Genomic DNA, 53551 nt, shown 5'->3' with positions numbered 1-53551 from the left:
ACACCCAGGTGGGCCCCGAGCGGATGTTCTGGACCGCCTCCGGCGAGGTCGTCCTGATGACCATTCTTGGCGGCGCGGGCACCCTCATCGGTCCGGTCCTGGGCGCGGGTCTGATCAAGTACATGGAAAACATCGTGTCCAAGATCAACTCGGGCGTTCTGCACGACTGGTTCTACTGGATGCCCGACGGGCTGGAGGATTTCGTGATCACCTTGATCTATCCGTTCGTCGGCAAGGGCTGGCACCTGACGCTGGGCATTGTCTTCATGCTGGTCGTCATCTTTCTGCCCGGCGGTCTGGTCGAGGGGGGGCAGCGCATCCGCCGCCTCGTCCAGGGCAAGCGCGCCAAACCCGCCAACCAAACCAAACCCGCAGAATAAGGAAACGCAGCCATGGGCATTCTCGAAGTCAAGAACGTCAACAAGCGTTTCGGCGGTCTGCAGGCGCTGGGGGACGTGAACCTCAGCATCGCTGAAAACACCGTGCACGCCATCATCGGCCCCAACGGGGCCGGCAAATCCACCCTTCTCAACGTGCTGGTGGGCAAGCTGATCCCCGATACCGGATCGGTCAGCTTTGACGGCCAGTCCGTCTTGGGGCGCAAGCCCTACGAGATCAACCAGATGGGCATTTCGCGTGTCTTCCAGACGCCCGAGATCTTCGGTGATCTGACGGTGCTGGAAAACATGATGATCCCGATCTTTGCCAAGCGCGATGGCGCATTCCGAATGCATGCCATCGAAAGCGTCGGCAGCGAGCGGGGCGTGATGGAGCAGGCCGAGCACATGCTGGAAAGCCTCAACATGGCCGATCAGCGCCACAACCACTCGGCCGCGATGAGCCGGGGCAACAAGCGCCGTCTCGAAATCGGCATGTGCCTGGCGCAAGAGCCGCGCCTTTTGCTGCTGGACGAGCCGACGGCGGGCATGGCCCGCGCCGACACAAACAACACGATCGACCTGCTCAAGCAGATCAAGGACGAGCGCGACATCACCATCGCCATCATCGAGCACGATATGCATGTGGTGTTCTCCCTGGCCGAGCGGATCACCGTTCTGGCGCAGGGCACCCCGCTGGTCGAGGATACGCCGGACAATATCAAGGGCCACCCCAAGGTGCGCGAAGCTTACTTGGGCGAAACCGCCGCCTAAAACCGCGCCACGCCCGGATTATGCCCCGAAAGGATAATGACATGACCGCACAACCCGACTTTTCCAAACATGCCAACCACGCCGCAACCGCGCCCGCCTTTCTCTCCGTCTGGGGCATGCAGGCCTATTACGGCGAAAGCTATATCGTGCAGGATATCAGCTTCAACGTGCATGAGGGCGAGATCCTCGCCCTTCTGGGCCGCAACGGCGCGGGCAAGACGACGACGCTGCGCGCAATCGCGCGCATGGACAATCCCCAGTTGAACCACGGCGAGGTCTGGCTGGATCACCAGCCGCTGCACAAGATGAAGAGCCACGAGGCCGCTGTCGCCGGCATCGGCCTTGTCCCCGAGGATCGCTGCATCATTCCCGGCCTGACAGTCGAGGAGAACCTGCAGTTGGCGCAGATCGCGCCCCCCATCGGCTGGTCGCTGGAGCGGATTTACGACCTCTTCCCCCGCCTTGCCGAACGCCGCACCCAGGAAGGCGTGACCCTTTCGGGCGGCGAGCAGCAGATGCTGGCGGTCGCGCGCGCATTGGCCCGCGATATCAAGGTGCTTCTGCTGGACGAGCCCTATGAGGGCCTCGCCCCGGTCATCGTCGACGAGATCGAAAAGACGCTCCGCATCATCAAGGAGCAAGGAATCACCACGATCCTGGTCGAGCAGAACGCCGTGCGCGCGCTGAACCTTTCGGACAGGGCGGTGATCCTTGACACTGGCGGCATCGTCTTTGACGGTAGTGCTGCCGAGGTGCTGAACGACGAGAAATTGCGCGCAGAATACCTGGCGATCTGAAGTGTACGCACGCCCGTGATCCCGGTTCCCTGCCCGCATCACTAGCTTTGAGAGGTCAAATCCATGTCCGACAAGACATATCCGCCCGCGCCGGATTTCACTAAATCCGCCCATATCGACGCCGCGAAATACGACAAGATGTATGCTGCCTCGATCAAGGATCCCGATGCGTTCTGGAAGGATCACGCGCAGGATCTGGACTGGATCGAGCCCTTTACGAAGGTCAAAAACGCCTCGTTCAAGCATGGCAATGTCGATATCCGCTGGTTCGAGGATGGCGTTCTGAACGTCGCCGCGAACTGCATCGACCGGCATCTCAAGACACGCGGCGGCCAGACCGCCATCATCTGGGAGCCGGACGATCCCGAAACGCCTGCCCAGCATATCACCTACAAGCAGCTGCACGAGAAGGTGAACCGTTTCGCCAACGTGCTGCTGAGTCAGGGCATCATGCGCGGCGACCGCGTGGTGATCTACCTGCCGATGATTCCCGAAGCTGCCTATGCCATGCTGGCCTGCGCGCGCATCGGCGCGGTCCACTCCATTGTATTCGCCGGATTTTCCCCCGATGCGCTGGCCAACCGGATCAACAATTCGGGCGCAAAGGTCGTCATCACCGCCGACGAGGCCCCGCGCGGCGGGCGCAATACGGCGCTGAAATCCAACACCGACGCGGCCCTGCTGCATTGCTCGGACAAGGTGCGCTGCCTCGTCGTCAAACATACCGGCGGACAAACCACTTGGATCGACGGGCGCGATATCGACGTCAAGGCGCAGATGGAGCATGCCAGCCCCGACTGCCCCGCACGCCCCATGAATGCCGAGGATCCCCTCTTCATTCTCTATACCTCCGGCTCGACCGGGCAGCCCAAGGGCGTCGTCCACAGCTCCGCCGGGTATCTGCTCTATGCCGGCCTCACGCATAAATACGTCTTCGACTATCACGAGGGCGATGTCTTCTGGTGCACCGCCGATGTCGGCTGGGTCACGGGCCACAGCTATATCGTCTATGGCCCTCTCGCCAATGGCGCGACGACTGTCATGTTCGAAGGCGTGCCGACTTATCCGGACGCCAGCCGCTTCTGGCAGGTCTGCGAAAAGCACAAGGTGAACCAATTCTACACCGCGCCGACAGCTATCCGTGCGCTGATGGCCCACGGCAAGGAATTCGTCGAGAAATGCGATCTGAGCGATATCAAGGTGCTGGGCACCGTGGGCGAGCCGATCAACCCCGAGGCGTGGAACTGGTACAATGACATCGTCGGCAAGGGCACGCGCCCCATCGTCGACACATGGTGGCAGACCGAGACGGGCGGCCACCTGCTGACCCCCCTGCCCGGCGCCACGCCCACCAAGCCCGGCAGCTGCACCAGGCCGTTTTTCGGGATCGAGCCGGTCATCCTCGACCCGCAGACCGGCGAAGAGCAGACCGAGACCGAAGCCTCGGGCGTCCTTTGCATCAAGAGCAGCTGGCCCGGCCAGATGCGCACCGTCTACGGTGATCACGAGCGCTTCGAGAAGACCTATTTCTCGGATTACAAGGGCTATTACTTCACCGGCGACGGATGCCGCCGCGATGCGGATGGCTATTATTGGATCACGGGCCGCGTCGATGATGTGATCAACGTCTCGGGCCACCGCATGGGTACAGCAGAGGTCGAGTCTGCCCTGGTTGCCCACGCAGATGTCGCCGAGGCCGCCGTGGTCGGATATCCGCACGACATCAAGGGTCAGGGCATCTACGCCTATGTCACGTTGATGAACGATGTCGAGCCCAGCGACGAGCTCCGTAAAGAGCTGGAGAAATGGGTGCGCACCGAGATCGGCCCGATTGCCAAGCCAGACCTGATCCAATGGGCGCCCGGCCTGCCCAAGACACGCTCGGGCAAGATCATGCGCCGCATTTTGCGCAAGATCGCCGAGGATGATTTCGGCGCGCTTGGCGATACCTCGACGCTGGCCGACCCCTCGGTGGTCGATGATTTGATCGAGAACCGGATGAACAAGAAATAACAAAGAGCGCCCCGCCAAGTCATCTGGCGGGGCGCAAAATTTCGCCGGAATTTTTGGCCGAAGACGTTTCGATGAAAAGTCCTAGCCGCGCCCGCGATAGGGCGGCACGCCCTGATCCGGGATCCAGGCGCCTTTTGGCATTTCGCCCGACTGCCAGAACACATCGATGGGAATACCGCCGCGCGGATACCAATAGCCGCCGATGCGCAGCCATTTGGCCTGCGTAAAGTCGGCAATGCGGCGCCCGATGCTGACGGTGCAATCCTCGTGAAACGCGCCGTGATTGCGGAAACTCCCGAGGTAGAGCTTCAGCGATTTCGACTCGACCAGCCACGCGCCCGGCACGTAGTCGATCACCAGATGCGCGAAATCAGGCTGGCCCGTCATCGGGCAAAGCGACGTGAACTCGGGCGCGACGAAGCGCACATTATAAAGGACATCGGCTTGCGGGTTCCTCACGCGTTCCAGCTCGGCCGCGGCGGGATCCTCGGGCAGCGCGGTATTGGCGCCCAACTGCTTGAGATCCTGGTAGATATTCTCGCTCATCTCGTCTCCTCTCGCGGGCTCACACGCCGCGCTTGTTTCCCCATAGCATCACATGAAGTTGCGGCAGCACGCGCGCAGCGTGCCAGTGATCTGCGATGACCCGGTCGACCAGCCAGCGCATCCGCTCGTCGATGCCCTCCTGATCGACGGCCCAGCTGTCATCCTCAGGCGGGGGCGGTGTATGATTGCCGGGTTGCAGGTAGATCGGCAGTCCGGGATGGCGCGCAGCCACCTCCCGCGCATAGGTATAATCCGCCTCGTCAAAGACGACGATCTTGAGCACCGTCGGCGCGCCGTTGGCGGCGTCGATACAATCCTGCAGGATGTCCCAGTCCGTCTCCATCTCCGACGAGGGTGGCTTGGGGCTGAGCACCAGCATGCCCAGCTGCGAAAACCAATCACGCGCAACCGAGCCTTGCGTCTCAATGGCGAAATCATAGCCCTCGGCGCGCCCCATCTCGATCAGATCGCCCATCGGCTGGATCGCGGGGTTCCCACCCGAGAGCGTCACGGTCAGCGGCACCCCGCCCGAGAGGCGCCGGACCTCGCCCATCACCGCCTCGGCACTCATCGGCGCCCATGTATGGCGGTACTCGCTGTCCACGGCATGCAGGCTGTCGCACCAGACGCAGCGAAAATCGCAGCCGCCCGTGCGTACGAAGACTGTCGGCACGCCGATCAGCGCGCCCTCACCCTGGATGGTTGGGCCAAAGATTTCCGAGATGCGGAGCACTTCGCTCATGGCCGATACTCGGCCCAGGTCTTGGGTGTTTCGCTGACTCTTACGGCGGCGGTTTCCGGCCAACGGGCGGCGCACCAGTCATAAAGATGCTTGGCCATCCGTTCAGCAGTCACGCAATCGTCACCCAGCACGTCGTTTAGGTGGCGATGATCCAACTCGTCGTCGATATATCGCTTCAGAGGCGCCAACTCGAGGTAGTCGCGCACGAAGCCATGCGCATTCAGGTCATCCGACACCAGCTCGATCACGACGATGTAGTTATGGCCATGCAGGCGCGCGCATTGATGATCTTCCGGCAGGCCAAACAGCTGATGCGAGGCCGAGAAGTGAAATTCCTTGGTGATGCGATACATGGCTTACCCTTCCGTTCCAGTGGCCGCGCGCCAGAAGTCGGGATCGGCATAGACCGTCGGATCCTCGATCCCCGCCAGATGAAACGCTTCGCGCCGCTCGATGCAGGTGCCGCAGCGGCCGCAATGCAGATCGCCGCCCTTGTAGCAGGACCATGTCTCGGCAAATGGCGTGCCGTTCTTTGCGCCGTCCGTGGCGATATCCGCCTTCGAGCCATGAATATAGGGCGTCAGCAGGCGGATATCGGCATAGCCCTCCATCGCGCGATCCTCCATCGCCTGAAAGGCGGCGATGAAATCAGGACGGCAGTCGGGATAGATGAAATGATCGCCCCCATGCACGGCGGTCGCCACTGCATCCACCTTTTGCGCGGCGGCCATGCCGAAGGCGATGGTCAGCATGATGGCGTTGCGATTGGGAACGACCGTGATCTTCATCGTCTCTTCGGCGTAATGCCCGTCCGGCACGTCGATATCGTCCGTCAGCGCGCTCCCGCTGAGGGCCGCGCCGATGGCGCCGATATCGATCATATGATGCGGCACGCCCAGACGGCGCGCGCAGAGGGCGGCGAAATCCAGCTCCTTGGCGTGCCGCTGGCCGTAATTGAACGACAAGAGCGCATGCAACTCGCCCGAGGCCGCATAGCGATCCGCCAATGCAACCGAGTCCATCCCGCCGGAGCAGATGACTATGACCTTCATATTTTGTCCTTGTTTTGAGCGGGTAGGCTGCGACCGCATGGAATTCACATGCATTTAAGGCCAGAGCCCACCCAAGGCAACCCGCAGGCGTCACAGGCGCCCTGTCGCCCGGCGCGCCGCCCTTGCACAAACCCGGTTTTCTATGCCGCCCGCATGCCATATAAGCGGCAAAAATCACAATGCGCCAAGACGGGCGCAAGCCCTTTGAGGATCAACGATGCCCAAGAAATCGCATGACGACGACGTCGCCTTCATCAAGGCGCTGGCCGAACTCCTGAACGAGAACGAGCTGACCGAGCTTCAGGTCAAGCGCGAGTATGGCGAGGATGACAGCCTGAACGTGCGCGTCAGCCGCAAGGTAGAGGCCGCCCCGCAGCAGCATTACGCCGCGCCCGCGCCCATGCCGCAGCCCCACGCGCCCGGTGCGCCCGCGCCCGCCGCAGCACCCGCGCCAGCGCAGGGCGAGGATCCGGCCAGCCATCCCGGCGCCGTCACCTCGCCCATGGTTGGCACGGTCTACACGCAGGCCGAGCCGGGGGCGCCCGCCTTCGTGTCGGTCGGTGACAAGGTCAGCGAGGGCGATACGCTGCTGATCATCGAGGCGATGAAGACGATGAACCATATCCCCGCCCCGCGCGGCGGCACGGTCAAGCGGATCCTCGTCGAGGATGGCGGCGCCGTGGAATACGGCGCCCCCCTGATGATCATCGAGTAAGGCAAACCCATGTTCGACAAGATCCTGATCGCCAACCGGGGCGAGATCGCCCTGAGGGTCATCCGCGCCGCGCGCGAGATGGGCATTCACAGCGTCGCCGTCCATTCCACCGCCGATGCCGATGCGATGCATGTGCGCATGGCGGATGAGAGCGTGTGTATCGGTCCCCCGGCCAGTACCGACAGCTACCTGTCCATTCCCGCCATCATCGCCGCCTGTGAGGTTACGGGCGCACAGGCGATCCATCCGGGCTACGGGTTCCTGTCGGAAAACGCGGCCTTCGTGCAGATCGTCGAGGATCACGGCCTGACCTTCATCGGTCCCACCGCCGAGCATATCCGCGTCATGGGCGACAAGATCACGGCCAAGGACACGATGAAGCAGCTGGGCGTTCCCTGCGTGCCGGGCAGCGAGGGCGGCGTGCCGACCTTGGACGAGGCCAAGCGCATCGGCGAGGAAATCGGCTATCCGGTGATCATCAAGGCGACTGCCGGCGGTGGCGGCAAGGGCATGAAAGTGGCCGAGAACGCCGCCCAGATGGAGCGCGCCTTCCAGACCGCCCGCGCCGAGGGCAAGTCGAATTTCGGCAATGATGAAGTCTACATAGAGAAATACCTGACCACGCCCCGCCATATCGAGATCCAGGTCTTTGGCGATGGCAAGGGCCGCGCCGTGCATTTGGGTGAGCGAGACTGCTCGCTTCAGCGTCGGCACCAGAAGGTTTTCGAAGAAGCACCCGGCCCTTCGATCACCCAGGAAGAGCGGGACCGTATCGGCAAGATTTGCGCCGATGCCGTGGCGCGCATCAACTATACCGGCGCGGGCACGATCGAGTTTCTCTACGAAAACGGCGAGTTTTATTTCATCGAGATGAACACGCGCCTTCAGGTCGAACATCCGGTGACCGAGGCCATCTTTGGTGTCGACCTGGTGCGCCAACAGATCCGCGTGGCCGCAGGCCTTGAGATGGAGTTTCAGCAGGACGACCTGAAGATCACCGGCCATGCTATCGAAGTGCGCATCAACGCCGAGAAGCTGCCCGAGTTCGCGCCCCGTCCAGGCCGGATCACGCAGTTTCACGCTCCCGGCGGTCTGGGCGTGCGCATGGATAGCGCGCTCTATGATGGCTATTCGATCCCGCCCTATTACGATTCGCTGATCGGCAAGCTGATCGTGCACGGCCCTGACCGGCCTGCTGCGCTGGCGCGTCTGAACCGGGCCTTGGGCGAGTTGATCGTCGACGGGGTCGACACGACCGTGCCCCTTTTTCATGCGTTGCTGCAGAACCAGGACATCCAGACCGGCGACTACAACATCCACTGGCTGGAGCATTGGCTGGAGACCAACCTGCGCGGCTAGGGGGACATCTGCGAGGGCAGTATGAAGGATAGCGATTTTTCACTGACGCCCGACCTTCTGCTTCATGCCTATGCCTCGGGCATCTTTCCGATGTCCGAGGGGCGCGACGATCCCGAGATCTTCTGGGTCAGTCCGCGCCGTCGCGGTGTCATTCCACTGAATGGCTTGCATATCTCGCGCAGTCTGGCCAAGAGAATGCGGCGCGGCGCATACGAGGTATCGTTGAATGCCGATTTCGCCGGTGTCGTCGATGCCTGCGCCGACCGGGACGAGACGTGGATCAACCGCGAAATCCGCAATCAATACATCATGCTGCACGAGATGGGTCATGCCCATTCGCTGGAGATCTGGTGCGAAGGTGCACTGATCGGCGGCGTATATGGTGTGACGCTTGGCGCGGCATTCTTCGGCGAGAGCATGTTCTCACGCGGCACGGACGGCTCGAAACTGGCGCTCGCGCATCTGGTCGATCATCTGAGACGCTGCGGTTTCACCCTTTTCGACACCCAGTTTCTGACGGACCATCTTGCCAGCCTTGGTGCGATCGAGATCAGCTGTGCCGCCTATCGCCGCGAACTGTCACAGGCGCTTCAACGACCTGCGCGGATCACGCAAGTGCCGCTGGACGTATCGCCCTACTCTGTTCTGCAGCGCAGCACCCAAACGTCGAACCGCGGGTGATCCAGCGCATTGAGAGCGGGCGAGGACGCAATCATCCAACCCGAAAAAATTGGCTCCGCAGCGCCTTCATCTCGAATCGTGAGAAACGCGAAGGCATCCGCCGCCGGATCGCCTTGAGGATAGCGGCATTCCTTCAGCTCGACGGTCAGCGGCCCGATCGGGGCCTGCTCGCCGGGCTGCAAGGTCATGTCGACGATATCGCCCGACACCTTTTCGAGGCCGCGCAACACCGCGCCGGTACCGAGCGATGCATCTTCCTGAGCCGTCGCCAATCCGGGCAGCAGGGCCAGCGCGAGAGAAGCGAGTTTCATTCCGCAGGCGCCCCGCCGTCCTCATCGCCGCCGACGAACTTCATCAGCAGGGAGACAAGGCTGACCGATCCTTGGGTAAACTCGATCTGGTCGCCAGGGGCGAAATACATGGGCGAGCCGCCGGGCAGGATCTCGACATAGTTTCCGCCAAGCAGTCCTTCGGACGAGATTGCCAGCGCGCTGTCATCGGGCACATCTATGCCCTCGGCCACGCTGATCGTGGTGCCCGCACGGTATGTCGTGGGATCGAGCGCCATAGATGTCACGCGGCCCACCTTAACGCCCGCAAGGCGCACATCCGTACCCACGGTGATCCCGTCCGCCGAGCGGAACGACGCGCTCAGCTCATAGCTGTCGCCGCTCGCCGAGGCACCGGTCAGCTTGCCCGCATAGACGACAAAGCCGATCGCCACAGCTAGCACCACGGCGCCCACGAAGATTTCGCTCTTGTTTTCGGTCATTTCCGCTCTCTGCTTTGGCGTCGCGTCCTATTCGGGACGCCACGCCTCATAATCGCTGCGCAGCTTCGGCTCGCTGCGGCGGATGGACCCGGCGGGTGCATAGGCCAGCGCCGTTCCGGTCAGGTTTTCCAAATGCGGCTTTTCCCAGCTCTGGTGCGGCAAGGGCGACTCGGTCGGTGGGTCCTGATAGGTGTGGTGCAGCCAGCCATGCCATTCGGGGCTGACGCGGCTCGCCTCGGCCTCGCCATTGTAGATCACCCAGCGGCGATCCCCATCCTTGGAGCGGTAAAAGATGTTGCCCTGCGAATCCTCGCCCACCTTGACGCCCCGGCGCCAGGTATAAAACTGAGTGTTGAGGGTCTGGCCATGCCACCAGGTGACGGCGCGCAGCAGCGAGTTGAGAATGCCCATGTCGTCCTCCGAAGGTCGTTGCACCTGATATGGCGCATCACCGCGCAAAGGTCCAGTGTTGGCAGCGCAGGAAAGCGGCGGATCGGTGGCATGTCGCCCGCTCAAACGACTAAGGGCAGACCTGTAATGGTCTGCCCTCGTCTCATGCGACTGTGACTGGGTTATCAGCCTGCCGACGCGCCTTCCTTCTTGGCGGCCTCGGCGTAGATCATCAGCGGTTTGGCACCCGATGTGACCGCCTCCTCGTTGACGATCACTTCCTCGACATTCTCCATGCTGGGCAGCTCGAACATCGTATCCAGCAAGATATCCTCGAGGATCGAGCGCAGGCCCCGCGCGCCGGTCTTCCGCAGGATCGCGCGCTTGGCGATGGCGGTCAGCGCGTCGTCCGTAAAGGTCAGCTGCGCGTTCTCCAGTTCGAAGAGGCGCTGATACTGCTTGACTAGCGCGTTCTTGGGCTGGGTCAGAATCGTGATCAGCGCGTCTTCGTCCAGATCCTCGAGCGTCGCGATCACCGGCAGACGACCCACGAATTCGGGAATCAGGCCGAATTTCAGCAGATCCTCCGGCTCCAGATCCTTGAAGACCTCGCCGATGCCGCGATCGTCCTTGTCCCGCACATCCGCGCCAAAGCCCATCGCGCTGCCCTTGCCGCGCGCCGCGATGATCTTGTCGAGGCCGGCAAAGGCGCCGCCGCAGATAAAGAGGATGTTGGTCGTATCCACCTGCAGGAACTCCTGCTGCGGATGTTTCCGCCCACCCTGCGGCGGAACGGCGGCCACGGTGCCTTCCATCAGCTTGAGCAGCGCCTGCTGCACGCCCTCGCCCGAGACGTCGCGGGTGATCGAGGGGTTCTCGGACTTCCGCGTGATCTTGTCGACCTCGTCGATATAGACGATGCCGCGCTGCGCGCGCTCAACGTTGTATTCAGACGCCTGCAGAAGCTTGAGAATGATGTTCTCGACATCCTCGCCCACGTAACCCGCTTCGGTCAGCGTGGTCGCGTCGGCCATGGTGAAGGGCACATCCAGAATGCGAGCCAGCGTCTGCGCCAGCAGCGTCTTGCCGCAGCCGGTAGGGCCGATCAGCATGATGTTGGATTTCTGCAGCTCGATATCACCCGACTTGCCGGAATTGTTCAGACGTTTGTAGTGGTTGTGAACTGCGACCGAGAGTACGCGCTTGGCGGTGAATTGGCCGATCACGTAGTCGTCCAGAACATCGCAAATCTCGCGCGGGGCGGGCACGCCTTCCGAGGATTTCAGGCCCGCGCTGCGGGTCTCCTCGCGGATGATATCCATGCACAGCTCGACGCACTCGTCGCAGATGAAAACGGTCGGTCCCGCGATCAATTTGCGCACTTCATGCTGACTTTTGCCACAAAAGCTGCAGTAAAGAGTGTTCTTGCTGTCGCTGCCTGAACTATTCGACATGTTCTACCTTTCGGGCGGTGCGTTGCAAATCGGGGCCCGAATGCGGGGGGCGGGCCGCCGTGGCGTTTAGCTTATGGCAGGCACCGGGCGGCGACAATCGCAAAATGCCGCGCCGTCCGGTAGCGCCTTTACCCTCAGGACTTCGGCTTGTCGTCCTCTTCAGGCTTGATGCGATTCTCGACGATCTCGTCGATCAAACCCCATTTCTTGGCCTCTTCGGGCGACATGAAATTGTCGCGTTCCAGCGCCTCCTCGACCTTTTTCAAGGTCTGGCCGGTATGTTTGACATAGATCTCGTTGAGGCGCTTTTTCAGTTTCAGCGTCTCTTCCGCGTGAATCATGATGTCCGTCGCCTGGCCCTGGTAGCCGCCCGAGGGCTGGTGCACCATGATCCGGCTATTGGGCAGCGAGAAGCGCATGCCGGGCGCGCCTGCCGTCAGAAGAAGCGAGCCCATTGAGGCCGCCTGACCGATCACCAGCGTCGAGACCTTGGGCCGGATGTATTGCATCGTGTCGTAAATCGACAGGCCGGAGGTCACGACACCGCCGGGGCTGTTGATATACATGCTGATCTCTTTCGACGGATTCTCCGCCTCAAGGTGCAGCAGCTGGGCGACGATGAGGCTGGACATGCCGTCATGCACCGGCCCGTTCAGAAAGATGATGCGCTCTTTCAGCAGGCGCGAGAAGATGTCGTAGGCACGCTCGCCCCGGCTGGTCTGCTCGACCACCATCGGCACGAGTGTGTTCATGTAGGTGTCCATTGGATCGTTCATAAGTCGCCTTGCATGCTGAAATCTGCGTCCGCCGTTTAGCGGATCATTCCTAACGGAGTCTTAGTGCTGCGCCAACCCGCCCGCAAGGGGACCGCCGGGAATTAAGGCCCGGGCGTCTCGCCGCACCCGGTCTGCCCCTGCACGCCGCGACTTTCATGCCGCAGAGGTGCCGCAGCGTATGCGACAAGCCTCATGGCAATAGAGAGACGGAAAAACGCAGGCTAACACAACCCTTTTGGACAACCGGAGGGATCGGGTCATGGCAGATGGTGGCGGGCACGCTGAACCTATGTGGCTCGTGCAGCCAGCCGATGTGGATGTGTTGGCGTGGATTGCCCTCGGCGTGATCTGCCTCGCGCTTTATGGATTGGTCGTCCTGTATGCCGCATTCGACAGATGGGCCGAGCACCGCTCGCACGGGCCCCCTGACCAAGACCATTTCCAATTTGCTGGTCCTCGCACTTCTCTACATGATCTTTCCGCTGGGCCATTTCAGTATCCTGCTGCCGTTGGCGGCGATCCTGGTCGCGCTCATGGCGGATTGGTCACGCTTTCACCTGACCAAGACAACGATTGCCGAGACTGTCCCTGCCGATACGGCACCGGCCGCCTCCGATGCGGCAGATCGCGAGCGCACCGATGTTTGAACTGCTTCTGACGTCTTTCCCCGTCATCATCCGTTATTTCCAGCTCAAGCGCCGCGACGAGGCGAGGCGATGACTGTCTGGAACATGAAATCGGCCGTGTTCAGCTGGGCGGTGATGGCCTTCATGCTGTTCCTCGTCATCTTCTATTTTCACCCCACGACCTATTCGGGCATCCTGCCCTTCCGCACGATCTCGGTCATCGCCCAGGCCAGCGGCCCGGTGACCGAGGTCAATGTCACGAATGGCAGCCGGGTCGCGGCGGGGCGATGTCCTTTTCCGGATCGACGATTCGATGCAGAAAGCAGCGCTCGAACAGGCGCGCACCCAGTTCGATGCCATCGACGCGGCCCAAACCAAGGCGGGCGAGGCCATCAAGGCGGCGCGGGCGAGTGTCGATCAGGCGCAGGTGTCACTGGACCAGATCGAGCAAGATCTGGCCAACGCCCGCACCCTGCTTGAGCGAAATGTCGGCACGGCCGACGCGGTCCGCAAGCTTGAGACGCAGCGCGCCACCGCCGCGGCCGCCATGGCCGCCGCAGAGGCGCAGACCGGTGTCGCCCAGACCGATCTGGACGTTGCCATCCCGGCCCAGCGCAAGGCGGCGCAAGCGGCGTGATCAAGGCGGCCGGGGCCCGGCTCAAGGTCTGGGGCTCACTCTTGTCGGGCATTGGTCTGGTGGGCGCCGGCGTGCACTGACACCGGGGCGGTCACGCGCTCTCGCGCCCGATCGTGCGGCAGAGCAGCAGCACCGGGATCAGCCCGAAAGCCACCAGCGCCAGCGACGGCACCGCCGCCTCGCGCAGACGCTCGTCCGCGGCAAGACGATACGCCTGGACAGCGAGCGTCTCGAAGTTGAACGGATGCAGGATCAGCGTCGCGGGCAGTTCCTTCATCACATCGACAAAGACGATCAGCAGCGCGGTCAGCACTGACGTCTTGGCGACCGGCAAATGCACTTTCCACAAGAGCCGCCCCGCGCCCTTGCCAAGACTGCGCGCGATGGCGTCGTAATGCGCGGGCACGGTCGCCATGCCGCTGTCATAGGCATTGAGCGCGGCAGCCATGAAGCGCGCCATATAGGCCAGCACCATCAGCCAGATCGAACCGGTGATCAGCAGGCCCGTGTCGATGCCGAAATTCGTCTCCATGAACCGGTCGATGACATTGTCCAGCCCCGCCAGCGGCACCATCAGCCCGACGGCTATGACCCCGCCCGGTACCGCATAGCCCAGCCCCGCCCCCACGACCAGCCCGCGCGAGATCCGGCTCGGATCGGTGCGCGCGCGGAATCCGATCAGGATCGCGCCCAGAACGGTCAGGACCGACGCCACCATGGCCAGCAGCACGGAATTGCCCATCAGGCTGACATAGCGCCCATCCAGAAGGTTCTGCCCCGAACCGTAGGCCATGATGCCCAGCATCACTACGGGAATGAGAAAGCCCAGCAGAACCGGCAGCAGGCAGATCGCAACCGCGCCCCATGCGCGCCAGCCGGTCAGCCGCGGCTTGGTCAACACCTCGAAGCGCGCGCCGCCCCGACCCGCGCGGCGCACCTTGCCGCGCTGCGCCCGCTCCAGCCCCGCCAGCAGCAGCGCAAAGGTCAGAAGGCACAGCGCCAGCTGCGCAGCCGCTGCACGATCACCCAGAGAGAACCACGCCTGATAGATGCCGGTCGCAAAGGTCTGGACATTGAAAAAGGCGACCGTGCCGAAATCCGCAATCGTCTCCATGATGGCCAGCAGCGTGCCGCCCACGATGGCCGGCCGCGCCATCGGCAGCGCCACGGCCCAGAACGCCGCGAGGGGCGAGCGCCCCAGCGTGCGCGCCACCAGAAACGCGTTCGAGCTTTGCTGGCGAAAGGAGGCGCGCGCGAGCAGGTAGACGTAAGGATAAAGCACCATGGTCAGCATCAGGGCCGCGCCGCCAAGGCTACGAATCTCGGGGAACCAGTAGTCGCGCGGGCCCCAGCCGGTCACGCTGCGCAGCAGCGTCTGGACCGGGCCGGGATGGTCCAGCAGCGAGGTATAGGCATAGGCCAGCACATATGCCGGAAAGGCCAGCGGCAGCGCCAGCGCCACTTCCAGCCAGCGCACCCCGGGGAATCGGTAAACCGTGACCAGCCATGCGGTGAAGGTGCCGATTATGGCCGTGCCGCTGCCGACGATCACGACCAGCGCCAGTGTCGTCGCGCTGTAGCGCGGCAGAACCGTGGACAGCACGTCGCGCCACGTTTCCAGATCACCGCCCAGCGCCGCCAGAGCAGCCGCCACGATGGGCGCCACGCAGAGCGCGGCGACCACCCATGCCAGCCGGTACATCAGCCGCTCAGTCACGAAAACGCCCCCTGCCGCCCGGCGCCTATGCCTGAGCGTTTCGATCACTAATCGCCCCGCGGCAAAGGGTCAAGCGCCGCTCCCGCGCCATATCGACCCGCGCGCCAGACCTGCACGGAATGTGCCTGGCACGGTTTAGCCCGCTGAAACTAGAGCGACTTTCCCTTGCGTCGTCTGGCATGGCTCATCACACGGTCTTTACATAACCCAAGAATCGGGACACGTTCTTGCCATCGCCAAGGCGGACGCCGCTCATTCGGCCCCCGCCGCGACAAAGTTCAGGGAGATGATAATGAAAACACTTCGACACCTCGCCACGGCGACGGCGACCGCGATGCTGATGGGCGCAGCCACGCTGGCCCCGGCTCAAACGCTGAATTTCGCGTATGACGCGGATCCTGTCTCGCTCGACCCGCATGAGCAGCTTTCCGGCGGCACGCTTCAGCTGAGCCACATGATCTTTGATCCGCTGGTGCGCTGGAACAAGGACCTCGGCTTTGACGGCCGCCTTGCCTCGGATTGGGAGCGGGTCGATGACACGACCATGCGCTTCAAATTGCGCGAGGGGGTGAAATTCCATTCGGGCAATGACATGACTGCCGAAGACGTGGTCTGGACCATCGAGCGCCTGAAATCTTCGGCGGATTTCAAAGGCATCTTCTCGGGCTGGACCTCGGTCGAGGCGATTGACGACTACACGGTCGAGATCAAGACAGACGGGCCCAGCCCGCTGGTCCTGCACACGGCCACTTACGTCTTCCCGCTCGACAAGAAATTCTACGAGGAAGGCGGCGCCGAGATTGCCAAGCACGGCGACAGCTTTGCTTCGTCGAACGTGTCGGGCACCGGCCCCTTCACCATCGCCGAGCGTGAGCAGGGCGTGAAAGTGGTGTTCGAGCGCAACCCCGACTATTGGGACGCCGAAAGCCCCGGCAACGTCCAGACCGCCATCCTGACCCCGATCAAGGAAGCGCCGACCCGCGTCGCGGCCCTGCTGTCGGGTGATGTGGACTTCATCGCGCCCGTGCCGCCCACCGATCTGGAGCGGATCGAGAATGATGAGAACACCAATCTGATCACCATGTCGGGCACGCGCATCATCACGCTGCAGCTGAACCAGCAGCGCAACGAGGCTCTGGCCAATCCCAAGGTCCGCCTGGCGATGGACAACGCGATTAACAACGCGGGCATCGTCGAAAAGATCATGAAAGGCTTCGGCACCGTCGCGGCGCAGAACTCGCCCGAAGGGTATCTGGGCCACAACCCCGATCTCGAGCCGCGCTTCGATCTGGAAAAGGCGCGCGCCCTGATGGAAGAGGCCGGCTACGCCGATGGCTTCTCGGCCTCGATGATGTGCCCCAACAACCGCTACGTGAATGACTACAAGATCTGCGAAGCGGCTGCGGCAATGCTGGCCCAGATCAAGATCGACGTCGATCTGACCACCATGCCCAAGGCACAGTACTGGCCCGAATACGACGAGCGGGCAGCAGACATCATGATGATCGGCTGGCATGCCGACACCGAGGATTCGGCCAACTTCTACGAATTCCTCAACATGACGCCCAATGCCGATACCGGCAAAGGCCAGTACAACTCGGGCAACTACTCGAACGCGCGTGTTGACGAGCTGACCATGGCATCGCTCAACGAAACCGACAACGAGAAGCGCGCCGAGATGCTGCAGGAGGTCGAGCAGATCCTCTACGATGAGGCCGCCTACATCCCGCTGCACTGGCAGGATCTGGCATGGGCCGCACGCAAGGGCGTGAACATCGAGCCGGTCCTCAACGTGATGAACTTCCCCTATCTGGGCGACCTCGTCATCGAAGAATAAGCACTTCAGGCGGGCCGGAGCGATCCGGCCCGCCGCTGCGTCAACCGCCCAATCGGCTTGACGTCCGGCCCCTTACCGGCCTAGACGGCGCCCATTCGCCGCATCCCCTCCAGCAGCCGCCAGAGACGTATCCGCATCATGCATATCATCGCATTCCTCATCCGGCGCGCCATTCAGGCCGTGATCGTGATGTTCGTCATCTCGCTCATCGGCTTTTCGATCCAGGACAATCTGGGCGATCCGCTGCGCGAATTGGTCGGACAATCCGTCTCCGAATCCGAGCGTCAGGCGCTGCGCGACGAGCTGGGCCTGAACGATCCGTTCTTCGTCCAGTACGCCCGCTTTCTCGGCAATGCCGTGCAGGGCGATCTGGGCACCTCCTACTTCTTCAAGCGCCCGGCGCTTGAAGTCATCATGGACAAGTTTCCCGCGACATTCGAGCTCGTCCTCGGCTCGGTCGTGATCTTTCTCGCGCTGTCGATTCCAGGCGGCATCTATTGCGCCATCAACCGCGAAAAATGGCTGGCCAAGACCATCATGACCGCCTCGATTATCGGCATCTCGATCCCCGTCTTCCTGACCGCGATCCTCTTGGTCTGGCTCTTCGGGGTCGAGTTGGGCTGGCTGCCGGCCTTCGGACGTGGTGACACGGTCGAGCTGCCCTGGGGCTGGGACACGGGCCTGCTGACGCTCGATGGCCTGTCGCACCTCATCCTGCCCTCCATCGCGCTCAGCTCAATCATGCTGCCGCTCTTCATCCGCCTCATCCGGGCCGAGATGATGGAGGCGATGGGTACCGATTATGTGCGTTTCGCCCGCGCCAAGGGCCTCAGCACACCGCGCGTGCGCTATGTCCATGCCTTCCGCAACACGCTTCTGCCGGTCGTGACGGTGGGCGGCCTGATGATCGGCACGCTCATCGCCTACACGATCCTGACCGAGACGGTCTTCCAGTGGCCGGGCATGGGCTTTCTCTTTCTCGAGGCGGTCAACCGCGTCGATACCCCGCTTATCATCGCTTACATCATCGTCGTCGGTCTGATCTTCGTGGTCGTGAACACCATCGTCGATTTCATCTACACACTCATCAACCCGATGGTGAAACTTCCGGGGGCCAAGTCATGATCACCTGGCAAGGATTTATCAAACGCTTCCTGTCGGACCCTGTCGCCATCGGCGCGGGCATCGTCCTTCTGATCCTCGTCGTCATGGCCGTCTTTGCGCCATGGATCGCCCCGCAAAATCCCTATGATCTACTGCAGTTGAATATCATGGACAGCGAAATGCCCCCCTCCTGGCGAGAAGGCGGGGACGAGCGGTTCTGGCTGGGAACGGACGCGCAGGGGCGCGGCGTGTTTTCCACCATTCTCTATGGCACGGGTATCAGCCTGCTGATCGGGATCGGCGCGGTGATCGTGCAGGCCATCCTGGGCGTCAGCCTCGGCCTCTGGGCCGGCTATCGCGGCGGCTGGGTCGATAGCTTCCTCATGCGCATGGCCGACATCCAGATGAGCCTTTCGACATTGATGATCGCCATTATCGCGCTCGCTCTTTTCAAGGCGGCCTTCGATGCCAATGTCTATGCCGATTATGCCATCATCATGCTGATCCTGATCATCGGCATCGCCGAATGGCCGAAATTCGCGCGCACGGTGCGGTCGTCCGTTCTGGGTGAGAAGAACAAGGAGTATGTCGACGCCGCTCGCGTGATCGGCCTGCCCGCGCGCAAGGTGATGTGGGGCCATATCCTGCCCAACGCGATGACACCCGTTCTTGTCATTTCGACCATCCAGGTGGCCGAGGCGATCATGACCGAGGCAGCGCTGTCGTTCCTCGGGCTCGGCATGCCCACCGACAAGCCGTCGCTTGGCTCGCTGATCCGGTCTGGCTTTGAATTCATCTTTTCAGGCTCGTGGTGGATCACCCTCTACCCGGCAATCGTGCTGGTCACGCTGGTCTTGGCGCTCAACCTCTTGGGCGACTGGTTGCGCGACGTGCTGAATCCGAAACTGCGCCGGGGGGACGACTGATGGCACTTCTCGAAGTCAACGACCTGCATGTCGCCTTTCCGCGCGGCAAAAAGGGCGAGGTCGAGGCCCTGCGCGGTGTCGATCTGGTGCTCGAAAAAGGCCAGCGGCTGGGCGTCGTGGGCGAATCGGGCGCCGGCAAGTCGATGCTGGCTTTCGCCATCCTCAACCTCATCGCCGAGCCGGGCCGCGTCACCAAAGGCTCGGTCACCTTCGACGGTCAGAACCTTCTATCGATGTCCGAGCGGCAGATCCGCCGGATCCGTGGTAACCGAATCTCGATGATCTTCCAGGATCCCATGGTCACGCTGAATCCGGTGCTCAGCATCGGCACCCAGATGATCGAAACGCTCAAGGCGCATCGCAGCATCTCCACGCGCGAGGCGCACAAGCTCTGCGTCGAGAAACTCAAACTGGTGGCCATCCCCTCGGCCGAGAGCCGCATGGACGCCTATCCGCACGAGTTGTCGGGCGGCCTGCGGCAGCGCGTCGTCATCGCCATCGCTCTCTTGACCGATCCCGAGCTGATCATCGCGGACGAGCCGACAACGGCGCTCGACGTGACGATCCAGGCTGAAATCATGTCGCTCATCCTGCGCCTTTGCCGCGAGAATGACGTGGCACTGATCCTCATCACGCATGATCTGGGCGTTGTCGCCGAGGTGACCGAGCGGATCATGATCATGTATGCGGGCAAATGCGTCGAGACGGGCCGCACCCGCGACATCATCGACGCGCCCAAGCATCCCTATGCGGTCGGCCTGCTGAAAGCGTTGCCGCAAAACTCGGCCCGTGGTGCCAAGCTCTACCAGATCCCCGGCTCCATGCCGCCCATCACCAACCTGCCCTCGGGCTGCCCCTATCATCCCAGGTGCGAGCGCGCGACGGATGAATGCCGCGCCGCCATGCCGCCTCTCGAACATGGCGTTGCCTGTTTTCACCCCATGCACGTGGACCTGTCGCATCACGCCGGGGAGCCCAAGGATGCGGAGACAGTAGAATGACCGATCCGAAATCCGCGTCCACCCCCATCGTCGAAACGCGTGGGCTGGAAATGCGCTTCAACCTGCCGACGCACTTCCTCAGCCGGGAAAAGCCCGTGCTGCACGCCCTGTCGGGCGTCGATGTGCAGATCCAGCAGGGCGAGACCTTCTGCGTCGTGGGCGAGTCCGGCTGCGGCAAGACCACACTTGGCCGGGCCATCATGGGCCTGCTGACACCCTCCTCGGGCGAGATCTATTTTGAGGGCCGCCGCATCGACACGATGGACGAGGCCGAGCGCAAGCCGATCCGCGCCGACATGCAGATGGTGTTCCAGAACCCCTATGCATCGCTCAACCCGCGCCGTAACGTCTTCCAGACATTGGCCGAGCCGATCCGCCATCTGATGCCGGAGAAATCCGAAGCCGATGTCCGCAAACAGGTTGAGGATGTGCTGGATGCCACAGGCTGCGACCAAAGCTGGCAGCGCAAATTGCCGCATGAATTCTCGGGTGGTCAGCGTCAGCGCATTGCGATTGCCCGCGCCTTGGTGACCAATCCCGCCTTCATCGTCGCGGATGAGCCGATCTCGGCCCTCGACGTGTCAATCCAGGCGCAGATCCTGAACCTGCTGAATGACCTGCAGGAGGAGCGTGGTCTGACCTACATGTTCATCACGCACGACCTCAGCGTGGTCGAGCATTTCGGGGATCGCGTAGCCGTCATGTATCTGGGCCAGGTCATGGAACTGGCGCAGACCGAGGCGATTTATCGCGACCCCAAGCACCCCTACACCCAGCTTTTGCTGGATGCGATCCCGCGCCTCGAAGGCGGGTCTTTCGACGCCCCGCGCGAGCCCGGCGAGCTGCCCGATCCGGTCAATCCGCCGCCCGGCTGTCCCTTCGCACCGCGCTGCCCGATCGCGCAGGATATCTGCCGCGCCGAGCGACCGCAACTGCGCCCCGTCGGCGATAGCGGCACGATGGCAGCCTGCCATCTGGCAGAATAAGGCTATTTGTTCGATCTGGACATAAAGCTGGGTCTAAGCAGTGTACAAGATGGACATTTAGGTATGATTTTCACATGCCTTAGCCGTTCACCCCGATGTCCGCACGCGCGACAGCCGTCGCTTTCAGCACCGCATGACAGGCGGTACCGGGAACAAGGCACAGCTCATCCATCGCCTCGGCGGTGATGCGTGCCAGCAAACGATCCTCCCCGAGGCGCAGGGAAACGGCCACGCCCGGCCCCTCGCCGCGATGCACCGCCTCAACCACCGCAGGCAGAATATTGCGCGAAGAAAGTCCCTCGGGCCGCGTCAGGGACACAAGAACATCCTGGGCCAATATCCTGATGCGCACGGATTTTCCAACTTCGGCGTCAATGCCCGGCAGGCGCAACTGGCCGCCGCTGATTGCAAGACGGCTCAGGCCCGTCGGGTTGGCCTCGGTCACGCGTGCAATCAGGACGGATCCGGCCTCGCGCACGCCGATCAGTGGCACCATGGCCGGATCGCTCAGGACCTCCGTCACCTCCCCGACCCTGACGACCCGTCCCTCCCTCAGCACCACGATGCGGTCTGCAAGCCGGGCAATCTCGGCCAGTGCGTGGCTGATATAGATGATCGGCAGACCCCCACTGTCCCGCAGTCGTTCGAGATAGGGCAGGATCTCGTCCTTGCGCGGTCCGTCCAGCGCCGCCAGAGGCTCGTCCATCAGCAGGAGACGCGGGCGCATCCCGAGAGCGCGCGCGATGGCGACGCGCTGCTTCTCGCCGCCCGAGAGGCTGGCCGGCCTCCGCTCCATCAGTGCGCCGATGCCGAGGATCCGCTCGATGACATTCGCGTCCAGCCCCTGCGCACCGGGCGGGGCATAGCGCGCGCCGAACGCGATATTCTGCGCGACGGTCAGATGCGGGAAAAGCCGTCCGTCCTGGAACACAGTCCCGACGCGGCGCCGGGCCGCCGGCAGGCAAACGCGCGTTTCGCTGTCAAAAAGCGTCTCGCCCGCTTGCACGATTCGCCCCCGCTCGGGTGTCAGAAGCCCCGCGATCGCCTTGGCCAGACTGGTCTTGCCCGATCCCGATGGCCCGAAAAGGGCCGTGATCCCCGGCCCCGCCTCGAACTTGGCCTCCAGCGTGAAGTCCCCCAGTCGGTGCGCGATATCGACGGTCAGACTCACGCCGCACTCCTCGCTGCCATGCGTCGCGCCAGCCATTCCGACGCGATCACCGCCCCGATGGAGACCACCAGCGCCGCCGCCACCAACCGCAGCGCCGATCCCTCGCCGCCCGGCACCTGCAGGAAGGCATAGATGGCCGAGGGCAGCGTCTGTGTTTGGCCCGGAATATTGGCGACAAAGGTGATCGTCGCGCCGAATTCCCCCATCGCCTTGGCAAAACCCAGCACCGCACCGGCCAGTATACCCGGCGCGATCAGGGGCAGCGTGACGCGGCAGAAGACCGCCCAGCGCCCTGCGCCCAGCGTTCCCGCCGCCTCTTCGAGGCTCGGATCGACAGCTTCGATCGACAGGCGGATCGCGCGAACCATCAACGGAAAGCCCATGATGCCAGCCGCCAGCGCCGCCCCGGTCCAGCGAAAGGCGAACACGATCCCGATCTCGGCCAGCGCCCCGCCAATCCAGCCGCTGCGCCCGAAGGTCAGGAGCAGCAGGTAGCCGGTCACCACCGGCGGCAGCACCAGCGGAAGATGCACCAGTGCGCTCAGCGCCGCATGGCCCGGAAACCTCCGCCGGGCCAGCAGCCACGCGACCGCTATGGCAGGCGGTAGGCTACACAGCACAGCGACAACCGACACTTGCAGCGACAAAAGCAACGCGTCACGGGCGGCGGCATCCAGCATCAGGGCGCGGCCGCCAGCGTGAACCCGTGTGCGGCGAATATCTCGCGCGCGGCGGAGCTTTGCAGAAAAGCGATGAAAGCGGCGCCGCCCGGTGTCAGCGCGGCGGCAGGATAGATGATGGGGTCGTGCATCGCCTCCGGCACCTCATAGACTACTTGCACACTCGGGTCGGCGGCGGCATCGGTGGCATAGACCACGCCCAGGGGCGTTTCCTGCCGCGCGACCAGCGCCAGCCCGGCGCGCACATTATCGGTCTCGGCCAGATGGGGACTCATCGCTTCCCAAAGGCCGGCTGTCTCCAGCCATTGTCGGCCATAGATCCCGGCGGGCACACCGCCCGTCTGCCCCATCGCAAGCCGTCCCCCATCGAGGCGGGCCAGCAGACTTTCCGCGCTGACCTCGGCCAGGTCAGGCGTGGCGGTGGGGGCGATCAGCACCAGCCGATTGCCCAGCAGGGCGGTCCGGCGCGCAGCCTCGACCAATCCCTGATCCTCCAGCCAATCCATCCAATCTGTATTGGCGAGGACTACCGCATCGGCAGGTGCACCGTTGGCAACTTGCCGGGCGATCATGCCGCTGCCCCCCACGGAAACCGCCACAGGGCCGGGATAGAGCTCGGCCACGTCGCTCAGAACGCCTTGCAGCGATGCCGCCGCAAAGACTGTGACGCGCGCCTCAGCGCAGACGCCCATCGCCCAGACGGCCATGAATAGGGCCGCGCAAAGGCGGCAAACCAGGAAAACTCGGCGCATCTCAGTCCCTTTTGCCCACGGTATGGAGCGCAGCGAGGCAGGGCCGCCCTTGTGGGCGGGCCGATCCGCCTGCACATGCCGTATGGTTGTTTTTCAGAACCGTTGGCAATATATTGGGTGAACGCAAGAGCAAAAGCGCAAGGATGATCCCGCAGCAGGCATAGCTTCGGAACCCAATGGCGCAGCAAGACAGAGCAGACGATACTTGACTATGAACAAACCAACGGCTCTTGAGCCAATAGAACTGCACGATGCGCATAAAAGCGATGTGCGCACCCAATTCGGTGCGCTGTGCTACCGCATCGTGCGGGGCAAGCCCGAGGTTTTGCTGGTCACCAGTCGCGGTACCAAGCGCTGGATCGTACCCAAGGGATGGCCCATGGATGGCAAGACGCCTGCCCAGTCTGCCGCCATCGAGGCGTGGGAAGAGGCGGGCGTGCGCGGGCGCATGTATGACCGCTGCCTTGGCCTCTATTCCTATCGCAAGACTGTTGAGGATGGCGAAGATTTGCCCTGTGTCACCATGCTTTATGCGATGAAGGTGAATGAAATCGCGACGGAGTATCCCGAGGCTCATGAGCGGCGCCGCAAATGGCTGCGTCCCAAAAAGGCGGCCGCGATGGTCGATGAGGCCGACCTGGCCCATCTCATTCGCAACTTCGATCCGGCGCATGCGAAATACTGAGGCCGTCAATGCCGTCTTGATATCCAGCGAAATACAGCTATTTCAAATGGGTATTGTACGGACCTTTGGATGATGATCAAATTCTCACTCAAATGCGCGCAAGACCACCGCTTTGACAGCTGGTTTCAGTCCGCGGACGCGTTTGACACGCTCTCGGGGCGCGGCATGGTCAGTTGCGCGGTGTGCGGCATCACGGATGTCGAAAAGACAATCATGGCGCCCAGCGTCCGATCCGGCCGCAAGGGCGATGCCGAAGACGCGCCGCGCGCCCATGCGCTCGCCGCACCGTCCACCCCGGCAGAGCAGGCGATGGCCGAACTGCGCCGCCGCATCGAGGCTAATTCCGAATATGTCGGCACCGATTTCGCCAAGCAGGCGCGGCAGATGCACGAGGGCGATGCCCCCACCCGCTCGATCCACGGCGAGGCACGGCTGGGCGAGGCGCGCAAGCTGGTCGAGGATGGGGTTCCGATCCTCCCCCTTCCTTTCCGTCCCGTTCGCAAGGTGAATTGAGGCCGCCGCGCTGGACATGCCAGGCGCGGAATGGTCTTTGGGCCAGAGCGTAAATTCAAAGGCAAACTCATGAACGGCGAGCACGACCTCAAACGTCTTTTGGCCGGAATGTCGCCGGTTCTGGATCCGGAAACGTATGTTTTCGTCACCTTGCCGGGCCGCGATGTCCCGCCCGGCCTTGCGACCCGCATGACCATGCAGGAGGGTGAAGGCACCACTGTCATCGTGACCGAGGCCGATGCGCAGGCCGCCGGGCTAGAGCATGTATTTGCCTGCCGCATGATCACGCTCAACGTGCATTCCGCGCTTGATGCGGTCGGCTTCCTCGCCCGCGTGACAACGCGGCTGGCGGGTCTGGGGATGGGCGTCAATCCGGTGGCTGGCTATTACCACGACCACCTCTTCGTGCCGACCGATCGCGCCGATGACGCCATGACCGCCTTGCGCGAGATGGCGCGCGAGGCTTCGGGCTAATGCGTTACGCAAAAAATCTGCGGCACTACACTTCAAAGAACGCGCCCAGCATCTCAACGTTGCGCGCGTTTCGCCTTGAGTGAATGCGTCACGGTCAGGGCGAAACGCTTTAGGCGCGCGCTCTTGCCCTTGGGCGCGCCGCCGCGTAAACCGCCTGCGAACACAGCCAAGGGACGCCTCATATGCCCGTTCTCGTGATGAAATTCGGCGGGTCCTCCGTCGCCAACCTCGACCGTATCCGCCGCGCCGCCAAGCGTGTGGGCGTCGAGGTGGCCAAGGGCTATGACGTGATCGTCATCGTCAGTGCCATGTCGGGCAAGACGAACGAGCTGGTTGGCTGGGTCGGCGAGACATCCCCGCTTTATGACGCGCGTGAATACGATGCGGTCGTCAGCTCGGGCGAAAACGTCACCGCAGGCCTCATGGCGTTGACCTTGCAGGAAATGGAGATCCCCGCCCGCAGCTGGCAGGGATGGCAGGTGCCGGTGCGCACCACCTCGGCGCATAGCGCCGCCCGGATCGAAGATATTCCGCCCGATAACATCATGGCCAAGTTCGCTGAGGGCATGCGCGTGGCCGTCGTCGCCGGGTTCCAGGGCGTCAGCCCCGAGGGCCGAATCACGACGCTGGGCCGGGGCGGGTCGGACACCACCGCTGTCGCGTTTGCCGCCGCACTGAAGGCCGAGCGCTGCGATATCTATACCGATGTGGACGGTGTCTATACCACCGATCCGCGCATCTCGTCCAAGGCGCGCAAGCTGGACCGCATCGCCTTCGAGGAGATGCTTGAGCTGGCCAGCCTCGGCGCCAAGGTGCTGCAGACCCGCTCGGTCGAGCTGGCGATGCGCTATAATGTCAAGCTGCGCGTGCTCAGCAGCTTTGAGGAACAATCAGATGACGCCGGCACCCTTGTCTGCGCCGAGGAGGAAATCATGGAATCCAATGTTGTGACCGGCATCGCCTATTCCCGCGACGAGGCCAAGATGACCCTTCTGTCGGTGGCCGACCGCCCCGGCATCGCCGCTGCCATATTCGGCCCGCTCAGCGATGCTGGCGTGAACGTGGACATGATCATCCAGAACATTTCCGAGGAGGGCCGCACCGACATGACCTTCTCCTGCCCCACGGATCAGGTGGCGCGCGCCGAAAAGGCGCTGAAGGACGCGGTGGCTGCCGGACGGATCGACTATGGCAACCTGGTGGCCGATACCAATGTCGCCAAGGTCTCCGCCGTCGGGATCGGCATGCGCAGCCAGTCGGGCGTTGCTGCGAAAATGTTCAAGACGCTTTCGGATGAAGGCGTGAACATCAAGGTCATTGCAACCTCCGAGATCAAGATTTCCGTTTTGATCGACAGGAAATACATGGAACTCGCCGTGCAGGCACTGCATGATACCTTCGAGTTGGACAAGGCGGGCTGAGGCGATCTCACCCCTCCCCCAGCGACCGGCACGCGGATAGGCAAAGGGCTGATGAGCCAGGATTTCCAGACTGACAGCCGCCAGATGCTGGGCCGCCTCCGCGCGGTCATGGCGGATGATGCTGCAGGTCAGGCGCGGCTGGACCAGATTACCCATCTGATCGCCGAGGAAATGCGGACCGAGGTCTGCTCGATCTATCTTTTCCGCGACGAGGACACGCTTGAACTGTGCGCGACCGAGGGGCTCAACGCCTCTGCCGTGCACGAAACCCGGATGAAACTTGGCGAAGGTCTGGTGGGCCGCGTCGCGCGCACCGGTCAGGTGATCAACACCGACGACGCGCCCGGCACGCGTGGGTTCCGCTTCATGCCAGAAACCGGCGAGGAGGCCTATTCGTCCTTCATGGGCGTGCCGATCCAGCGCCTTGGCGAAAAGCTGGGCGTGCTGGTGGTGCAATCCAAGGATGCCCGCAGTTTCTCCGAAGAGGAGGTCTATGCCGTCGAGGTCGTCGCCATGGTGCTGGCCGAGATGGCCGAGCTTGGTGCGTTCATCGGCGAAGGCGCGGCGATGTCCGCGCGCCACCAGCACGCCGTCCTTTTTCGCGGCACCACCGCGCAGGAAGGCACGGCCCGCGGCCATGTCTGGCTGCACGAGCCGCGCGTGGTCGTCACCAACCTCATCGCCGAGGATCCCGTGCGCGAGATGGAACGCCTCGGCGAGGCCGTCGACGAATTGCGCATCGGTGTTGACCGTATGCTCAGCAGCGCGCGCTTTGGCGACAAGGAACAGCTTGAGGTGCTCGAAGCCTATCGCATGTTTGCCAATTCCAAGGGCTGGATGCGGCGGATGGAGCAGGATATCGGCCGGGGACTCTCGGCTGAGGCGGCTGTCGAAAAAGAACAATCGACCGCCCGCGCCCGGCTGACCCAGGTTGGCGACGCCTATTTGCGCGACCGGCTGCACGATCTCGATGATCTCAGCAATCGCCTGCTGCGCATCCTGACCGGCCAAGGAAATGAGACCGGCGCCGAGATGCCGCCCGATCCCATCCTGATAGCGCGGAATATCGGCCCTGCCGAGCTTCTGGACTATGGCCGCAGCCTCAAGGGCATCGTTTTGGAGGAAGGGGCCGTCGGCAGCCACGCCACTATTGTCGCCCGCGCGCTGGCCATTCCGCTGGTGATCCATGCCAAGAACGTAACGACCGAGGCGCTCAACGGCGATCCGATCCTCGTCGACGGAGACCAGGGCATCGCGCATCTACGTCCCGACGATACGGTTTTCGCCGCCTTCAGCGACAAGATGGCGATGCAGGCCAAAGCGCAGGAGCGTTACGCCTCGATCAGGGACAAGCCTGCAACGACGCTGTGCGGACGCACCCTGTCGCTGACCATGAACGCGGGGCTCATGGCCGATCTACCCAGCCTCGAAGGCTCGGGCGCCGATGGCGTTGGCCTCTTTCGGACCGAGCTGCAATTCCTCGTCCGTTCGAAAATGCCCAAACGCGCCGAGTTGAGCGAGCTCTACGCCCGCGTGATGGACGCCGCCAAGGGCCGTGAGGTGGTGTTTCGCACGCTCGATATCGGCTCGGACAAGGTGCTGCCCTACATGAAGCCGACGGACGAGCCGAACCCGGCACTTGGCTGGCGCGCGATCCGTGTCGGCCTCGACAAGCCGGGCGTCATGCGGATGCAGCTTCAGGCGCTCATCCGCGGCGCCAAAGGACGTCCCCTGACGGTGATGTTTCCCTTCGTCGCCCAGCGCGAAGAGTTCGACGCGGGCCGCGCCGAGATGGACAAGGCGGTGGAGCGCGAGCGCATCCTTGGCCATCCTCTGCCCGAGACGCTGAGACTGGGCGCGATGCTGGAGACGCCCAGCCTCGCCTATGCACCTGACCAATTCTACCGCAGCGTCGATTTCCTCTCGATCGGTGGCAACGATCTCAAGCAGTTCTTTTTCGCCGCCGACCGCGAGAACGAACGCGTGCGGCGCCGTTACGACACGCTGAATGTCAGCTTCCTGACCTTCCTGCAGGGTATCGTAGAACGCTGCATCGCCACCGATACCCCGCTCAGCTTCTGCGGCGAGGATGCGGGCCGCCCTGTCGAGGCCTCTTGCCTTGCCGCCATCGGCCTGCGCAGCCTCTCGATGCGCCCGGCCTCGATCGGGCCGGTGAAATCGATCCTGCGGCGCACAGATCTGGACGAGTTGCGCAGCGTTATCGACGCCGCCGGGCGGCGCGGAGAGCAATCGGTGCGCGCCTCGGTCATGGACTATCTCCGGGAAAAACTCTAACGCCGCGCCGGGGTAGCGGCGATGCGCGCCCGGAACTGCTCCAAAAGCTCGGCATGAGGGATATCCGCCTCGATCGCGAGGCGACGCAGCCCGAAATGGACATGCGCCATCTGCTGGTAATAGCTGGTAAAGGCGTAATTCGTCGCGGCCCCGGCCGCGGCGCCCAGCACGGGCACCGTCTGCGCCGCCAGCTTTTGCCCCAGAACGACGCTGAGGCGCGGCGCCACCTTGGAAATCAGCGCCTGCATCGCCTTGCCCGTGACCGCGACGCGTGTCGTGAGAAACGCCAGATCGGCACCATCGTCATGATCCAGCGGGCCTGCCGCGGCAAAGACCTGCACACAGTCATAGCGCACGCCCTCTTCCGCCGGATCGAAGCCGTGTTCGCCCGCCACGTCCTGAATGGAGCGCAGAAGGATCGTCGTGGTGATCGGCAATTCGGCCATCGCGCTGGGGAGCCCGCCAAAACCGCCCGCCGCTCCCATTGCGGTGGTGACCGCACGGCTCAGCCAGCCAGGCTGAGTCCCAACCATTCCGCGCGAGCGGTGGGCCGCGCCCATCGCCATTTCCAACGCTTGAGCGGTGCCGCCTTCCAGACGCTGCTGGACGGAGTCGGGTAAACGCTCGATCAGCGCCTCGGCGCGCCCGCCGACAACGTTCAGCACCTGAATGCCCAGATTGCCGGCCCGCCGGTGCCTTTGCACCAGCACATCCAGCCGTGCCGCGACGGCAGCCTTGTCGATCGGGGGGTCTAGCAAATCCATCATCGCTTATAGATCGGCGCATCTGGCGCCGGTTTCAAGCGGCGCGTGTCACTTTGCCGGCGACGCCATCCCAGGCCCCCGGCGCCAGATCCAGGCCCAGCACGCGGTCGGGGTTGGTCGGCGGCGGCATTTCCACACGGCCCAGCCGGGCAAAACCGAAGCGCCCGTAATAGGGCGCATCGCCCACCAGCATCACCCGGTCCCAGCCCTGCTCGCGCGCTTCGGCCAGCGAGCCGCGCATGAGATAGGCGCCCAGCCCCTCGCCCTGATGGGTCGGGTGCACCGCAATCGGCCCCAAGAGCAGCGCAGGTGCATCGCCGATACGCACGGGCCAGTACCGGATCGCCCCGGCGAGGATGCCTGCCTCGTCGCGGGCCACTGTGCTGAGGCCGGGAACGGGCGGAATACCCTCACGCAGACGGTAGGAGGATAGCGCCTCGCGGCCGGGCGCAAAGCACAGGTCCAGCAGGGCCTCGACCTCCCACCAGTCCGCCTCCGTCTCGGGCCTGAGTTCCACCGCCGCGCCGCTCCATCTGGTTCATGGCGCTTGGCTAGCATGACATGCCGCAGGCCACAATTCCGCAGGCTATGCCCGCAGAGTCTAGTGGCCAGCGCCCAGCACGCCGGTACGCACATCGTAGTTTACCGCGATCTGGTATTCAGGATCATCATCGCTGTCGATCATCAGATGCCCGGCCTTGGTCAGAAGGCGGTGGCAATCGCGGCTGAGATGGCGCAGCTGCAGGGTCTTGCCTGCGGCCTGATACTTGCCCGCCAGCCCCTCGATGGCCTGCAAGGCCGATTGGTCTACCACCCGGCTCTGATCGAAATCGACGATCACGGTGTCCGGATCACCCTCGACATCGAAAAGCTCGCCAAACCCTTCGGCAGAGCCGAAGAATAGCGGTCCCTCGATGCTGTAGACGCGAGCGCCGCTTGCGTCCAGCTTGGTCGTCGCATGGATGCGCTTGGCATTGTTCCACGAATAGGCCAGCGCCGAGACGATGACACCAACGACCACCGCGATGGCCAGATCGTATTTCACCGTGACCGCCGTCACGAGGACGATCACCATCGCGTCGGTCAACGGCACCTTTCGCAGGATGGTCAGGCTGTTCCAGGCGAATGTGCCGATGACCACCATGAACATGACACCGACCAGCGCAGCGAGCGGGATCTGCTCAATCAAAGGCGCAGCGAAGAGGATGAAGATCAGCAGGAATATCGCCGCTGCGATCCCCGCAATGCGCGTGCGCCCACCCGATTTGACGTTGATCATCGACTGCCCGATCATCGCGCAGCCGCCCATACCGCCAAAGAAGCCGGTCAGCGTGTTGGCCAAGCCCTGCGCGATGCATTCCTGGCTGGCGCCGCCCCGGCGGCCTACCATTTCGCCGACGAGATTGAGAGTGAGCAGGCTTTCGATCAGGCCGATCGCAGCGAGGATGATCGCGTAGGGCAGAATGATTTCCAGCGTCTCGAGGTTGAGCGGAACCATCGGGATATGAAAGGATGGCAAACCGCCCTTGATCGACGCCAGATCGCCGACGCGCGGCACGTCGAGGCCAAAGGAAATGACAAGCGCCGCGACAACACCGATTCCGGCCAGCGGCGCCGGAATAATCCGCGTGATGCGCGGCATGATGTAGATGATCCCCATTGTCAGCGCGACGAGTGCCAGCATGATCAGCAACGGCTGACCGCTAAGCCAGACTCCACCGCCCATGCCATGCCCGGTGTTCTCCATGGTGCCCGGCACCTTGAACTGCCCCAGCTGCGCGAGGAAAATCACGATAGCGAGGCCGTTGACGAAACCCAGCATGACGGGATGTGGCACGAGCCGGATGAACTTGCCCCATCGCATAACGCCTGCCGTCATCTGGAGAATACCCATCAGCACCACGGTTGCGAACAGGTATTCCACCCCATGCTGCGCCACCAGCGCTACCATGACCACCGCAAGCGCGCCCGTTGCGCCCGAGATCATGCCCGGTCGGCCGCCCAGAATCGCCGTGACAAGCCCCACAAGGAACGCCGCATACAGACCTACAAGCGGATGCACACCCGCGACAAAGGCGAACGCGACCGCCTCGGGCACCAGCGCCAGCGCTACGGTCAGGCCTGACAGCAGCTCGATCCGCAGACGCGCGGCGCTGAAGGTTTCGTCCTGCATCACGCGCAGATCGGGCATCGTGATGGTCTTGGCAAAGGCGGCCAGCGAGGTTCTCAAGGCGTGTGTCCTGTCGATAAGCGTCTTTTCGGGCGAGTGGCCCCCTTACTCCTCCTTTGATTTCTTGGCTACACCCGATTTGACACCAATCCTGTTTAGAAACACTTAAATCACATGGGCCAGGCCGGGCTCAGGCAAAAACGCCGCACTCTCTGCCCGCTTTTCTTTCGCGGCAACCGAGCCTAAACCCAGCGGGAAATCGGCGAAAGGAGTCACGGATGGCGAAGAGAATGATCGGTGTGATCGGCGGCTCGGGCGTCTATGATATGGAAAGACTGGAGGGCGCCGAATGGCGCGAGGTCCAGACGCCCTTCGGTGCGCCCTCGGATCGCATCCTGACCGGAACGCTGGCAGGGGTGCCCATGGCCTTCCTGCCGCGGCACGGGCGCGGTCATGTCCACACCCCCGCCTCGGTGCCCTATCGTGCCAATATCGACGCGCTCAAGCGGTTGGGCGTGACCGATGTGGTCAGCGCCTCGGCCTGCGGATCTTTCCGCGAGGATATGGCGCCGGGCGATTTCGTAATCCTCGACCAGTATATCGACCGGACATTCGCACGCGAGAAATCCTTCTTCGGCCCCGGCTGCGTCGCCCATGTCAGCGTTGCCTATCCGACCTGCGCGCGCCTTGGCGCCGCCTGTGCCGATGCGGCGGAGGCGACGGGCAGCCGCGTGCATCGCGGCGGCACCTACCTCGCCATGGAAGGTCCGCAATTCTCGACTTTGGCCGAGAGCAAGCTCTACCGCGAGAAGTGGGGGTGCGACGTGATCGGCATGACCGGCATGCCCGAGGCCAAACTCGCCCGCGAGGCCGAGCTTTGCTACGCGAGCGTGGCCATGATCACCGATTACGACAGCTGGCATCCGGATCATGGCGAGGTCGATGTGACCGCGATCATCGCGACCTTGATGGGCAATGCCGCGCGCGCCAAGGACATGTTGGTCGCCCTGCCGTCCCATTTGCACACCGAGGCAGCGCCCTGCCCGCATGGCTGCGACCGCGCGCTGGAATATGCGATTCTGACCGCACCCGAGGCGCGGGACCCCGCCATGCTGGAAAGGCTGGACGCGGTGGCGGGCCGTGTGCTGAATAGGCAGGCGGACTGATCCGCCGATCCTGCATGGAGTGCCACTGATGCCCCTGGACCTCTGGCTTGCCTTCGTCGCCGCCTCTACCGCGCTCTTGCTGATCCCCGGCCCGACGGTCCTGCTGGTTCTCAGCTACGCGCTCAGCAAGGGGCGCGGCGTTGCGCTGGCTTCGGCGGGCGGGGTTGCCTTGGGAGATCTGGTGGCGATGACAGCCTCGCTGATGGGCCTCGGCGCGCTGGTGCTGGCATCGGCCACGCTTTTTACCGCGCTGAAATGGATCGGGGCGGTCTACTTGGTCTGGCTCGGCGTCAAGCTGATCCGCAGCGCGCCAAACGCCGGGCTGACCTTGCCGAGGGGCGGTGACGTCACCGGGCGCGGCGTCTTTTGGCATGCCGCCGCCGTCACCGCGCTCAACCCCAAATCCATCGCCTTCTTTATCGCGTTCGTGCCGCAATTCGTAACGCTGAACGCATCCCTTGCACCGCAATTCGCCATCCTGATCGGTACCTTTGTAGGGCTAGCAGCGCTAAACGCGTTGGCCTATGCGCTCTTGGCAGACCAAATGCGCGCACGCGTCGCCCGGCCCGGAGTGATCGCGTGGCTGACCCGCGCGGGCGGCGGCGCCCTGATCGCGATGGGGCTGGCCACCGCGTTCCTGCGGCGCAGCACCACCTGAAAAGGAGACAGACCATTTCCGAGCCATCCCTACGCGCGTTGATCCGCACCATCCCCGACTTTCCGAAGCCGGGGATCATGTTTCGTGATGTGACCACCCTTCTTGCCGATCCCGCCGGACTGCGCAGCGCCGTGGCGCAGATGGCCGCGCCTTGGGAGAGCAAGGGCATCGACAAGGTCGTAGGACTGGAGGCGCGCGGCTTTATCATGGGGGGCGCCGTGGCCTGTCATCTGAACGCCGGGTTCGTGGCAGTGCGCAAGGCGGGCAAGCTGCCCGGCGCGGTTCTGACGCAGGATTATGCGCTGGAATACGGCACGGCCACGTTCGAGCTGCACGAGGACGCCATTGAGGCGGGTGAGACAGTGCTGATCGTCGATGACCTGCTGGCTACCGGTGGCACGGCGGAGGCCGGGGTCGCCCTGATCGAGCGGTTGGGCGCGCGCATCGCGGCCTGCACCTTCATCGTGGACCTGCCCGACCTTGGCGGGCGCAAGCGCCTCGAAGCGATGGGAATGGATGTGCGTACGCTCGTCGCCTTTGACGGCGACTGAACGGCATCAGATCAGCGCCCGCGAATAGAGGAGCAGACCCCAATCGCCCAACTCCTTATGCAGCTTGGCCCATATCCCGCCTGCGCGGATCGGATCCATACCGGCCGCTGAAGCGATCTGCGCGATGCTGCGCCGCCCGTCGATACCGGCGATCAGCGGCGCGGCCTCTTTGGGCAGGTCGAGCGTGGCGTCAATGCCTGCGAAGTTCAGCTTCGGCGCGGCCCCGCGCGCAATGGCCTGCGCCAGCGCGCCGGCCTGAACGCCCTTGAGATGCGGGATGGCTGCGCGGTTCTGCCCATTAGGCGGCGCATGGCGAGCCCCCTTGGGCACGGCATAGGCGACATGGGTCTTGATCGTGCCGCGCAGCTGTTCGGCCACGGCCATTCGCTGCTGCGGCCCCAGATGCTTGGGCACAGGCGCTATGCGCGCCAGATCGTAAAGCGCATGCATGGTGAAGCCACCGAGGCTCCAGCCGCTTTGCTCCAGCACGTCCAGAAGGTCCGTCACGCTGAACGCACGGTCCTGCGCATGAAGGAGAAGATCGTAAAACCCCGCATCGCTGTCCTTGTGATCCCCCAGGTTGGGATTACGCACGAAAGGATGCCCAGCAGGCAGCGCCGCCACGATATTACGCGCAGCCTTCAGGCGCACCTCGGGCTCCAGACCTCGGAATAGTGCGCCGAAGGCCGCCTGTAGCGGATAGACGCCCGCGCGCCCGTGCGGTGCATAGACCATGAAACCGAGTCCACCGCCGGCCTCGGTCGCCTCGGGCGCAAGCGCCGCACGCAGCGCGGCAAAGCCTGCCGCCGGATCGGGGAGATGATGCAGGACGCCGCAGCAGTCGATATAGTCGAAGCGGCCCAAATCCGCCGCGTCCAGCAGAGAGCCGGTGACAAAGCGTATGCCGCCCAACCCGCGCGCCTCGGCCCGCGCCTCGGCGATGCGGCGCGAGGCGGTGCTGAGATCAACATAGGTGATGTCGCACGGCCTTTGCATTTGCGCCATCATTTGCGCCAACTGGATCAGCCCATCGCCAGTACCGCCGCCTGCCACAAGCACGCGCAACGGCCGCGACCAGTCCCGCGCGCCAGAAAAGAGGAAATGGTCGATCTCTAGCGGGTGCGACGGCGAGCCGGTGATCAACCTTTTCGCCTCATCCGCCGGATCGCGGGCCGGATAAGGATAGGCCTCGTATTGCGATTTGACCTCGCTCATAAAGCAGCCCCTGCTGGATCGGTGCAAAAGGTATGGCGCATCAGCGCGTATAAGCAAAGCCCGCGCACGGGGCGGGCCTGGCTTGAGTATTTTCGCCAGGATGAAGTCGGAGGGCGGTGCCCTGCCCGTTGCTGAGACGCTTGACGGTACCTGCGGCGCGCGGCATCAGGGAGCCATGATAGTTTACAAGATTTTCCGGGCTGATGAATGGGCGGCGCTGCGCCGCAACGGCACCAGCGCGGGCGCGCCGGTGGATGTAGTCGATGGCTATGTGCACCTCTCGACGCCCGAGCAGGCAGCCGAAACGGCGGCCAAGCATTTTGCCGGCGAAGAGGGCCTGTTCCTGCTAGGCATCGAAACGGACCGGCTGGAGGGCGCCCTGGAATGGGAGCCGTCGCGCGGCGGCGCGCTCTTCCCGCATCTCTACCGGGATCTGCAGCTGTCCGACGTGGCCTGGGCGCAGCCCCTGCCGCTGAAGGGTGGCGTTCATCAATTTCCGGCGGGCGCGCAATGAGCGCGGTCGAGCGGATCGGCCTCGGCCTCTTGCGCCGGTTCGATCCCGAGCGCGCGCATGGGATGGCGCTGAAGGCGCTGCGCTCGGGGCTCGTGCCGCTGCCGGGGCGGGTGACATCGCCGCGCCTTGCGTGCGAGGTGGCGGCGCTGCGGCTGGACAATCCGGTGGGGCTGGCAGCGGGGTTCGACAAGAATGCCGAGGCGTTGGCGCCCTTGGCGCGCGCGGGCTTCGGCATGATCGAGGTCGGCGCTGTCACGCCGCGCCCCCAGCCCGGCAATACGCGCCCCCGCCTTTTCCGCCTGCCCGAAGACCGGGCGGTGATCAATCGTTTCGGCTTCAACAACCAAGGTATGGAGGCAGTGGCCACGCGACTGGCGCAGCGGCCTGAGGGGGCCATCATCGGTCTCAACCTCGGTGCCAACAAGGATAGCGACGACCGGGCCGAAGATTTTGCCCGCGTGCTGGCCCATTGCGGGCGGCATCTGGATTTTGCCACGGTCAACGTGTCGAGTCCAAATACCGAGAAGCTGCGCGACCTGCAGGGCGGCGCGGCGCTGAGCGCGCTTCTGGCCGGGGTGATGGAGGCGCGCGCCTGGCTGGAACGCCCCATACCGGTCTTCCTCAAGATCGCGCCGGACCTGGACGATGCCGCGCTGGCCGAGATCGCAGAGGTCGCGCAGCGCGCCGGGCTGGCCGGGATCATCGCCACCAACACGACCCTGGATCGCAGTGGCCTGAGCAGCGCCCATCGGGACGAGAGGGGCGGACTGTCGGGCGCGCCGCTCTTCGAGCGGTCGACCCGCGTTCTGGCGCGGCTGTCGCAACTGACCGAAGGGCGGATGCCGCTGATCGGAGTTGGCGGCGTCGGGTCCGCCGAGCAGGCTTATGCCAAGATCCGCGCGGGTGCGTCCGCAGTGCAGCTATACTCGGCGCTGGTCTATGAGGGGCTTGGCCTCGTGCCCCGCATCGTGATGGGGCTGGACCGGCTCTTGGAGGCCGATGGGTTCGGCAACGTCTCCGAGGCCGTGGGCACGGGACGGGAGGAATGGCTATGATCACGCTCTGGCACAATCCGCGCTGCTCGAAATCGCGCGCCGCACTGGCGCTGCTGCAGGGTCGCGCGGATGTCGCCGTCAGGCTCTACCTGAAAGACGCCCCCAGCGAGGCAGAATTGCGTGCCGTGCATGCCCTGCTTGGCGGGCCGGTCATTGCCATGATGCGCAGAGGTGAGGCCGCGTTCAAGGAGGCCGGACTGACCAAGGACAGCCCCGAGGATGCCCTCTTTGCCGCGATGGCCGCGCATCCGATCCTGATCGAGCGGCCCCTCGCCATGACCGGGGACCGCGCCGTCATGGGACGTCCGCCCGAGGCGGTGCTGACCTTGCTCGCGCCATGAGGCATGGATGATCGGCCCCGTCGCCAGATGGATCGACGCTACCGTCTTTGATCTCGCGCGGCAGATGCGCTGGTCCTATCTGCCACCGCTGATGGTCTACCTCGCCTACGGGATCTCGACGATCACGGGCATTGTCGGCACTTTTTTCGTCAAGGAATACCTTGGGCTATCTGCAGCCTTTCTTGCCGGTCTCGCGTTCTGGGCGGGGCTGCCTTGGGCGCTCAAAATGCCGCTGGGGCACCTGGTAGACATCATCTGGCGGTGGAAAGCATGGCTGGTCTGGCTGGGCGCCGCGCTGGTCGCCTGCAGCCTCGGGACCATGTATCTTCTGGTCTCTACGCCGGACACGCTCGCCGCGCTCATGCCGATCGAAGCGTGGTTCGTCGGCGCGACCCTGCTGATGCCTTGCGGGCTGGTCCTGCAGGACGCGGTGGCCGACGCCATGTCGGTCGAGGCGGTGCCGGTGGTGGACGAGGCCGGCGCGCCACTGGACGAAGAGACGTCGCGCGCCCTGCACACCACAATGCAGACGCTGGGCCGGGTCGCGCTCATTGGCGGAACGCTGATCGTCTCGGCCATCAACATCACGGTCTTCAACGGGGTCGAGGATCTGCCGCAAGCGATGAAGGCCGAAAGCTATGCCCGCATCTATGCCATCGCGATGATCGTGCCCGCCATCTCGGTTTCGGGCGTGATGCTGGCCGCCTGGCAGCGGGGCCGCGCGATCAGGGTTGCCCGAGCGCACGGCCAGGAGACCGCCCATCTGGAGGAGCGGCCCGGCCCGCCAACCAAGGTGAACCCGTGGTATTTCATCGGCGGCGGCGCCTTTGTCGCGCTTTCGCTCGGGGTTGGCTTGCTGAAGGTGCCCTTCGCGCAGGAGATCGTCTTTGCCGGGTCGATGACCATCGTGATCTTCCTCATGCGCCAGCTTGTTCAGGCGCTCAGCCAGTCGCAGGCGCGGATGCTGGTCGGAACCGCGCTGATTGTCTTCGTCTTTCGCGCGGTGCCCCTGCCCGGCCCCGGTGCGACATGGTTCGTGATCGACGGGCTGGGTTTCGACGCGCAGTTCCTGTCGGTGCTGGGCATGATCGCCGCGCTGCTGACGCTGGCCGCGATGCTGGTGCTGCGCCCCTACATGGCCGAGCGTCGGCTGACACGCGTTTATCTCACCCTGACGATTATCGCGGGCATCCTCGCCCTACCGAATATTGGGCTCTACTACGGCATCCAGAACATCACCGCGCCGCTGACATGGGGCATCGTCGATGCCCGTTTCATCGCCGTGCTGGATACTGCCGCCGAAAGCCCGTTGAGCCAGATCGCCCTCATCCCGATGCTGGCCTGGATCGCGCGCAACGCGCCCAGCCATCTCAAGGCGACCTTCTTTGCGGTGATGGCCTCCTTCACCAACCTCGCCCTCTCGGCCTCGTCGCTGGCGACGAAGTATCTCAACCAGATCTTCCTCGTCACGCGCGAGGTGACGGATAGCGAGACGGGTGCCGTCACGGTGCCCGCCGATTACAGCCAGTTGGGGATGCTGCTGATCGTCGCCGGTGTTCTGACCGTCGCGCTGCCGCTGCTCACGATCTGGCTGGTCCAAAGGTCGCGCCTGCGGACCAGCGACTAGCCTGCCGCGCGCTCCAGCGCCGGATAACGCACGCCCAACGTGACGCCGCGCACAACATAGCTGACCAGCAGCCCCATCCAGAGGCCGTGATTGCCGAAAAGCGGCACCAGTGCCACGAGGGACGCGCCGTAGACCAGCAGCGACAGCGCCATCATGTCGCGCATGTCGCGCGTGCGCGTGGCCCCGATAAAGATCCCGTCCAGCATCCATGCCGCCGCCCCGAATATGGGCGCCGCCACCATCCAGGGCAGATAGGTGCGCCCCGCAGCGCGCACCGCCTCATCCGTAGCCAGCGCGTCGATTGCCGCACCGCCAAAGACCGCGAAAGAAAGTGCCAGAAGCACGCCCGCGCCCAGCCCCCATTCACCCGTCAGGATCGATGCGCGCCGCACGGCGCCGCGCGCTTTGGCCCCCACCGCCTGCCCCACCAGCGCCTCGGCGGCAAAGGCGAAACCGTCCATGACATAGCTGCTGACATGCAGGAACTGCACCAGCACCTGATTGGCGGCCAGCGTCACATCCCCCAAATCGCTGCCCAGAAAGACGAAGGACAGCATCACAACCTCCAGCATGGCCGAGCGTAAAAGGATGTCGGTATTGACCGAGGCCATCCGCTTCAGGCGGCCCGCGTCGAAAACCAGCGGCCAGTTGCGCCAGTCCGGCACCCGGAACGCGTCGCGGCACAGCAGGAAAGCCACAATCAGGCCCGTCCATTCGGCCACGAAGCTGGACCATGCCACGCCCGCCACGCCCCAGCCGAGGCCCAGCACGAACCACAGGTTCAGCACGATGTTGAGGCCATTCATCACCAGCTGGATGATCAGGACGGCCCCCGTCCGCTCCATCGCGATCAGCCAGCCGGTCATCCCGAAGAGGGCGATCATGGCGGGCGCGCTCCAGACGCGGATGCCCATGTAGTCCTGCGCCAGGCTCTCGACCTCGGGGCTGGCGGGCGCGATGGCAAAGGCCCCCGCAAAGAGCGGCACATGCAACAGCAGGATCAGCGCGCCGCCCGCGCCCCCGATCAGCAGCGCGCGCGTCAGCATCGCCGCCACCTCTGCGCGGTCATTCGCCCCACGCGCCTGTGCGGTCAGGCCACTGGTGCCCATCCGCAGGAAACCGAAAAGCCAGTAGATCGCCGTCAGGATCACCGCACCGATGCCCACCGCCCCGATGGGCGCGGCGGCGCCCAGCTGACCGATGACTCCGGTATCTACGATCCCAAGCAGCGGCACCGTCGCATTCGACAACACAATGGGCCACGCGATGCGCAGCACACGCCGATGCGTGAGCCGGATGGCGGCGGCGCCGTTCATTCGAGCAGGCCGCCGGGCAGGCACTTGACCTTGAGGGAAAAACGAGGATTCATGCCCCGTTATTGGCCCGCCGCAGCCGACACGCAAGCCCCCGAAACGGGCCGGGAACACGTAAAAGTGACGTAACGTTCGCAGGCACCCGCCGAAGGCAGATGTTGCATCTGCCGCATGGTGGCTTATCTCGGCCCCAAAGAGAAACAAGACAGCCAGGTACCCCATGTCAAGCGAGACAATGACCATCCGCGAGATGTGCGACAGTTATGATGTGACCCCGCGCACACTCCGATTTTACGAAGCCAAAGAACTTCTGGCGCCGATCCGTCAGGGCCAGAAACGCCTTTTCACCAAGCGCGACCGCGCGCGGCTCAAGCTGATCCTGCGCGGCAAACGCTTTGGCTTCTCGCTCGAACAGATCCGACAGCTGCTGGACCTCTATGACGCCGGAGACCAGCAATACAGCCAGATGCTGCGCACGCAGGAACTGGCCGCCGAGCGGCTGGAGGACATGATCCGACAGCGCGACGAGCTCGACGGAGCCATTGACGAGCTGCGCGTCCAGATCGACTGGGTTGCGCGTATGCTGGCCGAGCGAGACGGATCCGCGCACGCGGCCGAATGATCGCCTGCGCCGGGGGGTGACGCGCGACATGTTGGCGGTTTATGGTGACGCACGGCGCTCTGCGCGCCCTGCCCCACCCTTGCAGGCCAGCCACCAAGGAGCCGCCGATGCCAAAACGTTTCCGCATGACCCGTCGCTTCAACGTGGCGATGACCGAGGACGGTTATCGCCGCCTGCGCCGCCTCTCGCAGGAGGCGGGGCTGGATGAGGGCGAGGCGCTGTCGTTTCTCTTCGAGAATTTCGACAGCGTCATCAATGAGGACACGTTCGGGCACCGTTTGCGCCTTTTCAATTCCGAACTGGAAGCGCGCAAGAAATAGCGCTACGCCTTTGGGTAAACTATGTCCGAAATGAGGAAAGCGCGCGCGCTGTGGTTCACCGTTCCGCGAATTCTCGTGGCAGACACTCCGTCACACGCGCGGCAAAGGAAGGATCGGCATGACATTGAAACTCTACTGCATGGGCGAGAGCGGCCACTCCTACAAGGTTGCGCTCCCGCTCGAACTTGGCGGCCTCGACTGGGAGCCGGTCAAGGTCGACTTTTTCGGCGGCGAGACGCGCGGAGCGGAGTTTCGCCAGATCAACCCCATGAGCGAGGTGCCGGTCCTGGTCGATGGTGACAAGGTGCTGACGCAATCGGGCATCATCCAGATGCACCTGTCGGAAAAGACGGGGAAGTTCGGTGGCTCCAATGCCGCTGAGGCGCAGGAAATCCTGCGCTGGGTGCTGTGGGACAATCACAAGCTCAGCAGTCAGGCCGGCGTGGCGCGGTTCTTGATGAATTTTGCCCCCGAGGACAAGCGAAACCCCGACGTGATCGGATTCATCCAGGTGCGGCTCAAGGGCGCCTATGCGACGCTCGACGCGCATCTGGACGCGCGCGACTGGATCGTCGGCGATGGGCCGAGCAATGCTGATTTCACCTGCTGCGGCTATCTCTTTTATCCTGAGCCCTTCGGCTTCGAGCGCGCCGATTGGCCCGCGATCGATCGCTGGCTTTCTCGGATCGAGGCGCTGCCGGGCTGGAAGTCTCCTTATGAATTGATGCCGGGCAGCCCCGCAGATCGCGCCTGAGGCGCGGCCTCATCCATCTGTATCGCCACTTCTCGCGCGTCCTGCGCCGAAAGTCTGGGATAGCCCCGAGCGCTCGGAGCACTCGGCGGGGCCTCCAGCAGATCGGAGGTAGCGGCGGGGCACTGAAGCATCGCACCTCCGCCGGCAAAGACGATCTGTTCCTCGGCAAATGTCAGCGTGATGATCTCGTCCCCCGGCTGGGGCGGGACGCGGTGAATGCCGCGCACATCGCCGAGACTGCGGGCCGGGACAAGGGCGAAGGGATCGCCGGTCACGGCCTCGGCCACGTCGCTCTCGATCAGGACAAGCTGGTCGGCGGCCAGATGCATCACCTCGCGGTTGCCGAGGGCGCGGATCGGGATCTCGACCAGCCAGAGAGACGGGAGCAATGGGCCGCGCCCGGCCCATGCCGGCTCTCGCAGGATTTCCGCGACAGGTTGTAGCCCGGCGTCGAAGGTCAGGACGAGATCACCTGGCGCGATGGTTCCCAGCGCAGGCCAGCCGTTGGACCCAGCCACGCAGACAGACGCCGACACCCCCGCCTGCCCCACGCCGGGCACGTCCCGCCCCTGCCCGTCACTGGCCGCAGGGGGTGTCTCACCAGGCGTGCCAATCCACTCGAACATTGCGGTCAATCCCGTCAAAGAACATCGCAACACCCAACTACGCGCAGCGAAGCATCAATTATACACCGTTGCCGGAAAATTATCGCCTAAAACATGATCAGGCCGCGGCCGTATCGCCTCTCGGTGGACAATCAGCCTTTCTTCCGCCCGCTGTTACCCTTCGGACGCATCCGCCTAGAACCGGTATCCGAACCGCTCGACATCCTCGCGGCAGAGGGAGCCGACGCAGCGCCGCGTCGTGTCGTCATAATAATGCCGGTAATCCCTTGCGCGCGGCGACGCGTTGAGATGCGGCAGGTTCTGCCGGAAGCCGAGGTGATCCCAAAGCGGCGCGGCGTCGGTCTCGAACGCTTCGAGCCGGATGTACAAGGGCGCGCTTTCCCCCTGGCCGCGCCGGACATAGCGCCCATACGGGTGCGATCGGATCGACGCCTGCATATCTGGTACGCCTAGAAACGTAGGGAAATCATGGCTCTGCGCCGTCCGGACTGCCGGGTGATCGAACCGCTGCAAACGCAGCCAGTGATAGTAGCTGACCATCCGGTCCCACGGATTGCGCACAAGCGTAAAGACAAGGGCCTGAGACATCCATTCGGGCGGCATGACCCCGGAGATGTCGTCCAGTCTAGAGTGCTTCCAAAGGCGGCCCGCCGCGCCGAGCCCCTTGAGACGGCCCCGCCGCCGCCGGGCCTTGGGTGTGTCTCCGATCAGGATATCGTCCCGCATCGCGCGCATCTCGAGCGCCGTGGCCAGCGAGGTGCCCCCGGTCTTGGGGATATGGACGAAGATATAATTACGGCCTGGCGAGATGATCATGGGCGCAGATTAGTGCAGCTGCGGGAGCAGTAAAAGGCACCGCTGGCTTCTCATACAGCATTGGCCACGCCCCGAGAACAGTCCAAGAGTCATGAGTATTTTGCCAAGAAAATGCCTTGGGTGCCTGTCTCAGACCTTCGCCACGCCAATGGTAGACAATTAAAAAAGGTGGCCCCGCCTGGGACCACCTCTTTCGATCATGACACTGATCTGAGTAGGGTTCGAGCCTTAGTGCTTGGCCGCGAACTCATCTACCTGGCGTTCGGCCTCGTCCTTGGCAACGCCGTAGCGTTCCTGAACCTTGCCGACGAGCTTTTCACGTTCGCCTGCGGCCTCTTGTACGTCGTCATCGGTCAGCTTGCCCCAGTTCGCTTTGGCTTCGCCGGTCAGCTGTTTCCAATTGCCCTTGATGGTATCCCAATTCATGTCTGAACTCCTTTCGGGTGTGAATTCCCCGGCGGGGTCATGCCCGCGCCGCTACTGGGATGGTAACGGGCTGGCGGGCGCATGGTTCCCTGCCTGCTGCGGCATTTTCAGACAAACTGCTCGCGCAGCAGACGCTCTTCCAAGCCATGGCCCGGATCGAATAGAATCCGGTGGCCGATGCTGGGTTCGGACCGGATCTCGACCCAGAGGACATTCTCGACCGAGCGGCTGTCGGCCACCGCCATCACCGGCCTCTTGTCGGGCTCGCAAATGTCGAAACGCACCACGGCAGCCTTGGGCAGCAGCGCGCCGCGCCAGCGGCGGGGGCGGAAGGCCGCGACTGCGGTCAGCGCCAGCACCTCTGCGCCGATGGGCAGGATCGGGCCATGCGCGCTGTAGTTATAGGCTGTGGAGCCGGCTGGCGTCGATACCAGCGCACCGTCGCAGACCAGCTCTTCGAGCCGGACCAGCCCGTCGACCGAGATGCGCAGCTGCGCCGCCTGCGGACCGCCCCTCAAAAGCGACACCTCGTTGATGGCCAGCGCATGGTGAAGCGTGCCATCTGCGGATTCGGCGCGCATCGAGAGGGGGTTGATCACCTCCTCGCCCGCCGCCTCCAGCCGCTCCATCAGGTCCGTCTCGCCGTATTCGTTCATCAAGAAGCCGACGGTGCCGCGGTTCATGCCATAGACCGGCACGTCCAGCTCTTGCGTCCGATGCAATGTGGACAGCATGAAGCCATCGCCGCCCAGCGCCACGATCACGTCCGCCTCCTCCTCGGGGGTGTCGCCATAGCGCGTGATCAGCGCCTTGCGCGCGGCAAGCGCCATCGCTGCATCACTGGCCAGAAAGGCAATCTTGCGCGTCATCTATGGCAGTCTGTCATGCTGGAATGTCCCTGATTTCGATCATGCCGCCGATGACACCACAGTTTGCGCCGCTCTGCCAGCGCTGCCGCATCGCTACGGGAAATAGTCGCATTCCCTTCTTACAATGAGGCAGGCTTTCCGCTACGCCAATCGGCAACGCTGTTCAATCCAAGGGAGCCACCCCATATGTCCGATTCCGGTTTCTTCACCCAGTCCCTCTCGGATCGCGACCCCGAGCTTTACGCGTCGATCACGAACGAGCTGGGCCGCCAGCGCAGTGAGATCGAACTGATCGCGTCCGAGAATATCGTCTCGGCGGCCGTGATGGAGGCCCAAGGCTCCGTCATGACGAACAAATACGCCGAAGGCTATCCGGGGCGGCGCTATTACGGCGGATGCCAGTATGTCGATGTGGCCGAGAACCTGGCGATCGAGCGGGCGTGCAAGCTTTTCGGCTGCGGTTTTGCCAATGTGCAGCCCAATTCGGGCAGCCAGGCCAATCAGGGTGTGATGCAGGCGCTGCTGACGCCGGGTGATACCATTCTTGGCATGAGCCTCGACGCAGGCGGGCACCTGACCCACGGCGCGGCGCCCAACCAGTCCGGCAAGTGGTTCAACGCGGTGCAATACGGCGTGCGCCGCGACACTCTGGACGTGGATTACGACCAGATGGAAGAGCTGGCGAAAGAGCACAAGCCCAAGATGATCATCGCAGGCGGCAGCGCCATCCCGCGCCAGCTGGACTTCAAGCGCATCCGCGAGATCGCGGATATGGTCGGGGCCTATGTGCTCGCGGATGTGGCCCATTTTGCGGGGCTGATCGCGGCGGGCGAATACCCCTCGCCCTTCCCGCATGCGCATGTCGCTACCACCACTACGCACAAGACGCTGCGCGGCCCGCGTGGCGGCATGATCCTGACCGATGACGAGGCGCTGGCCAAGAAGTTCAACAGCGCCATCTTCCCCGGCATTCAGGGCGGCCCGCTGATGCATGTGATCGCCGGCAAGGCCGTCGCCTTTGGCGAAGCGCTGGATCCGTCCTTCAAGGGCTATATCCAGCAGGTGATCAAGAACGCTCAGGCGCTGGCCGATCAGCTGATGAAAGGCGGGCTGGATATCGTCACCGGCGGCACGGACACGCATCTGATGCTTGTCGATCTGCGCCCCAAGGGCGTCAAGGGCAACGTGGCGGATGCCGCGCTGGGTCGCGCGCATATCACCTGCAACAAGAATGGCGTGCCGTTTGATCCCGAAAAGCCGACCGTAACCAGCGGGCTGCGCCTTGGCAGCCCGGCGGGCACGACGCGCGGCTTCAAGGAGGCTGAGTTCCGCCAGATCGGCGACTGGATTACCCGGGTTGTCGATGGTCTGGCCGCGAATGGCGCCGACGGCAATGAGGAGGTCGAGGCCAAGGTGCGCCGCGAAGTTGCAGAAATGTGCGAACGCTTCCCGCTTTACCCCAACCTTTAAGGCCGGGACTTGGACAAATGCGGCGCCGCAGGTAGCGGCGCCGTTTTGCGTTTCAGATCAGTCCGCGCCAGCGCAACAGGGCCACTAGCAGCAGCAACAGCAGCAAAAGGTTGCCCACCAAGCTGCCCGCAAAGTGCAACAGCCGGTCCTTGCGCCTCTCCTTGACGTCGACCTGGTCGAGCGGGGCGTTCAGCGCGGCCAGCGCGGCCGTGGCATCCTCGGCGCGCACAAGGCGGCGCAGCCGGGGATGCGCCATCATCTTCTGCAATTCGACCAGCCTGCGACCCCCGGCGCGCGCGGATTTGGGCAAGGCGCGGCCCGCGCGCTTGAGCTGCTTGGCCAATGTTGCCCCCCGCGCGCCCAGACGACTGCGCAGCTTTTCTGACGCCGTGTTGATATCATTTTGAAATGTCGTGGAATCGACCATGCCGGGCTCCTGTTCGCGCGCGAGCCTACAGGCGGCGCGGGCCATGCTCAATAGCCGCTCAATAGGGCTGGAACGGCGCAGGCGGGCGCGCTAAGCAGGGGCCATGTTGAACATTGTCGAACATGGCGCCCGAACGGATGCCCCCACCCTTCTGATCGCGCACGGCCTCTACGGCTCGGCCCGCAACTGGGGCGTAATCGCCAAACGCCTGTCGGACGCGCGCCGCGTCATTGCCGTGGACATGCGCAACCACGGGGACAGCGCGTGGCAGGACTCCCACAATTACCCGGACATGGCCGCCGATCTGGCCGAGGTGATCGAGGCCGAGGATGGCCCGGTCGACGTGCTGGGCCATTCGATGGGCGGCAAGGCGGCGATGGTATTGGCCCTGACGCAGCCCGACCTGGTGAACCGCCTGATCGTGGCCGACATCGCGCCCGTGACGTATGAGCACAGCCAGCTGCCCTATATCGACGCGATGAAATCGGTGGACCTCTCGGGCGTCGAGCGCCGCAGCGACGCCGCGCCCCTCTTGGAGGCGGTGGTGGACAACCCCGAGCTGGTGCCGTTTTTCCTCCAATCGCTGGACGTGGCCAAGCGCCGCTGGCGGCTGAATTTGGACGTGCTGGCCGCCGAGATGCTCAAGATCATGAGCTTTCCCGAGGTCTCGGGCCACTATGACGGCCCGGCCCTGTTCCTGTCGGGCGAACAGTCGGATTACGTGCTGCCCGAGCACCGCGAGGTGATCAAGCCGCTCTTCCCCAAGGCACGGTTCATGACGCTGAAAGGCGCGGGGCATTGGCTGCATGCAGAAGAGCCGCGGGCGTTCGTGGATGTTGTGGGTGGATGGCTGGAGCGAAAATAAGCTACGCTAGGTGTGCTGGAAACTGATAGCTTCAATTTACTATGTTTCGAATATCTTCTTGCGCGACGCGTCTGCAATCGACACGAGGTCGGCGGCGGGACTTCAGGAAAAGCCTTTAGCTCCTCCAATCCCGCGTAGATGGGGCATAAAATTTGATCCGGTTATCGGCCTTATTTCGAGGCAATAGGCACAGGTGCTCGGGAAAATTGATGGTGACTCCCTTTTAGACCTGCAGCACAATCACATTTTCGTCACTATTGTCAAAAAGAGCGTAAGAGCTTGGCTCAATAATTAGGCGGGATGGGTCCCCCAATACCCTGGCGTATTTGCCATAAGCCCCCTGCGAGCTGATAAATGAACGGCATCGGGCCAAAAGGTACAAGTCCACAAAGCCTCGGTCCGAACCATTGTTGTCCATAACAACATGAGAAATGTCAGGCCCCAGCTTTCTGATGATATTTGATTTTATCCATTCCGGTTCATCTGAAAAAAAATAAAAGCATGGATTCTCAAATCTGGATCAGATTTCATCAATCGCCCTTATAAAGTAATCTTCGCTCAAAGATTTCCCATAGTGCTGATGGTCTTTTGCAAGGTCTCCTCGACGAACATGCACACCGCACGCACTCTCATTTTGGTTTATCTGCGTTAGAACCTTCAAGTCTGTTTCTGTAAAATAAGCGTCATCGGGCGAAAAGCTCTCGTACAAATGTTCTTGGTGTTTTTGAACCAGCGCCCAGCGGTCATAAAATCCGCCAAGATACGCTGGCACGACAAGATCATCAAAATCCCCTTCCCTGAAGTTGTTGATCTTCTTAAGCGCGAACCTTTCAAATTTCGATGCTTCGACCATCTGAAGGGATGGAAACGCTTTGGGAAAATCCAGATTCCTTGGAAACAGTCCATTTATATCCAAGCCGTTTGATTTAAACCAAGAATTGTCAAACTTAACTTTATAGCCTAATAGAGTGAACTCATAGCCAAGAGCCCAAAATCCGATTTGGCTTGCCAGGCCTCCTTCGTTGCGGATAACGATAAGGTTGTCATCTGCCAATACTATGTTCAGCGCTTTAAGTACGTATCGATGAGTGATTTTCATATAGCTTAAAAATCCCTAAATTACTGCCACTCGCTCGCAGGGCGTATAAACATGCAGGAAACTTTGTAAGAATATACTGCAACCTAAGCCAGCCTGGCCTATCACATGATTCATTTTTAAGTAGCTCATCGCACGCAGCCAGAACTTTTTGCAGCTTGTTCAAGCCACTCTCGCGTTTTGGCGCAGATCCTCTGTTTTGCTCTATCACATCTTCCGGTAAACACTGCCAATCTGGTCTTTTTGCACATCATCAAGCGTAGTCGGATCAACCCACGCATGCTGCGAAGCCTTCTCTAAATCAGAGAAATCATTATCCAAACGCCCTACCGAGCCCCCATCAACAAAACCAACCAGCTTACGCAATTCGATCAGGATTTTTCTCCAATAACCCCCTCAAACTCCCGCCACTCCCCCTTGCTCATGCCGGAATTCTCCTGCGTTACCTCTTCGCCCTTGATCATCCGGCGCACGCAATCCAGCGCGGTCGCCGAGAGCTGCGCGCCGCCCATGCGGTAATCGTCGAAGGCGCGGTAGGCAAACGGCACCCAGTCGGCGACGATCTTGCAGATCTCCTCGGCATAGACGCGGATTTCGTACTGGGCGTGGCTGTCCGCGCGCAGGCGCAGGAAGTGCAGGAGGTTGTGCAGATCCACCTTCCAATACCACTGCGTATAGATATTGGCGGGCAGGTTCATGCGGGCCAGCTCGCGCGCGAGGCCCTGCTGCCCCTCGGTCGAGATCATCTCCTCGTAATGGTCATAGGCGCGCATCGCGTCGTCCTGCAAGAATTTCAGCACGCGCTGCGCCTCGTCCCCTTCCAACACCTCGCCCCGGCCCTGATTGTTGACCACCGATTGCGCATTCAGCGCATCAGGCGCGGGGATATAGAACTCGCGGTCCAGGATCGAATAACGGGCCGAGTATTCGTTGACGTTGGCGGTGCGGTGGCGGATCCACTGGCGCGCGACAAAGACGGGTAGCTTCACATGCAGCTTGATCTCGCACATCTCGAAGGGCGTCGAATGCCAGTGCCGCATGAGATAGCGGATCAGCCCCTCGTCGTTCTGCACCGATTTCGTGCCCTTGCCATAGCTGACGCGCGCGGCCTGCGTGATGGCGGCATCGTCGCCCATGTAGTCGATCACCCGGACAAAGCCATGATCCAGCACCGGGTAGGCGGTGTAAAGATGCGCCTCCATCCCATGCGCGGTGGCGCGCAGGGTGGACTGCGGCTCGGCGCGCTGCGCCTCGATTTCGGCTGTCTGCTCGGGGGTGAGGGGCATGTGCGGGTTCCTTGGCGCGGGACTGTTTGCGTGAGTCGGTCAGGTTTCTGTCTAGCCACAGATCGCACCAAATTAAAGGCTGGTGGACGCGTGGCAATATCCCACTAGGATAAGCTGCGAGTTTCATGAATTGGGAGCGCAAAAATGACGATACGCTATCTGCACACGATGGTCCGGGTGAAGGATCTGGAGAAGACCATGGCCTTTTTCCAGCTTCTGGGCCTGCGCGAGACGCGGCGCATGGAAAATGAGGGCGGCCGATTCACCCTTGTTTTCATGGCGCCCGAGGGGCAGGATGAGTGCCCGGTCGAGCTGACTTATAACTGGGATGGCGATGACAAGCTGCCCGATGACAGCCGCCATTTCGGCCATCTGGCCTACCGCGTCGACGATATCTACGAGATGTGCCAGCACCTGATGGACAACGGCGTGACCATCAATCGCCCGCCGCGCGACGGGCATATGGCCTTCGTGCGCAGCCCCGACAACATATCGATCGAGTTGCTTCAGGCGGGGGACGCGCTGGAGAAGGCCGAGCCTTGGGCCAGCATGGAAAACACGGGGCATTGGTAAGGATCCCGTCTACGGCGCGCCGCATGGCCGCAGCCCTGACTGCGGCTACGGCGCTCTGGGCGGTACCGGCGGCGGGGCAGACCTCCTGCCGCTTGGCGCTGGTTCTGGCGCTGGACGTCTCAGCGTCGGTCGATGCCGACGAATACGATTTGCAGCGGCTTGGCCTTGCGGCCGCACTGGACGCTCCGGATGTGCGGGATGCCATCCTGCGCGGTCAGGGCGGTGCTGTGGCACTCGCGGTGTTTGAATGGTCGGGCCGGTTCCAGCAGCAGATGCATCTGGATTGGAGCCTCCTGGCGAGCCATGCCGACATAGACCGCGCGGTGCTGGTCCTTGGCAACATCACCCGCAGCTATGAGGGCTTTCCCACATCGGTCGGGCAGGCGCTGGGCTATGCCTCGTCCCTTTTGCGCAAAGGGCCCGATTGCGGTCGCCGTGTGATCGACATCTCGGGCGATGGCATCAACAATTACGGTTATGGCCCGCAGGAAGCGTATCGACACTTTCCCTTGCGGGACGTGCAGGTGAACGGGCTGGTCATTCTTGGGGACGATCCCGAAGTCGAGGCGTTCTACCGCGGCGAGGTGGTGCGCGGACCCGGCGCCTTTGTCGAACTTGCCGCAGGGTTCAAAGATTTTCGCGCTGCGATGACGCGCAAGCTGTTTCGCGAAATCAATGACATGATGTTGGGCGGCGTATATGAGCCGCGCCTGTCGCCGCATGGATAGGGTTGCAGCCGCCGTGCTATACCTCGGACTGCTGGCTCATCCTGCGGAGGCGGCCTGCCGCCTTGCGCTGGCGCTGGGGCTGGACGTCTCCGGATCGGTCGATGCTGCCGAGTACCGGTTGCAACTGGACGGGGTCGCAAACGCGCTTACGGATAAAGAGGTACAAGCGGCGCTTTTCGCCATGCCCGGCGCTCATGTCGCGCTCGCCGTTTACCAATGGGGCGCGGAGGATCAGCAGAGGTTGCTGCTGAACTGGACCGACTTGCACGGACCTGGGGATGTGGCGGCCGCCGCGCAGGTCCTCCGCCGCGCCAATATGCGCTTCGAAGACCCCTATACGGCGCTTGGTGCCGCGATGCACTATGGTGGCGCGTTGCTGCAGCGGCGTGGCGACTGCTGGCAGCATACACTCGATATTTCCGGCGACGGGCCGTCCAACTCGGGCCCCCCGCCGCAGATGACCCTGATGGACCCAGGCGCGGGCATCACCGTCAATGCGCTGGTGGTCAACCCGGGCGGGCGGGACAATGTCACTAAGGACCTGACCTATACCCGCACCCTCCTGGATCACTACATAACCCATGTTCTGCGCGGCCCTGGCGCGTTTGCCGAGACCGCGCAGGATTTCAGCGATTTCGAGGCGGCGATGACTCGCAAGCTCCTGCGCGAGCTGCGGCCCGCCGCGCTGTCCTTGGCAGGAACGCCGCCCGCTCAGTAGATATAGCGGATCTGATCGGCCCAGTATCGCTCGACCCGGCGCAGCGATCCAGCGATCTGGTCGATCCCGTCCGCGCCCAAGACGCCATTCGATTGCAGCCCTTCTGCATGGCGGCCGAACAGTTCTGTCACCACATCGCGAATCTCCCTGCCCTTCTGGGTCAGGCGCACCCGGACCGAGCGGCGGTCGATCTCGCATCGCTGGTGGTGCATGTACTCCATCTCGACCAGCTTCTTGAGATTGTAGCTGACATTGCTGCCCTGGTAATACCCGCGCGATTTCAACTCGCCCGCCGTCACCTCATGATCGCCGATATTGAACAAAAGCAGCGCCTGAACGGCGTTGATATCGAGAACGCCGACACGTTCGAATTCGTCCTTGATCACGTCCAGCAGCAGACGGTGCAGCCGTTCGACCAGCGACAGCGCATCAAGATATCCGGACATGAAGCCCTGGTCATGGGCGGCGGGCGCCATGGATTTGTGCATGCTCATTTCTTTCTCCGTGCATAACCTGCTCGAGAAAGAAACTGACCCAAATTGCCGAACAATCGGTTAAACAGCGCCCATAAAACGCTTTTACCGATAAAATGCGATGCATTTCCCGAAAACCGCGCCGATCAGGCGGTATCGGGGACCGACGCGATATCTTCGATCATCACGCCATACTGCGCGGGCGGCGCCACCTGACCGCTGACCCATTGATAAAGGTCCTGATCGTTTTCCTCCAGCAATGCGTCATAGAGGTCAAGCTGATCGTCGCTCAGGCCTTCCAGCCGGGCACGCGAGTAGCGCATCAGAAGGATGTCCATCTCGCGGATGCCCCGCCGCATCGAGCGCATGGTCAGCCGGCGCAGGCGGATCTCACGCGTCTCCGGCATCTTCATCCCTCAGCAATTCATGAAGCTCCTCCTCGACGCGGGCCAGCCGCTCGGCGTTCAGCTTCATCTGGGCGGAAATCGCGCGGATTTCATCGAGCAGCTGATGACTACCGCGCACATAGCTGGTTGCCTCGCCCGGCTCGCCCGGCCCGTCGCCATCCCCAGTCAGCAGCCACAGAAGCGACACGTTCAAAAGACCGGCCAACATCGACAGGCGCATCGCGCGCGGGCCGCGCAAGTCGTTCTCCCAATCGTCGAGCGTCTTTTTCTTGACGCCCAGCCGCTTGGCCAGCTGCGCCTGTGTCATGTTCGCCAGCTCTCGCGCACCAGCCAGACGATCGCCAAATGTTGTCGCGTCGGGGTCGAACCACTTCTCGGCGGTGTCGTCATCCATTCTCGTCATCTCCCTGCCTGTTGCCGTGATCACA

The 53551-nt window shown here is 63.1% G+C and carries 62 protein-coding genes and 1 pseudogene (1 of these 63 only partly in view); 35 read left to right on the top strand and 28 right to left on the bottom strand.

Going from position 1 to position 53551, the window contains the following annotated elements:
• The 5 genes and pseudogenes from ACEWPM_RS12875 to acs all read left to right on the top strand — a co-directional run.
• Window positions 1–380, top strand: partial view of a branched-chain amino acid ABC transporter permease gene (locus ACEWPM_RS12875; protein WP_393962481.1) — the 3' portion only. 811 nt of this gene lie to the left of the window's left edge; 380 of the gene's 1191 nt are visible here — the last part of the coding sequence; the start codon falls outside the window, past its left edge; it ends in the stop codon at window positions 378–380.
• A gap of 114 nt (window positions 381–494) precedes the next feature.
• Window positions 495–863: pseudogene (locus ACEWPM_RS12870) on the top strand (ATP-binding cassette domain-containing protein); the annotation flags it as partial.
• Window positions 837–1151: an ABC transporter ATP-binding protein C-terminal domain-containing protein gene (locus ACEWPM_RS12865; protein ID WP_420768024.1), complete on the top strand. Its 315-nt coding sequence runs from the start codon at window positions 837–839 to the stop codon at window positions 1149–1151. The pseudogene ACEWPM_RS12870 and the gene ACEWPM_RS12865, both read left to right, overlap by 27 nt.
• A gap of 41 nt (window positions 1152–1192) precedes the next feature.
• Window positions 1193–1948: an ABC transporter ATP-binding protein gene (locus ACEWPM_RS12860; RefSeq protein ID WP_393962483.1), complete on the top strand. Its 756-nt coding sequence runs from the start codon at window positions 1193–1195 to the stop codon at window positions 1946–1948.
• A gap of 63 nt (window positions 1949–2011) precedes the next feature.
• Complete coding sequence (gene acs / locus ACEWPM_RS12855) at window positions 2012–3961, top strand: acetate--CoA ligase (RefSeq protein ID WP_393962484.1); 1950 nt, start codon at window positions 2012–2014, stop codon at window positions 3959–3961.
• Window positions 3962–4042: 81 nt separating this feature from the next.
• On the opposite strand, the gene queF is transcribed toward acs, so the two are convergent.
• From queF to queC, 4 genes are read right to left on the bottom strand one after another with little or no spacing between them, the layout of a single operon-like run.
• Entirely contained in the window at window positions 4043–4507 is a 465-nt protein-coding gene (gene queF / locus ACEWPM_RS12850; RefSeq protein WP_393962485.1) for a preQ(1) synthase, read from the bottom strand.
• A gap of 19 nt (window positions 4508–4526) precedes the next feature.
• Window positions 4527–5249 (bottom strand): 7-carboxy-7-deazaguanine synthase QueE, encoded by a 723-nt coding sequence (queE, locus tag ACEWPM_RS12845; protein ID WP_393962486.1) that lies wholly within the window; start codon window positions 5247–5249, stop codon window positions 4527–4529.
• Window positions 5246–5602: a 6-pyruvoyl trahydropterin synthase family protein gene (locus tag ACEWPM_RS12840; protein ID WP_393962487.1), complete on the bottom strand. Its 357-nt coding sequence runs from the start codon at window positions 5600–5602 to the stop codon at window positions 5246–5248. Before ACEWPM_RS12840 ends, queE begins: the two co-directional genes overlap by 4 nt.
• Before the next feature lie 3 nt (window positions 5603–5605).
• Entirely contained in the window at window positions 5606–6301 is a 696-nt protein-coding gene (queC, locus tag ACEWPM_RS12835; protein WP_393962488.1) for a 7-cyano-7-deazaguanine synthase QueC, read from the bottom strand.
• Between the two features lie 217 nt (window positions 6302–6518).
• Here queC and accB point away from each other — a divergent pair, with 217 nt between their 5' ends.
• The 3 genes from accB to aat are packed head-to-tail and all read left to right on the top strand — an operon-like array spanning window position 6519 to window position 9056.
• Window positions 6519–7016: an acetyl-CoA carboxylase biotin carboxyl carrier protein gene (gene accB / locus ACEWPM_RS12830; protein ID WP_393962489.1), complete on the top strand. Its 498-nt coding sequence runs from the start codon at window positions 6519–6521 to the stop codon at window positions 7014–7016.
• Between the two features lie 9 nt (window positions 7017–7025).
• Complete coding sequence (accC, locus tag ACEWPM_RS12825; RefSeq protein ID WP_393962490.1) at window positions 7026–8375, top strand: acetyl-CoA carboxylase biotin carboxylase subunit; 1350 nt, start codon at window positions 7026–7028, stop codon at window positions 8373–8375.
• 21 nt (window positions 8376–8396) lie between these two features.
• A complete protein-coding gene (gene aat / locus ACEWPM_RS12820; protein ID WP_393962491.1) occupies window positions 8397–9056 on the top strand; it encodes a leucyl/phenylalanyl-tRNA--protein transferase in 660 nt (219 codons plus the stop codon).
• On the opposite strand, the gene ACEWPM_RS12815 is transcribed toward aat, so the two are convergent.
• From ACEWPM_RS12815 to ACEWPM_RS12795, 5 genes are all read right to left on the bottom strand, one after another.
• Window positions 9011–9367 carry a DUF2155 domain-containing protein gene (locus tag ACEWPM_RS12815; protein ID WP_393962492.1) on the bottom strand — a complete coding sequence of 119 codons (357 nt, stop codon included), beginning with the start codon at window positions 9365–9367 and terminating at the stop codon, window positions 9011–9013. The two genes, aat and ACEWPM_RS12815, sit on opposite strands and share 46 nt — an antisense overlap.
• Window positions 9364–9828, bottom strand: a complete 465-nt coding sequence (mlaD, locus tag ACEWPM_RS12810; RefSeq protein ID WP_393962493.1) for an outer membrane lipid asymmetry maintenance protein MlaD — start codon at window positions 9826–9828, stop codon at window positions 9364–9366. Before mlaD ends, ACEWPM_RS12815 begins: the two co-directional genes overlap by 4 nt.
• A 27-nt stretch (window positions 9829–9855) precedes the next feature.
• Window positions 9856–10239, bottom strand: a complete 384-nt coding sequence (locus ACEWPM_RS12805) for an NADH:ubiquinone oxidoreductase subunit NDUFA12 (RefSeq protein ID WP_393962494.1) — start codon at window positions 10237–10239, stop codon at window positions 9856–9858.
• Between the two features lie 164 nt (window positions 10240–10403).
• Entirely contained in the window at window positions 10404–11672 is a 1269-nt protein-coding gene (gene clpX, locus ACEWPM_RS12800; protein WP_393962495.1) for an ATP-dependent Clp protease ATP-binding subunit ClpX, read from the bottom strand.
• 134 nt (window positions 11673–11806) lie between these two features.
• Entirely contained in the window at window positions 11807–12448 is a 642-nt protein-coding gene (locus tag ACEWPM_RS12795) for an ATP-dependent Clp protease proteolytic subunit (protein ID WP_393962496.1), read from the bottom strand.
• A gap of 380 nt (window positions 12449–12828) precedes the next feature.
• On the opposite strand from ACEWPM_RS12795, the gene ACEWPM_RS12790 reads away from it, so the two are divergent.
• Window positions 12829–13095: a hypothetical protein gene (locus ACEWPM_RS12790; RefSeq protein WP_393962497.1), complete on the top strand. Its 267-nt coding sequence runs from the start codon at window positions 12829–12831 to the stop codon at window positions 13093–13095.
• A gap of 232 nt (window positions 13096–13327) precedes the next feature.
• A complete protein-coding gene (locus ACEWPM_RS12785) occupies window positions 13328–13711 on the top strand; it encodes an HlyD family secretion protein (protein WP_393962498.1) in 384 nt (127 codons plus the stop codon).
• 91 nt (window positions 13712–13802) lie between these two features.
• On the opposite strand, the gene ACEWPM_RS12780 is transcribed toward ACEWPM_RS12785, so the two are convergent.
• A complete protein-coding gene (locus tag ACEWPM_RS12780; protein WP_393962630.1) occupies window positions 13803–15413 on the bottom strand; it encodes an ABC transporter permease in 1611 nt (536 codons plus the stop codon).
• A gap of 307 nt (window positions 15414–15720) precedes the next feature.
• Here ACEWPM_RS12780 and ACEWPM_RS12775 point away from each other — a divergent pair, with 307 nt between their 5' ends.
• The 5 genes from ACEWPM_RS12775 to ACEWPM_RS12755 all read left to right on the top strand — a co-directional run bounded on the left by ACEWPM_RS12775 (window position 15721) and on the right by ACEWPM_RS12755 (window position 21282).
• The gene (locus ACEWPM_RS12775; RefSeq protein ID WP_393962499.1) at window positions 15721–17265 is read left to right on the top strand and encodes an ABC transporter substrate-binding protein; all 1545 of its coding nucleotides are present in this window, start codon (window positions 15721–15723) and stop codon (window positions 17263–17265) included.
• A 138-nt stretch (window positions 17266–17403) separates the two neighbouring features.
• Entirely contained in the window at window positions 17404–18390 is a 987-nt protein-coding gene (locus tag ACEWPM_RS12770; protein WP_393962500.1) for an ABC transporter permease, read from the top strand.
• Window positions 18387–19295, top strand: coding sequence for an ABC transporter permease (locus ACEWPM_RS12765; protein WP_393962501.1), 909 nt, complete (start codon window positions 18387–18389; stop codon window positions 19293–19295). The genes ACEWPM_RS12770 and ACEWPM_RS12765 overlap by 4 nt, the downstream gene beginning before the upstream one ends.
• Entirely contained in the window at window positions 19295–20296 is a 1002-nt protein-coding gene (locus tag ACEWPM_RS12760) for an ABC transporter ATP-binding protein (RefSeq protein WP_393962502.1), read from the top strand. The genes ACEWPM_RS12765 and ACEWPM_RS12760 overlap by 1 nt, the downstream gene beginning before the upstream one ends.
• A complete protein-coding gene (locus tag ACEWPM_RS12755; protein ID WP_393962503.1) occupies window positions 20293–21282 on the top strand; it encodes an ABC transporter ATP-binding protein in 990 nt (329 codons plus the stop codon). Before ACEWPM_RS12760 ends, ACEWPM_RS12755 begins: the two co-directional genes overlap by 4 nt.
• Window positions 21283–21361: 79 nt before the next feature.
• Here the strand turns inward: ACEWPM_RS12755 and modC are convergent, their stop codons facing one another.
• From modC to modA, 3 genes are read right to left on the bottom strand one after another with little or no spacing between them, the layout of a single operon-like run.
• The gene (gene modC / locus ACEWPM_RS12750) at window positions 21362–22453 is read right to left on the bottom strand and encodes a molybdenum ABC transporter ATP-binding protein (protein WP_393962504.1); all 1092 of its coding nucleotides are present in this window, start codon (window positions 22451–22453) and stop codon (window positions 21362–21364) included.
• The gene (gene modB / locus ACEWPM_RS12745; RefSeq protein WP_393962505.1) at window positions 22450–23133 is read right to left on the bottom strand and encodes a molybdate ABC transporter permease subunit; all 684 of its coding nucleotides are present in this window, start codon (window positions 23131–23133) and stop codon (window positions 22450–22452) included. The genes modC and modB overlap by 4 nt, the downstream gene beginning before the upstream one ends.
• Window positions 23133–23885, bottom strand: a complete 753-nt coding sequence (gene modA / locus ACEWPM_RS12740) for a molybdate ABC transporter substrate-binding protein (RefSeq protein ID WP_393962506.1) — start codon at window positions 23883–23885, stop codon at window positions 23133–23135. The genes modB and modA overlap by 1 nt, the downstream gene beginning before the upstream one ends.
• Window positions 23886–24096: 211 nt before the next feature.
• Here modA and ACEWPM_RS12735 point away from each other — a divergent pair, with 211 nt between their 5' ends.
• The 5 genes from ACEWPM_RS12735 (at window position 24097) to ptsP (ending at window position 29273) form a co-directional block, all read left to right on the top strand.
• Entirely contained in the window at window positions 24097–24570 is a 474-nt protein-coding gene (locus ACEWPM_RS12735; protein WP_393962507.1) for an NUDIX hydrolase, read from the top strand.
• Window positions 24571–24642: 72 nt separating this feature from the next.
• A complete protein-coding gene (locus ACEWPM_RS12730) occupies window positions 24643–25083 on the top strand; it encodes a DUF1178 family protein (protein WP_393962631.1) in 441 nt (146 codons plus the stop codon).
• A 69-nt stretch (window positions 25084–25152) separates the two neighbouring features.
• Window positions 25153–25557, top strand: a complete 405-nt coding sequence (locus ACEWPM_RS12725; RefSeq protein WP_393962508.1) for an ACT domain-containing protein — start codon at window positions 25153–25155, stop codon at window positions 25555–25557.
• 182 nt (window positions 25558–25739) lie between these two features.
• Window positions 25740–26978, top strand: coding sequence for an aspartate kinase (locus ACEWPM_RS12720; protein ID WP_393962509.1), 1239 nt, complete (start codon window positions 25740–25742; stop codon window positions 26976–26978).
• A 51-nt stretch (window positions 26979–27029) separates the two neighbouring features.
• A complete protein-coding gene (gene ptsP, locus ACEWPM_RS12715) occupies window positions 27030–29273 on the top strand; it encodes a phosphoenolpyruvate--protein phosphotransferase (protein WP_393962510.1) in 2244 nt (747 codons plus the stop codon).
• Here ptsP and ACEWPM_RS12710 read toward each other — a convergent pair.
• The 3 genes from ACEWPM_RS12710 to ACEWPM_RS12700 all read right to left on the bottom strand — a co-directional run bounded on the left by ACEWPM_RS12710 (window position 29270) and on the right by ACEWPM_RS12700 (window position 32228).
• Window positions 29270–30037 (bottom strand): EcsC family protein, encoded by a 768-nt coding sequence (locus ACEWPM_RS12710; protein WP_393962632.1) that lies wholly within the window; start codon window positions 30035–30037, stop codon window positions 29270–29272. The genes ptsP and ACEWPM_RS12710 overlap by 4 nt on opposite strands.
• A gap of 34 nt (window positions 30038–30071) precedes the next feature.
• Window positions 30072–30554, bottom strand: a complete 483-nt coding sequence (locus ACEWPM_RS12705; protein WP_393962511.1) for a GNAT family N-acetyltransferase — start codon at window positions 30552–30554, stop codon at window positions 30072–30074.
• An 84-nt stretch (window positions 30555–30638) separates the two neighbouring features.
• Window positions 30639–32228, bottom strand: a complete 1590-nt coding sequence (locus ACEWPM_RS12700) for a SulP family inorganic anion transporter (RefSeq protein WP_393962633.1) — start codon at window positions 32226–32228, stop codon at window positions 30639–30641.
• A gap of 257 nt (window positions 32229–32485) precedes the next feature.
• Here ACEWPM_RS12700 and ACEWPM_RS12695 point away from each other — a divergent pair, with 257 nt between their 5' ends.
• From ACEWPM_RS12695 to ACEWPM_RS12685, 3 genes are read left to right on the top strand one after another with little or no spacing between them, the layout of a single operon-like run.
• Window positions 32486–33373 carry an S-methyl-5'-thioadenosine phosphorylase gene (locus tag ACEWPM_RS12695; RefSeq protein ID WP_393962512.1) on the top strand — a complete coding sequence of 296 codons (888 nt, stop codon included), beginning with the start codon at window positions 32486–32488 and terminating at the stop codon, window positions 33371–33373.
• A 28-nt stretch (window positions 33374–33401) separates the two neighbouring features.
• A complete protein-coding gene (locus ACEWPM_RS12690) occupies window positions 33402–34031 on the top strand; it encodes a LysE family translocator (RefSeq protein WP_393962513.1) in 630 nt (209 codons plus the stop codon).
• Window positions 34032–34045: 14 nt separating this feature from the next.
• The gene (locus tag ACEWPM_RS12685) at window positions 34046–34582 is read left to right on the top strand and encodes an adenine phosphoribosyltransferase (protein ID WP_393962634.1); all 537 of its coding nucleotides are present in this window, start codon (window positions 34046–34048) and stop codon (window positions 34580–34582) included.
• Window positions 34583–34588: 6 nt separating this feature from the next.
• On the opposite strand, the gene ACEWPM_RS12680 is transcribed toward ACEWPM_RS12685, so the two are convergent.
• Entirely contained in the window at window positions 34589–35797 is a 1209-nt protein-coding gene (locus ACEWPM_RS12680; protein WP_393962514.1) for a class I SAM-dependent methyltransferase, read from the bottom strand.
• Window positions 35798–35972: 175 nt separating this feature from the next.
• Here ACEWPM_RS12680 and ACEWPM_RS12675 point away from each other — a divergent pair, with 175 nt between their 5' ends.
• From ACEWPM_RS12675 to ACEWPM_RS12660, 4 genes are read left to right on the top strand one after another with little or no spacing between them, the layout of a single operon-like run.
• Window positions 35973–36311: a DUF952 domain-containing protein gene (locus tag ACEWPM_RS12675; RefSeq protein WP_393962515.1), complete on the top strand. Its 339-nt coding sequence runs from the start codon at window positions 35973–35975 to the stop codon at window positions 36309–36311.
• A complete protein-coding gene (locus ACEWPM_RS12670; protein ID WP_393962516.1) occupies window positions 36308–37366 on the top strand; it encodes a quinone-dependent dihydroorotate dehydrogenase in 1059 nt (352 codons plus the stop codon). The genes ACEWPM_RS12675 and ACEWPM_RS12670 overlap by 4 nt, the downstream gene beginning before the upstream one ends.
• On the top strand, window positions 37363–37707 hold the full coding sequence (gene arsC, locus ACEWPM_RS12665; RefSeq protein ID WP_393962635.1) for an arsenate reductase (glutaredoxin): 345 nt from the start codon (window positions 37363–37365) through the stop codon (window positions 37705–37707). Before ACEWPM_RS12670 ends, arsC begins: the two co-directional genes overlap by 4 nt.
• A gap of 7 nt (window positions 37708–37714) precedes the next feature.
• Window positions 37715–39334: an MFS transporter gene (locus tag ACEWPM_RS12660; RefSeq protein WP_393962517.1), complete on the top strand. Its 1620-nt coding sequence runs from the start codon at window positions 37715–37717 to the stop codon at window positions 39332–39334.
• Here ACEWPM_RS12660 and ACEWPM_RS12655 read toward each other — a convergent pair.
• Entirely contained in the window at window positions 39331–40650 is a 1320-nt protein-coding gene (locus tag ACEWPM_RS12655) for an MATE family efflux transporter (protein WP_393962518.1), read from the bottom strand. The genes ACEWPM_RS12660 and ACEWPM_RS12655 overlap by 4 nt on opposite strands.
• 217 nt (window positions 40651–40867) lie before the next feature.
• On the opposite strand from ACEWPM_RS12655, the gene ACEWPM_RS12650 reads away from it, so the two are divergent.
• The 3 genes from ACEWPM_RS12650 to ACEWPM_RS12640 all read left to right on the top strand — a co-directional run bounded on the left by ACEWPM_RS12650 (window position 40868) and on the right by ACEWPM_RS12640 (window position 42343).
• Entirely contained in the window at window positions 40868–41269 is a 402-nt protein-coding gene (locus tag ACEWPM_RS12650) for a MerR family transcriptional regulator (protein WP_393962519.1), read from the top strand.
• A 107-nt stretch (window positions 41270–41376) separates the two neighbouring features.
• Complete coding sequence (locus ACEWPM_RS12645) at window positions 41377–41589, top strand: hypothetical protein (RefSeq protein WP_393962520.1); 213 nt, start codon at window positions 41377–41379, stop codon at window positions 41587–41589.
• A 118-nt stretch (window positions 41590–41707) separates the two neighbouring features.
• Window positions 41708–42343 (top strand): glutathione S-transferase family protein, encoded by a 636-nt coding sequence (locus ACEWPM_RS12640; RefSeq protein WP_393962521.1) that lies wholly within the window; start codon window positions 41708–41710, stop codon window positions 42341–42343.
• On the opposite strand, the gene ACEWPM_RS12635 is transcribed toward ACEWPM_RS12640, so the two are convergent.
• The 4 genes from ACEWPM_RS12635 to ACEWPM_RS12620 all read right to left on the bottom strand — a co-directional run bounded on the left by ACEWPM_RS12635 (window position 42304) and on the right by ACEWPM_RS12620 (window position 45080).
• Window positions 42304–42969 carry a Hint domain-containing protein gene (locus ACEWPM_RS12635; RefSeq protein ID WP_393962522.1) on the bottom strand — a complete coding sequence of 222 codons (666 nt, stop codon included), beginning with the start codon at window positions 42967–42969 and terminating at the stop codon, window positions 42304–42306. The genes ACEWPM_RS12640 and ACEWPM_RS12635 overlap by 40 nt on opposite strands.
• A 174-nt stretch (window positions 42970–43143) precedes the next feature.
• Window positions 43144–43785 (bottom strand): sulfotransferase family 2 domain-containing protein, encoded by a 642-nt coding sequence (locus ACEWPM_RS12630; protein ID WP_393962523.1) that lies wholly within the window; start codon window positions 43783–43785, stop codon window positions 43144–43146.
• A 228-nt stretch (window positions 43786–44013) separates the two neighbouring features.
• A complete protein-coding gene (locus tag ACEWPM_RS12625) occupies window positions 44014–44211 on the bottom strand; it encodes a CsbD family protein (protein ID WP_393962524.1) in 198 nt (65 codons plus the stop codon).
• 107 nt (window positions 44212–44318) lie between these two features.
• Window positions 44319–45080, bottom strand: a complete 762-nt coding sequence (locus ACEWPM_RS12620) for an NAD kinase (RefSeq protein WP_393962525.1) — start codon at window positions 45078–45080, stop codon at window positions 44319–44321.
• Window positions 45081–45266: 186 nt separating this feature from the next.
• On the opposite strand from ACEWPM_RS12620, the gene glyA reads away from it, so the two are divergent.
• On the top strand, window positions 45267–46550 hold the full coding sequence (gene glyA, locus ACEWPM_RS12615) for a serine hydroxymethyltransferase (protein WP_393962526.1): 1284 nt from the start codon (window positions 45267–45269) through the stop codon (window positions 46548–46550).
• A gap of 52 nt (window positions 46551–46602) precedes the next feature.
• On the opposite strand, the gene ACEWPM_RS12610 is transcribed toward glyA, so the two are convergent.
• On the bottom strand, window positions 46603–46977 hold the full coding sequence (locus ACEWPM_RS12610; protein WP_393962527.1) for a hypothetical protein: 375 nt from the start codon (window positions 46975–46977) through the stop codon (window positions 46603–46605).
• Window positions 46978–47080: 103 nt separating this feature from the next.
• On the opposite strand from ACEWPM_RS12610, the gene ACEWPM_RS12605 reads away from it, so the two are divergent.
• Window positions 47081–47842 carry an alpha/beta fold hydrolase gene (locus ACEWPM_RS12605; RefSeq protein ID WP_393962528.1) on the top strand — a complete coding sequence of 254 codons (762 nt, stop codon included), beginning with the start codon at window positions 47081–47083 and terminating at the stop codon, window positions 47840–47842.
• Window positions 47843–48362: 520 nt separating this feature from the next.
• On the opposite strand, the gene ACEWPM_RS12600 is transcribed toward ACEWPM_RS12605, so the two are convergent.
• A complete protein-coding gene (locus ACEWPM_RS12600; RefSeq protein WP_393962529.1) occupies window positions 48363–48941 on the bottom strand; it encodes an O-fucosyltransferase family protein in 579 nt (192 codons plus the stop codon).
• A gap of 368 nt (window positions 48942–49309) precedes the next feature.
• Window positions 49310–50224, bottom strand: a complete 915-nt coding sequence (gene thyX / locus ACEWPM_RS12595; RefSeq protein ID WP_393962530.1) for an FAD-dependent thymidylate synthase — start codon at window positions 50222–50224, stop codon at window positions 49310–49312.
• Window positions 50225–50368: 144 nt separating this feature from the next.
• On the opposite strand from thyX, the gene ACEWPM_RS12590 reads away from it, so the two are divergent.
• From ACEWPM_RS12590 to ACEWPM_RS12580, 3 genes are read left to right on the top strand one after another with little or no spacing between them, the layout of a single operon-like run.
• Window positions 50369–50797: a VOC family protein gene (locus ACEWPM_RS12590; RefSeq protein WP_393962531.1), complete on the top strand. Its 429-nt coding sequence runs from the start codon at window positions 50369–50371 to the stop codon at window positions 50795–50797.
• A gap of 23 nt (window positions 50798–50820) precedes the next feature.
• Window positions 50821–51525: a DUF1194 domain-containing protein gene (locus tag ACEWPM_RS12585; RefSeq protein WP_393962532.1), complete on the top strand. Its 705-nt coding sequence runs from the start codon at window positions 50821–50823 to the stop codon at window positions 51523–51525.
• The gene (locus ACEWPM_RS12580; RefSeq protein ID WP_393962533.1) at window positions 51497–52243 is read left to right on the top strand and encodes a DUF1194 domain-containing protein; all 747 of its coding nucleotides are present in this window, start codon (window positions 51497–51499) and stop codon (window positions 52241–52243) included. The genes ACEWPM_RS12585 and ACEWPM_RS12580 overlap by 29 nt, the downstream gene beginning before the upstream one ends.
• On the opposite strand, the gene ACEWPM_RS12575 is transcribed toward ACEWPM_RS12580, so the two are convergent.
• The 3 genes from ACEWPM_RS12575 to ACEWPM_RS12565 form a co-directional block, all read right to left on the bottom strand.
• On the bottom strand, window positions 52237–52737 hold the full coding sequence (locus ACEWPM_RS12575) for a MarR family winged helix-turn-helix transcriptional regulator (protein ID WP_393962534.1): 501 nt from the start codon (window positions 52735–52737) through the stop codon (window positions 52237–52239). The genes ACEWPM_RS12580 and ACEWPM_RS12575 overlap by 7 nt on opposite strands.
• Window positions 52738–52862: 125 nt before the next feature.
• Complete coding sequence (locus ACEWPM_RS12570) at window positions 52863–53123, bottom strand: succinate dehydrogenase assembly factor 2 (protein WP_393962535.1); 261 nt, start codon at window positions 53121–53123, stop codon at window positions 52863–52865.
• Window positions 53107–53517, bottom strand: a complete 411-nt coding sequence (locus ACEWPM_RS12565; RefSeq protein WP_393962536.1) for a helix-turn-helix domain-containing protein — start codon at window positions 53515–53517, stop codon at window positions 53107–53109. The genes ACEWPM_RS12570 and ACEWPM_RS12565 overlap by 17 nt, the downstream gene beginning before the upstream one ends.
• Window positions 53518–53551 lie beyond the last annotated feature (34 nt).

Source organism: Roseovarius maritimus (assembly GCF_043355895.2).
Taxonomy (GTDB): Bacteria; Pseudomonadota; Alphaproteobacteria; order Rhodobacterales; family Rhodobacteraceae; genus Roseovarius; species Roseovarius maritimus.
Note: the sequence above shows the minus strand (reverse complement) of the source record. Positions and strands in the feature narration are given on the sequence as shown.

Excerpts from the sequence above, each read along its gene's own strand:
- ACEWPM_RS12865 (WP_420768024.1), top strand. The coding sequence starts at position 837 with ATGAGCCGGGGCAACAAGCGCCGTCTCGAAATCGGCATGTGCCTGGCG.
- ACEWPM_RS12860 (WP_393962483.1), top strand. The coding sequence starts at position 1,193 with ATGACCGCACAACCCGACTTTTCCAAACATGCCAACCACGCCGCAACC.
- acs (WP_393962484.1), top strand. The coding sequence starts at position 2,012 with ATGTCCGACAAGACATATCCGCCCGCGCCGGATTTCACTAAATCCGCC.
- queF (WP_393962485.1), bottom strand. The coding sequence starts at position 4,507 with ATGAGCGAGAATATCTACCAGGATCTCAAGCAGTTGGGCGCCAATACC.
- queE (WP_393962486.1), bottom strand. The coding sequence starts at position 5,249 with ATGAGCGAAGTGCTCCGCATCTCGGAAATCTTTGGCCCAACCATCCAG.
- ACEWPM_RS12840 (WP_393962487.1), bottom strand. The coding sequence starts at position 5,602 with ATGTATCGCATCACCAAGGAATTTCACTTCTCGGCCTCGCATCAGCTG.
- queC (WP_393962488.1), bottom strand. The coding sequence starts at position 6,301 with ATGAAGGTCATAGTCATCTGCTCCGGCGGGATGGACTCGGTTGCATTG.
- accB (WP_393962489.1), top strand. The coding sequence starts at position 6,519 with ATGCCCAAGAAATCGCATGACGACGACGTCGCCTTCATCAAGGCGCTG.
- accC (WP_393962490.1), top strand. The coding sequence starts at position 7,026 with ATGTTCGACAAGATCCTGATCGCCAACCGGGGCGAGATCGCCCTGAGG.
- aat (WP_393962491.1), top strand. The coding sequence starts at position 8,397 with ATGAAGGATAGCGATTTTTCACTGACGCCCGACCTTCTGCTTCATGCC.
- ACEWPM_RS12815 (WP_393962492.1), bottom strand. The coding sequence starts at position 9,367 with ATGAAACTCGCTTCTCTCGCGCTGGCCCTGCTGCCCGGATTGGCGACG.
- mlaD (WP_393962493.1), bottom strand. The coding sequence starts at position 9,828 with ATGACCGAAAACAAGAGCGAAATCTTCGTGGGCGCCGTGGTGCTAGCT.
- ACEWPM_RS12805 (WP_393962494.1), bottom strand. The coding sequence starts at position 10,239 with ATGGGCATTCTCAACTCGCTGCTGCGCGCCGTCACCTGGTGGCATGGC.
- clpX (WP_393962495.1), bottom strand. The coding sequence starts at position 11,672 with ATGTCGAATAGTTCAGGCAGCGACAGCAAGAACACTCTTTACTGCAGC.
- ACEWPM_RS12795 (WP_393962496.1), bottom strand. The coding sequence starts at position 12,448 with ATGAACGATCCAATGGACACCTACATGAACACACTCGTGCCGATGGTG.
- ACEWPM_RS12790 (WP_393962497.1), top strand. The coding sequence starts at position 12,829 with ATGCCGCATTCGACAGATGGGCCGAGCACCGCTCGCACGGGCCCCCTG.
- ACEWPM_RS12785 (WP_393962498.1), top strand. The coding sequence starts at position 13,328 with ATGTCACGAATGGCAGCCGGGTCGCGGCGGGGCGATGTCCTTTTCCGG.
- ACEWPM_RS12780 (WP_393962630.1), bottom strand. The coding sequence starts at position 15,413 with ATGTACCGGCTGGCATGGGTGGTCGCCGCGCTCTGCGTGGCGCCCATC.
- ACEWPM_RS12775 (WP_393962499.1), top strand. The coding sequence starts at position 15,721 with ATGAAAACACTTCGACACCTCGCCACGGCGACGGCGACCGCGATGCTG.
- ACEWPM_RS12770 (WP_393962500.1), top strand. The coding sequence starts at position 17,404 with ATGCATATCATCGCATTCCTCATCCGGCGCGCCATTCAGGCCGTGATC.
- ACEWPM_RS12765 (WP_393962501.1), top strand. The coding sequence starts at position 18,387 with ATGATCACCTGGCAAGGATTTATCAAACGCTTCCTGTCGGACCCTGTC.
- ACEWPM_RS12760 (WP_393962502.1), top strand. The coding sequence starts at position 19,295 with ATGGCACTTCTCGAAGTCAACGACCTGCATGTCGCCTTTCCGCGCGGC.
- ACEWPM_RS12755 (WP_393962503.1), top strand. The coding sequence starts at position 20,293 with ATGACCGATCCGAAATCCGCGTCCACCCCCATCGTCGAAACGCGTGGG.
- modB (WP_393962505.1), bottom strand. The coding sequence starts at position 23,133 with ATGCTGGATGCCGCCGCCCGTGACGCGTTGCTTTTGTCGCTGCAAGTG.
- modA (WP_393962506.1), bottom strand. The coding sequence starts at position 23,885 with ATGCGCCGAGTTTTCCTGGTTTGCCGCCTTTGCGCGGCCCTATTCATG.
- ACEWPM_RS12735 (WP_393962507.1), top strand. The coding sequence starts at position 24,097 with ATGAACAAACCAACGGCTCTTGAGCCAATAGAACTGCACGATGCGCAT.
- ACEWPM_RS12730 (WP_393962631.1), top strand. The coding sequence starts at position 24,643 with ATGATCAAATTCTCACTCAAATGCGCGCAAGACCACCGCTTTGACAGC.
- ACEWPM_RS12725 (WP_393962508.1), top strand. The coding sequence starts at position 25,153 with ATGAACGGCGAGCACGACCTCAAACGTCTTTTGGCCGGAATGTCGCCG.
- ACEWPM_RS12720 (WP_393962509.1), top strand. The coding sequence starts at position 25,740 with ATGCCCGTTCTCGTGATGAAATTCGGCGGGTCCTCCGTCGCCAACCTC.
- ptsP (WP_393962510.1), top strand. The coding sequence starts at position 27,030 with ATGAGCCAGGATTTCCAGACTGACAGCCGCCAGATGCTGGGCCGCCTC.
- ACEWPM_RS12710 (WP_393962632.1), bottom strand. The coding sequence starts at position 30,037 with ATGGATTTGCTAGACCCCCCGATCGACAAGGCTGCCGTCGCGGCACGG.
- ACEWPM_RS12700 (WP_393962633.1), bottom strand. The coding sequence starts at position 32,228 with ATGCCCGATCTGCGCGTGATGCAGGACGAAACCTTCAGCGCCGCGCGT.
- ACEWPM_RS12695 (WP_393962512.1), top strand. The coding sequence starts at position 32,486 with ATGGCGAAGAGAATGATCGGTGTGATCGGCGGCTCGGGCGTCTATGAT.
- ACEWPM_RS12690 (WP_393962513.1), top strand. The coding sequence starts at position 33,402 with ATGCCCCTGGACCTCTGGCTTGCCTTCGTCGCCGCCTCTACCGCGCTC.
- ACEWPM_RS12680 (WP_393962514.1), bottom strand. The coding sequence starts at position 35,797 with ATGAGCGAGGTCAAATCGCAATACGAGGCCTATCCTTATCCGGCCCGC.
- ACEWPM_RS12675 (WP_393962515.1), top strand. The coding sequence starts at position 35,973 with ATGATAGTTTACAAGATTTTCCGGGCTGATGAATGGGCGGCGCTGCGC.
- ACEWPM_RS12670 (WP_393962516.1), top strand. The coding sequence starts at position 36,308 with ATGAGCGCGGTCGAGCGGATCGGCCTCGGCCTCTTGCGCCGGTTCGAT.
- arsC (WP_393962635.1), top strand. The coding sequence starts at position 37,363 with ATGATCACGCTCTGGCACAATCCGCGCTGCTCGAAATCGCGCGCCGCA.
- ACEWPM_RS12660 (WP_393962517.1), top strand. The coding sequence starts at position 37,715 with ATGATCGGCCCCGTCGCCAGATGGATCGACGCTACCGTCTTTGATCTC.
- ACEWPM_RS12655 (WP_393962518.1), bottom strand. The coding sequence starts at position 40,650 with ATGAACGGCGCCGCCGCCATCCGGCTCACGCATCGGCGTGTGCTGCGC.
- ACEWPM_RS12650 (WP_393962519.1), top strand. The coding sequence starts at position 40,868 with ATGTCAAGCGAGACAATGACCATCCGCGAGATGTGCGACAGTTATGAT.
- ACEWPM_RS12645 (WP_393962520.1), top strand. The coding sequence starts at position 41,377 with ATGCCAAAACGTTTCCGCATGACCCGTCGCTTCAACGTGGCGATGACC.
- ACEWPM_RS12640 (WP_393962521.1), top strand. The coding sequence starts at position 41,708 with ATGACATTGAAACTCTACTGCATGGGCGAGAGCGGCCACTCCTACAAG.
- ACEWPM_RS12635 (WP_393962522.1), bottom strand. The coding sequence starts at position 42,969 with ATGTTCGAGTGGATTGGCACGCCTGGTGAGACACCCCCTGCGGCCAGT.
- ACEWPM_RS12630 (WP_393962523.1), bottom strand. The coding sequence starts at position 43,785 with ATGATCATCTCGCCAGGCCGTAATTATATCTTCGTCCATATCCCCAAG.
- ACEWPM_RS12625 (WP_393962524.1), bottom strand. The coding sequence starts at position 44,211 with ATGAATTGGGATACCATCAAGGGCAATTGGAAACAGCTGACCGGCGAA.
- ACEWPM_RS12620 (WP_393962525.1), bottom strand. The coding sequence starts at position 45,080 with ATGACGCGCAAGATTGCCTTTCTGGCCAGTGATGCAGCGATGGCGCTT.
- glyA (WP_393962526.1), top strand. The coding sequence starts at position 45,267 with ATGTCCGATTCCGGTTTCTTCACCCAGTCCCTCTCGGATCGCGACCCC.
- ACEWPM_RS12610 (WP_393962527.1), bottom strand. The coding sequence starts at position 46,977 with ATGGTCGATTCCACGACATTTCAAAATGATATCAACACGGCGTCAGAA.
- ACEWPM_RS12605 (WP_393962528.1), top strand. The coding sequence starts at position 47,081 with ATGTTGAACATTGTCGAACATGGCGCCCGAACGGATGCCCCCACCCTT.
- ACEWPM_RS12600 (WP_393962529.1), bottom strand. The coding sequence starts at position 48,941 with ATGAAAATCACTCATCGATACGTACTTAAAGCGCTGAACATAGTATTG.
- thyX (WP_393962530.1), bottom strand. The coding sequence starts at position 50,224 with ATGCCCCTCACCCCCGAGCAGACAGCCGAAATCGAGGCGCAGCGCGCC.
- ACEWPM_RS12590 (WP_393962531.1), top strand. The coding sequence starts at position 50,369 with ATGACGATACGCTATCTGCACACGATGGTCCGGGTGAAGGATCTGGAG.
- ACEWPM_RS12585 (WP_393962532.1), top strand. The coding sequence starts at position 50,821 with ATGGCCGCAGCCCTGACTGCGGCTACGGCGCTCTGGGCGGTACCGGCG.
- ACEWPM_RS12580 (WP_393962533.1), top strand. The coding sequence starts at position 51,497 with ATGAGCCGCGCCTGTCGCCGCATGGATAGGGTTGCAGCCGCCGTGCTA.
- ACEWPM_RS12575 (WP_393962534.1), bottom strand. The coding sequence starts at position 52,737 with ATGAGCATGCACAAATCCATGGCGCCCGCCGCCCATGACCAGGGCTTC.
- ACEWPM_RS12570 (WP_393962535.1), bottom strand. The coding sequence starts at position 53,123 with ATGCCGGAGACGCGTGAGATCCGCCTGCGCCGGCTGACCATGCGCTCG.
- ACEWPM_RS12565 (WP_393962536.1), bottom strand. The coding sequence starts at position 53,517 with ATGGATGACGACACCGCCGAGAAGTGGTTCGACCCCGACGCGACAACA.